The sequence below is a fragment of the Microcoleus sp. B13-B6 genome (assembly GCF_036705405.1).
Lineage (GTDB): Bacteria > Cyanobacteriota > Cyanobacteriia > Cyanobacteriales > Microcoleaceae > Microcoleus.
The window spans coordinates 56,798-114,468 of sequence record NZ_JAUBUJ010000007.1; the positions used below are offsets into that span (position 1 = coordinate 56,798).

The following is a 57,671-nucleotide window of genomic DNA, read 5'->3' on the forward strand; positions in this document are numbered from 1 at the left end:
AACCGCACCGTTTCCCCAGAACGAGTTTTGAGTTTTTTGCCGTCTTCTCCCAATACCAAACCGAAGGGAATGTGGACAATTTCGACATCTTCAGGAATCCAATTGGCTTTTCTGGCTACTGCAAATACTTGGGCAAAGTGGTTTGCTTGTCCCGAATCGGTGACGTAAATTAAGCGCTTTGCATTGTCTTTTTGGATGCGGTAGCGCACTGCTGCTAAATCTGTTGTGGCGTAGTTGTAGCCGCCGTCGGTTTTTTGGACGATTAGCGGCAGTGGTTCGCCTTCTTTATTGGTGAAACCGTCTACAAAAACGCATTTCGCGCCGTCACTTTCTACTAGCAAACCTAGATTGGTTAAATCTTCGACTACTGCGGGCAATAAAGGATTGTAAAACGATTCGCCGCGTTCGGTTAATTTGATATCGAGCAAGTCGTATATTACTTGGAATTCGCGGCGCGATTGATCGCACAGCAATTTCCAAGCGCGGCGGGTGTCTTCGGCGCCTGCTTGCAGTTTTACTACTTCTTGGCGGGCGGTTTCTTTGAAGGTTTCGTCTGCGTCGAAGCGCTGTTTTGCTTGGCGGTAAAATGCGACTAAATCGCCTAAGTCTAGGGCGTCAGCGGTTGTGAGGGCTTCGGGGTGAACTTCGCGCAAATATGCGATCAGCATTCCGAATTGCGTGCCCCAGTCGCCGATGTGGTTGATTCTGAGTACGTCGTGGCCTTGGAATTCGAGGGTGCGGGCGATCGCATCTCCGATGATTGTCGATCGCAAATGTCCGACGTGCATTTCTTTGGCTATATTCGGACTGGAAAAGTCGATCGCGATTGTCTGAGGCGTTTTCGCGGGTTCAATCCCCAAACGCGAGTCGGCGGCCATCGCACTAATTTGCGCTTCCAAATAAGCCGGTTTCAGCTTCAAATTGATAAAACCGGGCCCGGCGATTTCAGGGGTTTCGCAGATGTCAGCAATATCTAGGTTTTCGATGATTGTCGAGGCGATCGCCCGTGGGGGCTTTCCTAACTTTTTCCCCAAACTCATCGCCGCATTGCACTGAAAGTCCCCAAAGTTGGGATTGCTGGCGGCGGCTAGCATCGGATCTGCACCTGCATAACTTTCGCCGAATGCAGCGGTGAATGCTTTTTCAAATTTTGCTTTTAACTGTTGGGCGATCGAGTTCATCTTGAATATTTTGATTGGAGGTTTATTTTAAACTCTAGATTAAGCACTTTTTGCCAATAATACTCTTACCACTTAGGTAATTTCCCTCTCCCCCTATCCCTCTGGCCCTCTGGCCCTCTCCCCACCTACTAGGAAATTTTGTACTTAGCTTTGAGCTGCTGATCGGATCAAAATCACTGGCAGCGCTAACACATAGTACATTTTATCACAGTTGCGATCGCTACACAAATTAAAAAATGTCACATCTAGTGCATGATCTCGATCGCTAGATCGTTTAGTTAAATCCCTTACATTAAGGTATGTTAAAATTTTTTCAATGCACCCAAAAATCCTACGAAAGGAAGTAGTTATGTTATCTCAACCTATTTTTGGCGATCGCTCTCTGACCCAAGTCTTTTATCAAGCAGTAATCGCTCGCTTCTACGACGGTTTCAGTCTCTCCACCCAAGCACTATTACGAGAGTGTACCCTTGGCTTCGCTCCCTGTCCCGATGGAGTCAAAACCTTTTTCATCATCGCGCCAAGTCTCGATGCAGCAGAGCAACTAATTGACAAAATGGACAGTATTTTGGAGCGAGTTGCCGAACTCATGGCAGGAGTCGGACAGGTTGCCCTGTGCATACTTCCCGCCGGCAGCGAGGCAGAGCAATCAGTCGATCTGCAAAACTTAGAAAATGTTCCCCCGGATTGTCTGGCTTGCAAATTCTTTACAATTATATGGGCCGATGCTGCGGCCGATCGGTAAAATTGACAGTTAGCAACCAGCAACTCAACACGGTTCGGCCCAAGCTGTGCCGGTGTCGGCGCGGGGTAGATTGTCTGTTAGTTACACTCCCTGGAATTATCGGGCAAAGCGTGCAGGTAATTTAGAGCGTTTGCAAGGTTGCACTCGCAATCCTTGGCCACTGTTAAACCAGACAAAATATATATCAAAGGCCAGCTTGTCAGTCGCTCAGATTTTTACCTGCCGGCTCAAACAGCCGTGCATCTACTTTTTACATTTCCAATAAAGGCCACCAAAAAGCCGCATCAACTCTCCTGGGTGTCTCGCTTCAAAAGACAGCAGCAGGAATTAGGCGGTATCGCTGCAAAATAGATTTTTGCGAAATATCTGCTGATGTTCAGAATAAGCAGAAATATTCTCAAAAATAGATAAGAGTTCCGCAGCTTGACCGAAAGCATTCAGGATACAAGCCCCCGAATTTATCCGTGGGGTCAATGCTTCAATTCTAAAATCTAAAATCTAAAATCTAAAATCGATTGACCTCAGAAACCCGGTTTCTACCCCCGCGCTTCATATTCGTGGTTCGCTGAGAAATTGACAGAAAAGAGGCTGTTTGTGGGAGAGTCACCAGCTAGAAACAGAGCAAAGCTTTACTCAAAAAAAGAGCAATTTTTCAGCGACACCCCTGGCAGTGCAGAGCGATCGTACCACAGGCTCATAGAATTTGTTAAAAATTTCAGTTGAAAATTTAAATTATTAAATTTTATGCCTAACATTGGCGATAAAATCTAAGATTGAAATTCTCAAATCTGAAATCAAGACATCATGGTAAAACTGACACCAAATCCCAGCTTTAGTTTAACAATTCGGGTTGCTCTGCCGAACCAGCCGGGAATGCTGGCAAGAGTCACCAGCGCGATCGCATCTGTCGGCGGCAACTTCGGCCAAATCGACTTGATCGAGCAAACCCGCGCCACTACCGTTCGCGATATCACCGTCGATGCCTCCAGCCTCGAACACAATGAAGAAATAGTGCAAGCAGTGAAAGCGCTGGCGGATATCAGAGTGATCGACGTGTACGATCGCACTTTCAACTTGCACCGCGGCGGAAAAATCAGCGTAGTTAGCAAAATTTCCCTCAAACGCCAGTCAGATTTGGCAATGGCATACACCCCTGGAGTCGGCCGCATCTGCACGGCGATCGCCAATGACCCCCAACAAGTTTATAACCTCACAATCAAACAAAATACTGTTGCCATTGTTACCGACGGTAGCGCAGTTTTGGGACTGGGAAACCTCGGCCCTGCCGCCGCACTGCCAGTCATGGAAGGCAAAGCCATGCTATTTAAAGAATTTGCAGGTATTGACGCCTTTCCTATCTGTTTGAATACCCAAGATACCGAGGAAATTATTCGCACAGTGCAGAATATCGCCCCGGTTTTTGGCGGCGTTAACCTCGAAGATATTTCTTCTCCCCGCTGCTTTGAAATCGAAGCAAGATTGCGGGAAACCTTAGATATTCCGATTTTTCACGACGACCAGCACGGCACTGCGATTGTTAGTTTGGCAGCATTAATTAATGCCTTGAAAATCGTCAAAAAAACCATCGCAGAAGTGTGTATCGTGATTAACGGAGCCGGTGCGGCCGGAGTCGCGATCGCCCGGTTGTTGCGTAAAGCAGGTGCCCAAAACATCATCATGTGCGACTCCAAAGGCGTTCTCTCCGAAGACCGCACGGATATGAACCCAGAAAAACTAGAATTTGCCGTGGCTTCGAGCGGTACTTTGGAAGATGCGATCGCCGGTGCCGATGTATTTTTAGGCGTCAGCGCCCCCGGCGTAGTCACCCGTTCGATGGTGCGTTCGATGGCCGAGAATCCCATTGTTTTTGCAATGGCAAATCCCATTCCTGAAATTCAGCCCGAATTAATTATGGAAGATGCGGCGATCATAGCAACTGGACGCAGCGATTACCCGAATCAAATTAACAATGTTTTGGCATTTCCGGGGATATTTCGAGGTGCTTTGGACTGCAAAGCGACCACGATTACGCCCAGTATGTATTTGGAAGCAGCATACGCGATCGCCTCTTTAGTCAGTCCTTCTCAGCTTGACAAAGAACACATTATACCGTCTGTTTTTGACGAAAGAGTTGCCATTGCTGTCGCCGGTGCAGTGCAGTTGGCTGCCCGATCCGAAGGTATTGCCCGCGATTAATAGAAGGGAGAAGGAAGAAGGAAGAAGGAAGAAGGAAGAAGGAAGAAGGTTGGAGGGAAGAAGGAAGAGGGAAGAAGGAAGAAGGAAGAGGGAAGAAGGAAGAAGGAAGAAGGTTGGAGGGAAGATACCATGTATAAATAAATGGTATTTGTACCATTTTTGTACTTCTTATCTTGTGATTTTTCTGGTTTCTTCTCCTTCCCTCTTTCCTCCTCCCCGTTGATTATTACTCCTTTTTGTTTCCCCCTCCTGTCTTTTTCCTCAACATCCATCCGTTAAATCCCGATCGCGCGATCGTTGCCGAACGTCCCTCGAACCTCCAACATCCAACCTCTTCCTTCTTTCCTCGAACCTCAGCATCCATCCGTTACATCCGTTAAATCCCGTAGACGGCTCGTTGCCGAACTTCCTTCTTCTCTCTTCCTTAATCAAGGATAAAACTCACAACAATAAACAAGATAATAAAGATATAATTAAATCACCCAAGTCCCGCTAGGTCAGATGCAAAGCCAGTTAGGAAAAGCCAAGCGCGCTCGCTGCAACCGCCCATTGTTAGAACTGTGCCCGATCGGGCTGGCATTGTGCCGGACGGACGGGACTTTTATCGACGTAAATCCAGCTTTTGCAAATATTATCGGCCGCACAGTTGCAGAAACTCTCCACCTCAACTATTGGGAAATTCAGCAAACACAGTGCGCGGGCCCAGAAAAATATCTAGAATGTCAAGCAAAAAATAGCCACACGCACCTGTGCGAAGCAGCATACAAACATAAAAACCAGCATCTCGTACCCGTGCGAGTTTCCGAGCGGGCAATTGAAACAGAGGGACAGTGCGCGATTTGGCTAAGTGTTGAAGAAATCTTTAATAATCGGGATCAAAATAGCGCTCCCCTGGAATCAGCGCCGCCGCACAGCAATTCACATCTAGAAAAATTGCTGGCAAAGCAGACTGCCGAACTGGCAAAAACTCAGAAGCTACTCGAAGAAAAAATCGCCGAACTGGAACAAACTCAAGACAAATTGCGTCTCCAAAGTCAAATTATCGACCAATTTCACGAAGCGGTGATTTCTACAGATATGGACGGCTCGATCGCCATTTGGAATCAAGCCTGCAAAAAGTTATACGGCTATGAAGAAAGTGAGGCGCTCGGACAGCACATTTCTCTCATTTACCCGCCCGAAGAACACGAGTTTTTGTTAGAGCAAGTCATCAAACCGCTACAAGAAAAAGGCGAGCATGAAATAGAAGTTATAACACGCCGTAAATCTGGAGAACAATTTTTCTCGCACCTGATGCTTTCGCTATTGAAAGACAATACGGGAGAAGTTGTGGGGATGATGGGTTCTTTAACAGATATCAGTCCTTGCAAAGCTTTAGAACAAGAATTAGCACAAAGACAATCACTATTTGATGCCTTTTTGAAGGAGGCGCCGGCGGGACTTTGCATTTTGGACTCGCAACTGCGGTACGTGCAAATTAATCAATTTCTAGCAGAAATAAATTGCTTGAGTCCAGCAGAACACATTGGCAAGACTGTACGCGATATATTGCCGAATATCGCTCCAATAATAGAGCCTTTGTACGAAAAAATTTTGAGGACGAAACAACCCTTAATTAACATGGAGATGAGTGGTGACAATCCCAGAAAGCCTGGGTTTGTCCGACACCTGACAGGCTCTTATTTTCCCCTGCTCGAAAAAGATGGGGAGGCGATCGGCATCGGTGCAGTTGTAATTGACATTAGCGATCGCAAACAAGCAGAAGCTGCGCTGCAAAAAAGCGAACAGCTTTACCGCACTATGGCAAGCAACTTTCCTAACGGCGCGGTGATGTTGTTCGATCCAGAAATGCGCTACACGCTGGTAGAAGGTACAGAATTAGCCGCCGTGGGGCTTTCCAAAGAATTGATGGAAGGCAAGACAATCTGGGAAGTATTCGAGCCAGATTTTTGCGCTGCTGTCGAGCCAAATTATCGGGCGGCACTGGCAGGAGAAACAGTTGTTACAGAATTTATTTACAGCGATCGCATCTACCTCGGTTATACTTTGCCAGTCAGAAACGAACGGCAAGAAATTATCGGCGGTTTGCTAATGACTCAAAACATTACGGCTCGCCAATTAGCAGAAGAAGCGCTCAGGGAAAGCGAGGACAAATACAGGTGCATTGTCGAGACAGCAGACGAAGGAATTTGGATGATAGATACGGAGGGTAAAACTACTTTTGTCAACAAAAAAATGGCCGATATGCTCGGCTGCACTCCAGAGGAAATGATCGGAGAGTCGCTATTTGCTTTCATGGATGCAGAAGGCATCGCGATCGCACAAGCCAGTCTCAAACGCCGCCGTGAACAAATTCGCGAACAGCTCGATTTTAAGTTCCGTCGCCGAGACGGCAGCGACTTGTGGGCGATGCTTTCTACTAATTCCTTGGCAGACAAACAAGGACGCTATGTGGGCGCTTTGGCAATGGTTGCCGACATTACCGATCGCAAGCAAACAGAAGCCGCATTGCAGCAGTCGGAAGCTAAATTTCGATCGCTCTACGAATTAACCAGTTTGCCTGTTTTTATGTTATGTGACAATGCCATCACCGATGCCAACACAGCCACCCTACAACTATTCGGCTGTACTACCCCGCAAGAGTTGTACGGCCAAAACCCTGGCAAACTCTCACCTCCTTTGCAACCCAACGGCAGAGATTCTTTGAGCTTGGCCCACGACATGATAGCCATCGCCTTTGAGCGGGGAAAGCACCGTTTTGATTGGGTTCACCAGCGCTTAGACGGTACTGATTTTCCCGCAGAAGTGGTGCTGACAGTCATCGAGGTGGGAAATGAAAAAATTATCCAAGTAGTGATCCAAGATTTAACCGATCGCAAACTTGCAGAAGAAACTTTAGTGCGATCGGAAGAAGCGCTCAGACAGCAAGCTCAGCGAGAATTACTGCTCAATCAAATTGCCAACCAAATCCGCACTTCTTTAGATTTAGACACAATTTTAGCAACAGCAGTTCAAGAAATTCGCAATCTGATGCACCTAGATTGGTGCATCTTCACTTGGTATCGCCCCAACACCAATCCTCCGCTGTGGGACGTAACTTACGAAGCGAAGAATGCAGATTTGCCGAGTATGCTTGGCACTTATCCTGTAGACGACAAATCTAGTCTCGCAGTGCGACAGATTTTGCGGCGAGAAATTCTGCGAATTGATGATGTCAGCACTTTTGAAGATGTAGAATTGCGCGAACTTTTCCAGGCTTCAAATTTTAACTCAGTGCTGTCGCTGCCAATTCATACTGCAGCAGGCGATATTGGGGTGATTACCTGCTATCAGGCTATGTCCATGCGAAATTGGAGCGAATCGGAAGTCGAACTGATGCAAGCGGTGGTCGCTCAAATTGCGATCGCGATCGACCACGCTGAACTTTACACCCAAACCCGCAAAGCGGCCCGACTAGCTCAAGCTCAAACTCAACAGCTAGAAGAAACTTTGCGCGAACTCCAACGTACCCAAACTCAATTAATTCAAAGTGAAAAAATGTCTAGTTTGGGACAGTTAGTAGCAGGTGTAGCCCACGAAATTAACAACCCAGTTAATTTTATCTACGGCAATCTCAGCTACACCAGCGAATACACTCAAAACTTGCTAAAAATGCTGCAACTTTACCAGAAGGAATACCCCCAGCCTAGCGCAAGAATTGTAGATGCCAGGGATGACTTTGAAATTGATTATCTTATTGACGATTTACCGAAAATTTTAGCATCTATGAAAGTCGGAGCCGATCGCATCCGCGACATAGTTTTGAGCCTGCGAACTTTTTCAAGACTTGACGAAGCCGAAAAGAAAGAAGTTGACATTCACGAAGGCATTGAAAGCACGCTGCTGATTTTGCAAAACCGCCTGAAACATAAAGCCGATCACCCGACAATTAATGTGATTAAAGAATACGGTAATTTGCCTTTAGTTGAATGTTATCCCGGTCAGTTAAATCAAGTATTTATGAATTTGTTGAGCAATGCGCTAGACGCATTGGAAATGGAGATGAAGAAATCCGATCGCACCGCCAAAAATCTCGCAATTACGATTCGCACCCAAGTAACCGACAATAACAGCGTTGCCATATGGATAGCTGACAGCGGCCCTGGGATGAGCGAAGATGTGCAAAAGCGCTTGTTTGACCCGTTTTTCACTACTAAACCCATTGGCAAAGGAACTGGCTTAGGATTGGCGATTTCGCACTCTATTATAGTAGAAAAACACGGTGGCAAGCTTTCTTGCAATTCTGTAGTGGGAGAAGGTTCCGAATTTGCGATCGAGATTCCTCTGCAGCAAAAGATCAATTAAAACCCATTGTATCGGTATCATATCATCTCCGATCGATCGACCGGATTTGATAAGATTCAAATCCTCGCCTTTACCACGAGAGGCACACCACCAGCGGGTGCCATTGTCAAACCGCGGCGTACTGGCAAAACCGGACGATTTTCTGCAAGTTCTAAAGAGTACCGTGACAGCACTTTCGCCAATACTAACTTCATTTCAAACATGGCAAATGCCGCCCCAATACAGCGGCGGTTCCCTCCTCCAAACGGCAAATATTCGTAAGGCGAAAATTGCCTTTCTAGAAAACGTTCGGGTTTAAAACGTTTTGGTTCCGGGTAAATATCCGGTCGGTGGTGAACCAAATAAATGCAGGTAGAAAGTATCATTCCTTTGGGAATATTATAACCCATTAACTGCATCGGAGCTTGCAGAAGGCGCGGGAATGCAAAAAATAGGATCGGATAAATCCGCAGCGTTTCGCAACAGACAGCATTCAAATACGGGAGTTTACTTATTTCCGTCGGCTCGCAATTTTCGACATCAATAGAATTGAGCTCTTGCAGCAGTTTTTCACGGACTTCTGGGATGTAGTGAATCCAATACAAAGCCCAGGCTAAAGCTGTGGCTGTAGTTTCGTGTCCGGCGAATAAGATTGTCATTAATTCATCCCGCAATTCAACGTCGCTCATCGGCTTTCCTGCTTCATCACGAGCGGAAATTAACAAGCTCAGGATGTCTTCGCCCAATGGTTCAGACTGAGTTTTGCGAGCGCGGATTTCTTGATAAAGCAGTTCATCTAAACGCTGTCTTTGTCGCAGAAATCCTCCCCAAGGACTCCAAGCACCTAAATCTTTTTGCAACGACTTGATAAACAAAAAGGTAGCGCTTAATGGATTGCTAAACAGGCTGAACATATTAATCATTAGTTGCTGAATTTGCTGGTAGCGTTCTCCTTCGCTCAGCCCAAAAACAGCGTGTAAAATTACTTCCAAGGAAATCTCCTGCATAGTTGATTGCGCGATTACCGAGTTACCAGGAGTCCAATTATTAATTACTTTTTCGGTTGTATCGCGGATGATTTGTCCGTAAGCTTTCATCCGTTCACCGTGAAAAGGTGGCATTAAAAGTTTGCGCTGCTGCAAATGTCGATCGCCATCTAACAACAATAACGAATTCGAGCCTACTAAAGGTAGCGTTATCTGGTTTCCCGTACTGGATTCAAAGAGTTTGGAATCGGATGTAAAAATTTCTTGAATAGCTTGAGGATTGCTAATAATTACTTGCGGCGGAAAGTTGCTGAATTCGCTGGTAAAAAGGTCGCCGTAGCGTTGAGAATTACTATCTAAATAATACAGAGGATTTAAAATTCCCCGCACTGTCTGAACAAATCTAGCGTCTTTAGGGCCGTCTAGCAATTTGTTGGTAGCATGATTTTGAGAGTGAGAGTTTTCTGTGGTGATAGTCATGTGTTTTCCTCCTAGATTAATTTACTCAGTTTCAATCAACTGTTGATTGAAACTGAGTAAATTAATCATTGTTTTCACAAACCTTATTGTACTTTTTTTATACCTAGAGATTTTACGTAAACCCGATCGCACCTGTGCGTCTCCACACCAGTTGTCGGTAGATATCCGCTATTTTCGTACATTTTCACAGCTTCTTTGAGAATGCTAGCAGTTTCTATCCAAATTTCCTCAAAGCCGCGAGCGATAATTTTACTTTCCAATTCTTGCAGTAAAAATTTACCCAAACCCTGTCCTCTTGCTGCTGGCAAAATATACATTTTGCGAATTTCCACAGCATTATTTCCCCGATCAATCGGATAGTAAGCCGCCGTACCCACTATTTTATCCTGCCGTTCAACTACCCAAAATTCGCCGCCTTGATTATGATAATGTAGTTCTACATCATAGACATCTCGATCGGCCCCGTGAGGTTCGCATTTTAAACCGTACTCTGCTAAAACATCTCTAATTAAATAGAACGCCTCAGCGCGATCGCGCGTTTCCCAGGAACGAATTAAAAAATCCAGATGTTGGGTTTTCATTGGTTGTTGCAACGTATATTTATTTTTTGACTTTAGCAACTGTAAAATTACTCATTTTTTGGGTTTTACAGTCTTTAAATGCACCTAGATTTTAACTGTGAATTCTCGGTTCGGGATGAAGACTTGCCAGCAACTCGCTCTCTACTAATGATAATTCCTCCAGCCTGTCAATCACAAGAGTGCGATCGAAATAAGTTGTTGCTAAAATCCAATATACACCGTAATGGCGAGCTTCCGAAGCCATCAAACTGCGGTAAAATTTAGCTAATTGGGCGTCGGGACAGCGATCGCCCAGCAGCCCCAACCGTTCGTGACTGCGCGCTTCTATCAAACCAGAAACCAACAAAGAATCCAAAAGTCTCTCCGGTTCCTGCTTGCGAATTTGGGCGGACAAACCGGCACCGTAGGGGGGTGCGGCCAAAGGGCCTAAAGCAATGCCGCGCTGTTCTAACCGCTGGTTGACTTGCTCGAAATGCTCTAATTCTTCGCGGGCGATCGCCGTTAGCATCCTCACCAATTTTTCGCGGGCTGGGTAGCGAAACATTAAATTTAACGCTACTCCCGCCGCTTTCCGCTCGCAGTGAGAATGGTCTAATAAGATTGTATCCAAATGGGCGATCGCCTGTTGCACCCAAGCTTCCGAAGTCGGCTGTTTCAAAAACTTAATAGTTGGCAGTGTTGAAGTCATTAGTCAGTAGTCATTAGTCAGTAGTCAGCAGTCAATCGATTTTAGATTTTAGATTTTAGATTTTAGATTTTAGATTCAAGCATTGACCCCACGGATAAAGTCGGGGGGCAAGTTTCATCGGATACAGGTTTTTTATTTCTGGACGGATGAATCACGTGGCGGGTATCCTGGATGCTTTCGGTCATTATCAGCAGTCACTAGCCAGCATTTATCCTATTTTACACAATTTTTCAAACACCGCATACATATCACCAGCAAACTTTTTCGGATTCCACAGCGGCGACAAATTGGCGGAATCTTTAGATTTCACCAACTGTGCTTTAATTGCATTTCTCAATTCACGTTCTTTGCCCAATTTTACACCCACTTCCACATATTCCGACCAAGACAAAGCCACGCCTGTTTCAATTCCCAAAGTCTGCAAAAACGAATAACCCATTCTCGACAAACATTGCTCTCCTGTGCGAGTCACCACCGGCAAATTAGACCACAAAGCCTCTAAAGTTTGAGTTCCTCCGTTGTAAGGATAAGAATCTAACAAAACATCTGCCAGCAAATAGATAATTCTGTGTTCTTCCTCAGTAGCAAACCTCGGCAAAAACTTAATTCGGTGCTTGCTCACTTTCTCAGCTTCGCAAGCTTGGTGATACGCACCCTCAAACACTGCTGCATCCCCTAAAGCTTTGTGAATTAAGATACTGTTCGGCACTTCTTTGAGAATCGCAATTTGTGCTTTTACCAACTCGCTATTGAATTTTCTGCCGGGACTGACGCACAGGTAAACTATCTGATCCAAGCCGATCCGATGCGACCTTCTCAATGCAACTGGATCGACTCCATATCTCTGAAAACCGGACACCGCTACAAAGGAATCAGGCATCCTAATTAGCTGTTCGTCATAATATTTTTCTTGCCCTGCTGGGTGCGAGTGCCCGTCTGTAAGAAAGTAATTTTCCGGCGATATGTAAGGGGCGTCAAATCCCAGCCAAGAAACACAAACTGGTGCGGGTTTTTGGTAGAGAATGTCAGCGTGAACTGGTACGCTGAGAGAATCTAAATCAACTAAAACGTCCAATTCATCTTGCTGAATTTGGTCGATAATTTCGGCAGAATTGGCAAGTCCGTTCGGGTAGGTTGTGGGAAAAGTCAGTTTGCCAAAACTTTCAAATTGCTGAGTGCGATCGTCAGGAACAATTCTTTCGGAAGCGTACAAATACACATGGGGTGTGATATCGGACAATTCGCGAATGATGTCAGCGCTGCACCAACCTACAGAATGGCGGCTAAAGTGATTGGACAAAAAGCCGATTTTTAACTTGCTGGATGGAACCCTTGGTTTGAAACTGTAATTTGCGGGTTGAGAAAAATTAGGTTTAATACATTGGTCGATATACTTTTGGGCAATTAATCTGTAAAGTTTTGAGTTGGCTGCCAAGTCATCTCGCAAATAGGGCGTGCTGAATAACAAGTTTGCATAAAGCGATTTAATTTCCACCGGGCTAGCGGTTTCTAAGTTTTGCTGCAAGTATGACTCTAGTTCTAAAAATCGATCGCCCGCAATTTGATTTAATCCCGACACTTGATAGGTGCTGATGAAGTAAATCGCGGTCATAATTGGATCGGTTTCGGCACACATTTGGCTGTATTGGTGTACGGCTTGCCGCGCGGCAGCTAAATCGCTAGTATCTCTGAGGATGCCACACAAATGTTGGTGGGCAGAAATAAAATCTGGTTTAATTTCTAGGGCTTTTTGAAGGTTGGGTATTGCGTCTTTAAATTGACCTTGGTAGCGCAAAACTCGGCCAATTTGACAGTATGCTTCGGCTAAATCGGGTTTGAATGCGATCGCCTGCTTCCATGCAGCCACCGCCTCATCTAACTTCCCTTGCTGCGCTAATTTATCTCCTAAATTTAAGTGAAAATCTACTTGAGCAAGGTGGGGATTGAGTTCGAGAGCTTTTTGCTCGTATGCTACGGCTGCATCCGGCTGCCCCTGCTGCTTCAGTGCCCCTGCCAAATTCCAGTAAGCAGCAGCCAAATTTGGTTTAAGTTCGATCGCCTTTTCGTAATTGACAACCGCCTCCACCAAAAGCCCTTGTTTGTAGAGCATACTGCCCAAATTAGCATAAGCCTCAGCAAAATCGGGATTCAGAGCGATCGCCTCGGAATAAAACCGCATCGCTTCCTCAATTTGGCCGCTTGCTTGCTGCACATTGCCCATTGTCACGTAAGCCGCCGCCCAATCCGGTTGCAATTCCAGAGCTCGGCGACAAGCAGCGACGGCTGCTGCTAAATTGCCTTGAGAGTAATAGGTTTCTGCAGCGACTGTCAGCGATGCAGCATCTTCAAATTGGGGTGTTTCGGATTGGTTGCGAAAATCGGAATTCATTTTGCGGCCTATCTGTGCTATCAAGTTAAAGGTTGAATCTATATTATTTTGCAGAGTAGCAGTTTTAGCGGAACTACGGGCGATCGTCACAGAGAATTTATGAGCGACAAGCAAGCGACACAGCGCCAACATAACATCAAGTGGAAACCAAACCTCCTGCTGGGGATACTCTTGTTAACCTTAGCAATCCCCTTACCCTTTGCCCAAAAGACTTTCGCACAGCAGCAGCAGACAGCCAGCTTTCGGCAGAAATTATTTCAAACTGCTCTTTATTTCACCCTATATTTTGAGGGTGGATTCAGCAATCACCCTGCCGATAAGGGTGGCAGAACTTATCGGGGCGTCTTGCAAACGGAATACAACGCCTACCGCTACAGTCGTGGGCTTCCGCCCCTCGACGTGACGCAGATGTCGGAAGCAGAGCTCCTAGAAATTTATAAATATTACTGGGATTCGAGCCTTTCGGGCACGATGCAGCCGGCTTTGGCGATCGTCATGTTTGACACCGCCGTTAATTTCGGTATTAATAACTCAATTACCTTTCTTCAGCAAGCATTAGGATTGCCGCAAACGGGAGTTTTTGACCCGCGCACCAAGGAAGCGCTGAAAGGGGCAAATAACAAAAATACCGCACTGCAAATGATTAATGAACGAATTATTTACCGCTACAAAAGGGTGCAAGAAGATCCGACTCAGATGGCTTTTTTCCGGGGTTGGTTGAGTCGCGATTATAGTTTGTGGGGCTATGTAAATAAGATTAAGTAGTTGACAGTTGACAGTTGACAGTTGACAGTTGACAGTTGATTGTTATTTCTTATTCTATATTTGTGGAACAGACATCTTGCCTGTGTTCTATAAATGGCGTTGCTGATTTACGGTATGAATAAACTTTTCTCCAACGTTACAAAACTCACCATACTTGGCCCATAGCAATTGGGAAATTTTTAATTCATACCTGTATTCAGCAAAACCAGCTTTTTAAAAGAAGCAGAAGTATGAAAGCAAAAGAACGTAAAACGACCTCGCGCTTTAGATACCCGACTTCTTTAAGAAGTCGGGTATCTGAGTATTCTGTTTTTTTAGGTTTGTCTACTTATATCATTTCCGGTTACACCGGAATGATGTTGACGGTTGACGGTTGACGGTTGACGGTTGACGGTTGACAGTGAACAGTCAACAGTGAACAGTGAACTGGAATTTACTATTCCGATGCTAACGGATTTGATATTACTTGCCGCAATTAGCAAAAGTAGAGAACAAGTTATGACCTTGAACTTTCGACGCTTGCCATGTATTACGCCGATCGCCAAAAAAACTTGTATCTCTACCAACGTAGCTTTGCCAACCTAATGCAGCAACAGTTGGGTACTGAGCGGGAAAATCCCCTAGCAGAGGAATGTCTCGCGAGTCAAGTTTCCATCCTACCTTTCTGCTAAATTCTTTAATTTCTTCTTCGCAAGTTTGACAATTTAAACCCTTCCCCGTCTGTTGCCAAATCTCTAACTGCGGAGTGAAGCCGTATTTATTATTGCTGTGTTGCATCCACAATTGGTCGATCGCGCGGAGGTTAGGACAAGACGTGGGGTTGTTGCGGAGTATAGAGACGGTTTCGCGATCGGCGTCGTCCCATTTCTTAGCTTCTAATAAGGTTTGCAGTTGCCTGAATTCGCTGCTGGTTTCTTGGGCGCTAGCTGAAAAAGCTGGCTGCAAAACAGCAACAGATGCGGTGATGAATACTAGGGTCATTTTTCCAAATTTAAACATGATGCTCCTCCCAGTAAAAGTGATTTAACAAATGATTCGTTTTTAGTGCCTACCTCATTGAGAAGGGCAATCACAGGATTGCCCCTACGCTGGAGTTGGCTCTAAACCAACACAAAATCCGATTCAGTAATCGAACTATTCAACCCAGTGACTGTTGCCAAAAGTTGATTAGTTGAGGCCAATTTCAGCAGCGTTCCTCCCGCAGTTTGACTAATTTCTAACTGCTGGAAATTCAAACTGTTATCGATCGCAAATTTATCGATACCCACCTCAAAATCAAGCACCGTATCCGAGCCGCCACCTGGAGTTAACAAAAAGCGATCGATCCCGCTACCTCCTGTCAGAAAATCGTTGCCATTTTCGCCGCTGAAAAAATCATCTCCCAAACCGCCAAGCAAAGTATCATCTCCCTTGCCACCGTACAAACTGTCATTGTCGATACCGCCGTCCAAACTGTCAGCACCGCGGCCTCCAAATAGGATATCAGATCCACTGCCACCTGTCAGCATATCTAGTCCCCGGCCACCGTAAATGCTGTCATTACCGCTGCCACCATCGAGGGAATCACTAGCTTTTCTGGCACTGATAAAATCGTTACCGCTGCCGCCGATTAAAGTATCGCTATCATCAGTACCGACAAGATTTTTGCCCTCATCACCGAGAATTTCAGGAGAATTATTGACAAGTTCCACATCACCTTGTACAACCGGAACAGCAGGTTGAGAAGGTGCTGGATTACCTTGAATTTTGGCCGTTAAAAATTCGCCTGTATTTTCGGAAACTACCTGTGCGATTGGTTTTGTGCCAGCCGCCGCTTCTTCGAGGGCGATCGAACTTTCACCTAATGTCACCTTTTGGACTTTGGCAATTTCCGAGGGAATAAACTCAGGCAAAAAGTTAGATTTAACTTTATCCGTGCTTTGATTTGCCTCAGCCATTACCTTCGCAGCTTCCGGGGCAATTTGGGAAAGTTTTTCAGTGTTGAGATTGGTGTCAATTTCTTTGACCTTGGCAACAGATTGCTCGATAATGCTTTCTACCTGTGCCGCATCGCTCACATCCAGGGAACCACCGGATTTAATTTTACTGTTAATTGCCCCGACAACAGCTTTGACGATCGCAGCATTGTCCGCCGTAGATGCACCGTCTATGAGGCTGCTGGTTTGGGTGATGACGTTGTGGACTTTTGTCATGGCGACTAGAGTTTCAACGCCCCCAGGCTCATTTTTTGCTGTAGAGGCGATCGGATCTAAGTCGCTCAAGTCAACTCCCGCAGGAATAGACAGAGTAGATTTAACTTTTGACTCGGCTTCACTCTGCGTCATTCCCCCAGCCATCAAATCAGTTACCAAACTGGTTAACAAAGTGACAACATTAGCATCCGCAGGTGCAGAAAGAGGCATTTCCAGCGGCAAACCTGTCGCAGTATCCGTCCCGCCAAAAGCAACTAAATTGCCTTCATCTGCATCGATTTTCCCATTTTTATTTTTGTCGAAAGTCTCCAAGGGAATATCGAGCTGATATGCACCGTTAAAGTCAGTAGTAGTTGATGGTTCGTTACTATCTTTAATGCCATTTTTGTTAGCATCTAGGAAGATGGTTGCACCGGAGATGTAACCATCAATAACGTTGCCTATAATAACGCTCGTCTCAAGAAGAGGATCGTCATCGTCATTATTGTAAGCGGAAACAATTGATGTAGTTAACCCGGAGTAATTGGGATCGGCGCTAACAGCAGGGTCGGCAATAATAAGGTAATTTTGGTCTCCATCAAATACAAAATCATCAACGCCTCTTACACTCACCATCTGTATTGCATTCCAATTAGTAGAATTGAAGGTAACAGTTGGCCTGTCAATTACTCCTTCTCCCGCATTATTGGTACTAAAAGTAATACTCACATCAGCAGTAGGTGGGCTGTTGAGTTTGACAAAGAATCTGGCTGCGTCACCTGTTTCCCAAGTGACTAAGAATCCCAGTGGTACATTAATAATAATGTCTGGAGTTGCAAGTATCAGTGGGGGCGTCCCTAGTGTCGGCGTCACTGGCGTCACTGGTGTCGGCGTCACTTCTGCAGGCGTCGGCGTCACTTCTGCAGGCGTCGGGGTGACTGGCGTCGGCGTCACTGGCGTCGGGGTGACTGGCGTCACTGGTGTCGGCGTCACTGGCGTAACTGGCGTCGGCGTTGGTGTCGGCGTAACTGGCGTCGGCGTCGGTGTCGGCGTCGGTGTCGGTGTCGGCGTCGGTGTCGGCGTAGTGTCGTTATCGTCGATCGCCACTATCACCCCTGGCACCGAAATTTCGTTATACTTAGCATCAGTGCTGGTTGCAGTGTGAGTAATATTAGCGCTGTCTGTACCTTGGGCAACTGTATCGTCAACAGCTTTTACCGTAACGGTTTGAGCAACATTCCAATTATTTGGAGTGAAAGTCACAGGGGCGATCGGCTGAATCTGATTATTGGTTGTGAGATTGATGGTAACGGGGGCTGTTGGCTGCGACTTTAATTTGAGCTGGTAACTGCCATTCGCGCCGCCTTCTGTAACTTCCGTTTCGGTAAGACTAACAGAAACACCAGCAGTCTCATTGTCCTCATTAGTAATGCTAACATCCGCTACATTTCGGTTGTTATATTTCGGATCGGTACTAACAGTAGTACCCGTGACAATTGTGTAGTCAATATCACCATCACCAATGCGATCGTCAACCCCAGTTACTGTTACCTCTTGCGGTGTATTCCAGTTAATAGGAGTAAATGTTAAACTATTAGTCGAAACTGTTCCTTCGGCAACATTGTCACTTTTTAAACCGATAGTCACGTTAGCAGTTGGTTTGGTATTCAGGACTATATCAAAGTTGGCAGTGTTCCCATCTTCGTCAGTAGTTAATCCCTCAGTCGAATTAACCGTAATTCCCGAAGTTTCATTGTCACTGTTGGTGACGGTGACATCATTAGGATTAAGGTTATTGTAATTAGGATCGGTGCTGACAGCAGCCGCCGTGACAATTTTGTAATCAATATTGCCATCAACTACCAAATCGTCAACACCAGTCACCGTTACTGTTTGCGGTTTATTGTAGTTAGCGGGAGTGAAAGTTAAGCTATTCGTCGAAACAGTTCCCTCCCCTGTATTGGAACTACTCAAGCCGATGGTAACGTCAGCAGTTGGTGCAGCCTTTAATTTGACCGTAAATTCTGCTTTGCCACCAGATTCTGTTGTTGATACCGCTTTTCGATTAACCCTAAAGCCGGCCAAATCATTATTTTTGATAGTAGTAGTAGCCGTTTCAGTGGTAATAGTTGGTGTTACCCCTGGATCTGTGGGATTTGACAGGGTGACAGCAATAGTTTCATCTGCTTCAATTATGGTGTCGGCTAACACATTGAGAGTAATCGTTTTCGATTTCTGACCCGCAGCAAAATCAATCTGACCAGTAGTAGCAGTTGCTCCAGAAGTGCCACCGATATTGTTGTAATCGCTGCTATTTGTAGCAGTTCCTCCTATTGCGTAATTTACACTGCTGGCAGCATTGATACCTCCACTGCGAGTCACGGTAAAAGTAACGGGAGTAGTGATAATGTTGCGTTCGGTCATACTGGCAGTATCAGTAGCAATGGCGTAAGCTATGGCATTAGTATCATTAGCTGCGATCGTCAATTTTGCTGGATTTGTTTTACCTGCAATCCCATCAGTAATCGTGCCAAAGTTGAAGACCGCTGTTTCGGCGTTTTCTGCGATATTGTCAGCTTTGATAGTGACAGCAACATTCTGAGTGAGAGTGTTAGTACCTGCACGGAATGTGACAGTGGCAGGTGAAAAAGTGTAGTCTGAATTTTGGGTGGCTGTGCTGCTAGAGTCAATTACGATCGGGACTGTCAAATCTTTGACGGGACTGCTGCTGATTGTCACCGGAATATCAACAACCCTATTCGCGTTTCCTTCTCTGCCGCTGTAGGTAGCAGCACCAAAATTCACTACAGGCGTATTGTTGTTGTTGAGCAAAACCGAGACGTTGCTAGATTCTTCAGTATCGTTTGTCGTAGTTAAGTCTGTCAGGCCATCAGCATTAAAGTCCCCAACAGCAATGATAAAGGGATATTCCCCAGCCGAAAAGTTGGCGGGCGCACCAAAACTGCCCGTACCATTTCCCAACAAAATGGAGATACCATCATCGTTCGTCACAGCTAAGTCTGACTTGTTATCGCTGTTAAAGTCCCCAACAGCAACGCTATTGGGAAAGTCCCCCGCATTAAAGTTAGTGGGAGCCCCAAAGCTGCCTTTCCCTGTCCCCAACAGGATTGATACGTTGTCAGATTCGTCAGATTCGGTGTTTGTTACAGCTAAATCTGGCTTGTTATCCCCATTGAAGTCCCCTGTGGCGAGCCCGATCGGATCGTTCCCCGCCTTAAATTTAGTAGGAGTCCCAAAGCTGCCTGTCCCTGTCCCCAACAGGATCGATACATTATCAGAAGAGTCTATGAAAGCTAAGTCGAGCTTGCCGTCAGCATTAAAGTCTTCCACGGCGAAAAACCGCGAATTCGACCCATTAACATTAAGGTTAGTAGGAGCCCCAAAGCTGCCTGTACCAGTTCCTAACAGGATCGATAGATTGTTATTGCCTATCGTAACTAAATCTAGCTTGCCGTCGCTGTTAAAGTCACCCACACCAACACCACGGCCAAAATCTGACTTCCCATCAGCTTCCCCCGTATCAAAGTTCGTGGGAGTGCCAAAGCTACCTGTGCCATTTCCCAACAGGATGGCTACTTGACCTACATCTGCGCTGTCCCTCTTTACAGAAGCTATGTCGAGGTTGCCGTCGCTGTTAAAGTCCCCTAATGCCAGACTTATGGGCTTAAAGCCGATGTTAAAGTTGTTGGCAGTGCCAAAGCTGCCAGTGCCTGTGCCCAACAGAATCGAGATGTTGTTAGTTCCTTGATTCGCTGTGGCGATATCTGGCTTACCGTCTTTGTTAAAATCTGCTACAACAACGTCACTCGGCCCTTCGCCGACAGGGAAGCTGGTTGCGGTACTGAAGATAGACATGATTAATTTACCTATTAATTGACAACAGTCGTTTCTGATGTTTGGAGTTGTAAAGCCGAATCTGCGAGACCCTAATTTGGCAATGTACTCTCTAGTTAAAAGTTGTATTTGAGATAGTACCAGTAACTACTTAAAACGTCAATTCATAAAATTCATAACCTAAAGTCATAAAAGTCATATTGGTAAAAATATATTTCAATAAGTAGACAATCTAGCAAATTTAAGAGAAATCATATATAACAGAAATCTAGGGATATAAAAATGCGTGGCTCCTGTACAAATCACTTAAAATATGAAACTATGACGGTAGAAGAAGCAATAATCTTTTTGGACAATCTGGTATACGAACAAACGGAAAAACACCTGAGTCGGTTGCAACAGTCGATAATTCGAGGCGTTGTAGGGGGTTTGACCTATCAAGAAATTCAGCAAAACGATCCGATCGCCCGCGGGTACACAGTGGGCTACCTGGGGCGGTATGTCGGCTACAACTTGTGGAAAGAACTGACAAAGGTACTGAGACAAGCAGAAATTCTCGGTCAAGAAGAAAGAGTAGTCGGAGCAAATCTTTGGGACTGTATCATGAGAGCTGTACAAGGCACACAACCCGCTAAATCTGTCGATCCGATGTTGCAAAAGCTGCTGCGGATGCGTTACCGAATTAGAGAACATTTGGTGAACACCGAGTACAGCGATACCTATCTGGCTGAAGATGAAAATTTGCCCGATCGACCTTTGTGCCTCGTCAAGCGCCTCAAAAGCCAGTCTGAGAGAAGCAGCCATTTATTCGATCGAGAAACGCGCGTTTTATATCGATTGGGCCAACACGATCGGATACCAGAATTGTTAGCTCGCTTTGAAGAAGATGGATATTTTTATTTAGTCTATCAATTCATCGAAGGGCAACCCTTGTATCAAGAACTAATCGAAGGTCAACCCTGGCAAGAACATCAGGTTATCGCTTTGTTGAAAGATATCTTAGAAGTGCTTGTTTTTGTTCACAAACAAGATGTAATTCACCGCGACGTTCACCCTCAAAACTTAATCAGGCGGACATCAGATGGCAAGATTGTATTAATTGACTTTGGGGCAGTTAAAGAAATCAACACTTCACCAAACAGCATCGGTCAAACGAAATCGCGCGGCGGTACTCAGCAAGACTACATTCCTCCCGAACAAGCCATCGGTTCCCCGAAATTGTGCAGCGACATCTATGCTGTGGGGCTCATCGGGATTCAAGCCTTGACAGGAATGCGCCCGAAACAACTCAGAGTTGATAATTTAGGCAATCTCATCTGGCAGAAAAATGCAACTGTCACCCCGGAGTTGGCTCGCGTTTTAGACAAGATGGTGCTTTACCATTTCCCCCAGCGTTACCCGTCAGCAACCGAAGCTTTGGAAGCACTTCAAAAGTTGGGAGTTAGTTGACAGTTGTCAGTTGTCAGTTGACTGTTGACCGTTACCAAATCCCACTTTAATATCCCCCTCTTTAGTCCGCGCAGGCGGACTTTGTTTGTGTAGTAGCGGTTTCAACCGCCGAGTCTTATTGTTGTGCCGATCGCATTTCCCACACCCGCAGCACCCGGTTTACAATGCGAGTGATCTTATTGCCGATCGATTCATCCGCTACCATTACGCCTCGATGGACTGAGTAAAAACGCTCAGCCCGACCAATGAATCGGGCGCTAATTTCCAAGGAACAAGGAAAAAGGCTGAAGGAACAAGGAACAAGGCTGAAGAAACAAGGAACAAGGCTGAAGAAACAAGGAATTTTGTGTTTTAACTAACCAGCAAGAAAAATTATTGAATTCTGCCGAATGCCTTTTACATAAGAGCCTTCAACCTTCACTTGACTATCTCTCTAAAGTTAGATAAAATAATTCATATTTTATGCTTAGCAGTTTTAACCAAATCTTAGGCAGCTTTGTATAGCGGGCGACAATATACCTAAAGTCTTAATTGTTACCTTGGATACGTATAAACCCCAATAATTGGAGGGAGCGAGAAATTGGAAGTTTTTGAACGAGCACAACAACTGCAAACGCCCTCAACCCGAATGGCTGCTGTCCAGTCTTTTTCCAAAAAAGCGAGTATTGCAGTAATGGCGATCGGCTGTATAGTCATTTTGGGGTGGATATTCGATCTGCCACTCTTAAAAAGCATTCTGCCCGGACTCGTGACGATGAAAGCCAATACTGCGGTGTGCTTTATTTTGGGCGGGTTTTCTCTATTCATCCAACAGCGGCGGCGGCCAGAATTAACAGCAAGAAAGTATCAAAAAAAGCATAAATATTTAATTTTGGTATGTTCATTTTTAATTATATTAATTAGCCTATTAACCCTAGTTCAATATAGCTTTAATTTAGATTTAGGCATCGACCAACTGCTATTTAAAGAAAGTTACAGGTTGACAACCCCCGGAACACCAGGACGCATGGCACCGAATACTGCTGGTGCTTTTTTATTGCTGGGAATAGCGCTGCTGCTGCTGTCAGAACGTCGGCCTAAATACTTGCGGATTCAAATTTTAAGCTGTTGTGCATTTTTAATTGCCTTTATGGGTTTGATAGGCTATTTCTACGACAAAGCTTTATTTTACCAAATTGGCAAAAATACCGGCATGGCTTTGCACACTGCCGCAGCATTTATGTTGCTGAGCTTCGGTATTTTATTTGCCAGTCCAGAGCGAGGATTGATATCAGTAATGACGAGCGATCGCGCGGGCGGCATCATGGCGAGGCGCTTGTTGCCACGGGCAATCATTATCCCGCCTTTAGTCGGTTATTTCATCCTATTGGGAGATCGGTTACAAGCCTACACGCCGGAGGTAGGGATATCGCTGTTAAGTGTATTGAACGTGATTATTTTTACAGTTCTGATTTGGCAGAATGCCAAAACTCTCTGCAGCGCAGACCGGAAGCGCTATCGAGCGGAACTGGGACTGAGGAAAGCTAAATTAGACTTAGAAACTCAAGTTGAGAAACGGACTCTCCAACTGCAAATCACCAACGAGCAATTGCAGCAGCAAATTTTCGACTCTCAAACAACAAAGCAGGCGCTTCAAAAAAACTATAACCTGTTGATGGCAGTCATCAACAGTACGCCCGCCGCCCTATTTGTCAAAGATATTCATGGCCGTTACCTAATGCTTAATGCTGCAGGAGCCAGTATAATTGGCAAGTCTGTAGACGACATTATCGGCAGAGATGACAGCGAGTTATTTCCGCCGGAAATTGCGGGCAATATTATAAAAACCGATCGCCCAATTATGGCAGCGGGAACAACGGAAGCGATCGAAGAAGAACTGCCAGTTAAAGGCAATTTGCGGACATTTCTTTCTACAAAAAGCGCTTACCGGGACGGACAAGGAAATATCAGCGGTATAGTTAGCATCGCGCGGGATATTACTGAGAGTAAACAAGCCGAAATCGCCAACAGAAGTCTGGCAGCAATTCTGGAAGCGACCCCCGATTTTGTAGGTATCTCCAACCTCGAAGGACGCCCGATTTACATCAACAAAGCAGGCAGAAAAATGGTGGGTATAGGCGAAAACGAGGATATATCCAAGCGACAAGTTGCAGAATTCACGCCAGCGTCAGGCCGCAGCAATTTGAATCAAGCGATCGCCACCGCTGTTTCGGAGGGCTTTTGGAGTGGAGAAACAGCCTTCGTGTCAGCATCGGGACTCGAAATTCCCATCAGCCAAGTTATCATCTCCCACTCCGCACCGGACGGCAAACTCGCATACATTTCGACGATCGCCCGCGACATCAGCGATCGCAAACAAGCTGAACAGGCGCTGCAACTGTCACAAGCTCGTTTCGCCGGCATTTTAGAAATTGCCGAGGACGCGATTATTTCTGTGGATGCTGACCAAAAAATTATCCTGTTCAACCAAGGTGCAGAACGGATTTTTGGGTGGACGGCTGCGGAGGCGATCGGGCAATCCCTGAGCCTGCTGTTGCCCGAAGCTTTTGCCACGCATCATAGTCACCTCGTCAGCAATTTCGGCGGTGGCGTTAAACAAGCCCGAAAAATGGGCAACCGCAAAGAAATTTTCGCCCGCCGCCGAGATGGTACGGAATTTCCCGCCGAAGTTTCTATTTCCAAACTCGAAGTGGCAGGCGAAATCATATTCACAACTATTTTGCGCGACGTGACAGCCAGCCGCCAAGCCGAAGAATCTGTGCGTCTGAGCGAGGAAAGATACCGATCGCTGGCAATGGCCACCGCACAGATGGTTTGGACGACCAACGCTAGCGGAATCTTCGACAAGCCTCAGCCTGATTGGATAGCTTATACGGGCATGAGTTGGAAAGAGAAGGACAACTGGATAGAAGCAGTGCACCCAGAAGACCGCGATCGCACAATTCAAGCTTGGATGGGGGCCATAGAAACAAAAAGTCTCTACGAAGTCGAGCACCGCTTGCGGGCTGCCGACGGCAGCTACAGACACTTCTGGGTGCGGGGCGTCCCCCTTTTGGCAGCCGACGGCAGCATTCGCGAATGGGTGGGAACTCACACCGACATTAGCGATCGAGTCCAAGTTTTGGAAGCACTCAAGCAGTCCGAGGGACAGTATCGATCGCAAGCAGCCGAGCTCGAAAAAGCTGTCCAAGAGTTGCACCAAGCTCAAACTCAACTAATCCAAACCGAAAAAATCTCTTCTCTCGGCCAGCTAGTCGCCGGCGTCGCCCACGAAATTAACAATCCGATTAACTTCATCTACGGCAACATCACCCACGCCAACGAATACGCCACAGACTTGCTCGGTTTGCTCCACCTTTACCAGGAAAAATACCCAAATCCCGTCCCGGAAATTGTAGAAGCAGCCGAAGATATTGAAGTCGATTACTTAATGGAAGACTTTACGAAGATTTTGGAATCAATGAAAGTTGGAGCCGATCGCATCCGCGACTTAGTTGTATCCTTACGCAACTTTTCCAGACTCGACGAATCGCAGATGAAGCGAGTAGATATTCATGAAGGAATCGAAAGCACTTTGCTAATTTTGCAGCACCGGATTAAAGCTAATGTACTTCGTCCCGCTATTGAGATTATCAAAGAATACGGCAATTTTCCAAAAGTCGAGTGCTATGTAGGTCAGCTCAATCAAGTATTTATGAATCTTTTAGTAAATGCGATCGACGCCCTCGAAGAGTACAACAGCACTCATTCTTCAAAAGAAATATATGCTCGTCACAACCGAATTCGGATTAGCACAAGTGCGAATTCCGAGACAGTAACAATTCGGATTGCCGACAACGGCATGGGAATCAATCAAGAAGTTATTGGCAAGTTGTTCGACCCATTTTTTACTACTAAACCAGTCGGCAAAGGCACAGGCTTGGGGCTGTCAATCAGCTATCAGATTATAGTTGAAAAACACCGAGGCAAATTGCAGTGTATTTCCACGCCTGGGGAAGGTGCAGAGTTTGTCATCGAGATTCCCATTTGCCAAAAAGTATCGCCTCTAGTCACAGGAAATAATCAATTAGCAGCAGTTGGTAGTTAATTGTTAGTTGCGATCGGTGGCATCGGAATTAATATTACCCGAAATCAGGAAACGGCAGTGCCGTTTCCCTACAATTATATCATTCCGAAGCTAGCGGATTTGATATAACCGGGCGGTTGGAAACCGCGTCTACACAAACGATGTCCGCCTCCGCGGACGAAGAAATATCGAATTTGAGATAAATGTGCGATGGCTTACGCCCCGCTACGCTACGACTCTTCAACCCGCGGAGGCGGGTTTTGTCTGTGTAGACGCGGTTTCAACCGCCGGGGTTTTTGGGTTGATGGCCGATGGGATTTTTGGGTTGATGGGCGATCGAATTTGAGAGAAATGTGCGATGGGATTTGATATCATTCCGGCACAGCCAGAATTGATATGACATAAGCTCTGCCTCAAGATCGCCCACAACTGCAATAATTCTTTACAATAAAATAGTAAATATGATTATTCACTTAAATAAATCCCTTGAAAATGCCTGTAAACCAACTTTCTCCAACAACAGCCTCCACGCAAACACCGACACTCGACTTTGACATAGCCATCGTCGGAGGCGGCATAGTCGGGGCCACCTTAGCCAGCGCCTTAAAAGATTCTGGATTGAAAATCGCAATAATTGAAACCCAACTCCCCGCCGCCGCTGCAGCCAAAAAACAAGCCTATGCAATCACCCTGCTATCAGGAATGATCTTAGAAGGTATCGGCGTGTGGCAGCAAATCTTGCCGCAAATCACCACCTTCGAGCAAATTAGCCTCTGCGACGGCGACTATCCCGGTGTCGTCGAATTCCACCGCCCGGATTTGGGAAATACTGGCAAATTGCCCGTACCAAAAGCAGCTTTAGGTTACGTTGGCGAACACGGAGTCATGCTGTCAGCTTTGCAAGAATCTTTGGCAAAAAACCCGAATTTTAGTTGGGTTTGTCCGGCGGAAGTTGTCGAGGTAAAATATTTAACCGATTGCGCCGAAATAGAAGTCAAACAAAACGGCGAAACTCGGACAATTCGCACCAAATTATTAGTCGCCGCCGACGGTTCGCGATCGCGCATCCGCACCGAAGCCAACATCAGCACTCGCGGCTGGAAATACTGGCAATCCTGCGTTGCTATCACTATTAAAGCAGAAAAACCGCACAATGATATCGCTTTTGAGCGCTTTTGGCCGAGCGGCCCGATGGGAGTTTTACCATTACCTGGCAACCGCTGTCAAGTAGTTTGGACAGCACCCCACGCGGAAGCAAAAGCTTTGCAACAAATGGATGAAACTGAGTTTTTGACTTTGTTGGAACAGCGCACGGGCGGGCTTTTGGGGCGTTTGGAATTGGAGAGCGATCGCTTTTTGTTTCCGGTGCAGTTAATGCAGAGCGATCGCTACGTTTTGCCCAGATTAGCACTAATTGGCGACGCGGCCCACTGCTGCCATCCCGTCGGCGGCCAGGGATTAAATATGGGAATTCGAGACGCTGGGGCGATCGCCCAAATCTTGCAGCAAGCGCACCAAAAAGGCGAAGACATCGGCGATTTGCGAGTATTGAAACGGTATCACAACTGGCGGAAAAAAGAGAATTTAATCGTGTTAGGATTTACCGATTTTCTAGACAGATTATTTTCTAATACTTGGCTGCCAATTGTAGCATTTCGCCGCTTCGGATTGTGGTGTTTGCGGACAATTCCCCCAGTGAGATTTTTAGCCTTGCGCTTGATGACCGGTTTAATGGGGCGGCCGCCCAAATTAGCGCAAAATTAGAATAAACCGGGTTTTTTCCTATGTTGCTTGCATTCTAGCGGTGTTGCCACAACCGCCAGGGGTTGAAACCCCTGGCTAATAGCGAAAGTCGGTTGAAACCGACTGAAAATCCGATATAAAAATGAAAAACTCTTTAGTCCTCTTCAGAGGACTTTTGCTATGAGACAGGGGTTTCAACCCCTGGCGGACTATCGGGCTAACCGAGGTTTCTCGCCACTCGCACCATCAAAGAAACCGGGTTTTTTCCTCAATCTTTGCAATGTTACGAAGTTGGTCGCAAAAACGCGGTACAATGATCGACTCAGCTCGAACCCAGCCCTGACGGCAATAGAAAAACTATGCAGCCCGAACAAGAACAAGAAATTCTCAACCTGCGCGATCGCCAATTAACGCCCAAACAAATTGCCCGAAAGTTAGGATTGAAAGCATCCGAAGTCAGTACCTTTCTTCAATCTCATGCAGAACAAACAGCCCTCGCTAGCGCCGAAAAAGGAGAGTTATTGCCCGTTGCTCAATGTCTCGTGGATGTAAATTTTGCGAAGGTATTGTTGGGGAATGAAACCTCTGAAACGAGCGGTTTGGGTTTAGTGGTGGTGACTCGTTCCAAGGGATACAATCGTTTTGTTACAGCCTCTTATTTGATCGACTACTGGTGTTTGGGAGTCAAGGATACCATCCCGCCACGTAACTGCAACGATAGCCAATATAAAAATTTCGTTCAGCTTTGTTACTCGCAGTTTATGCAAGAGTACGAGGAGATTAGTTTAGAGCAAGCACAAGCCCTGGTTTGGGGTGCGATCGCTTATGCCAAAACATTAGGCTTTGAACCGCATCGCGATTTCGAGCAGTCGAAGGCTCATTTAGGAGAATCAACCAGCGAAATTGGCTTGAAATTCGGTCGCAATGGAAAACCTTATTATATTGAAGGGCCTCACGATAATACAAGGAAAATTATCAATACGCTTAAAAACTCTGTGGGAGACGGTAACTTCGATTACTTGTTCGGGATGGGGTAGAAATTGATACGGGGGAGCGTCAACCGCCAAACCACCAATCATGGTAAAATAAACATCGGTGTTACTGACAACTCCCCACAATGGAAGAAACCCGCGCCCAAGCTTATCGGCAATTGATAGAGACACTCCTGACTTGTCCCAAAGGTGAGACACAGCAGATATTACAGGCTAACTTAGAATTGGTAGATTCGGGGTTTCTCCAAGTTTGCGAGGTAGTAGCAGAAAACCTGGCAGAGGAAGGACAGGAAAATCACGCTAATTTTTTACGGAATTTTGCCAGTCAGATAGGGCAATTATTGGGTACGAACGATGACGGAGAGCGCGATTACTGTGAAATTGAAAATTCACAAGAGTATGAAAACTTTATCCTAGAATTATTGCAAGCCGAACCTAGCAGTAGCAATATTAAAGTAATTTACTCCATTCTCCGTAAACGGCAACATCTCCTCAATGCTAATTTTGCCGAAATTTTACAGGAAGTGGCTAAGAATTTAATTGCCAAACATCCAGAAGCAATTGAGTTAATTCTCCGTGACAGCGGAAATTTAAGTATTCATATTAGTAACTTTCCCGGTGGGAAGAAAACAAATAATATTGAAATAGCAATTACTGGTTATCAAATAGTTTTAAATAATCGGGAACCGGGGAGCGAAAAGTTTGCTCAAACTCAAAATAACCTAGCTGCTGCGTATACTCACAGAATCAAAGGTTCGCGGGCGGATAATCTGGAACGGGCGATCGGCTTCTTTCAGGCTGCTTTAACAGTTCTTACCCGTGAGGATTTCCCTGAACAATGGGCAGCGACTCAACATAACCTAGCTAATGCGTATACTCACAGAATCAAAGGTTCGCGGGCGGATAATCTGGAACGGGCGATCGAGTTTTATGAGGCTGCTTTAACAGTTTATACCTTTGCGGATTTTCGCGAAAAATGGGCAATGACTCAAAATAATCTAGGTAATGCCTACAGAAACAGAATCAACGGTTCGCGGGCGGATAATTTGGAGCGGGCGATCGGCGTCTTTCAGGCTACTTTAACAGTTTATAACCTTGAGGATTTCCCAGCAGATTGGGCAATAACTCAAAATAACCTAGGTAATGCCTACAGCGACAGAATCAAGGGTTCGCGGGCGGATAATCTGGAACGGGCGATCGGCTTTTTTGAGGGTGCTTTAACAGTTCGTACCTTTGAGGATTTCCCTGAACAATGGGCCGATACTCAAAATAATTTAGCTATGACCTACAGTGACAGAATCAAGGGTTCGCGGGCGGATAATCGGGAACGGGCGATCGGCTTTTTTGAGGGTGCTTTAACAGTTCGTACCTTTGAGGATTTCCCTGAAAAATGGGCAATGACTCAAAACAACCTAGGTAATGCCTACAGTGACACAATCAAAGGTTCGCGGGCGGATAATCTGGAGAGGGCGATTGAGTTTTATGAGGCTGCTTTAACAGTTCGTACCCGTGAGGATTTCCCCGAAGATTGGGCAATGACTCAAAATAACTTAGCTATGACCTACAGTGACAGAATCAGCGGTTCCGAGGCCGAAAATCTGGAACGGGCGATCCTTTGTTACCGAGATGCACTTTCAATTCGTACCCGCGAAGCTTTCCCACAAAATCATGCAAAAACTTTGTTTAATTTAGGTAATCTTTACCGAAGTAACCAGCAATGGCAACTAGCTTATGATACCTATGCCCCAGCGATTGAAACAGTAGAATTTTTACGGGGCGAGATTCAATCTGGGGATGAAACCAAACAGAAATTAGCCGAAGAATGGAATAGACTTTATCTGGGCCTGGTAGAAGTTTGCATCGAACTGCAACGCTACACCGAAGCTGTGGAATATGCCGAACGCAGCAAAGCCCGCAACCTTGTAGAACTCTTTGCCAACCGTGACATCAAACCTAAAGGCAATATCCCCGAAACTGTTCTCAACGAATTGTCGCGCCTCCGTCGAGAAATTGAGGCCGAACAGCGACAACTGGAAATCGAACAGATAAACCGTAACAGTAATGGTGGCAGAATATTGGGAGAACCCAGCCTCAAAATCGACAGCCTAACCACTAGTCGCGATTCTACTCATCTCACCAATTTGCGTAAACAACTAGATGAATTGATTGCTCATGAAATTACATCAATTGATCCTGATTTTAGCCTAACCCAAAAAGTTAAGCCCATCCTCTACAAAGACATTCAAACTCTGACAGGTGAAAACACCGCTATTCTTGAGTGGTACATCATAGGCGATAAATTTCTAACTTTCATCATCACCCCGCAATCCCCAACACCAATAATCTGGCAATCTTCAACAGAAGACTTTCAAGCCTTGGTAAATTGGGATAACGAGTATCGGAAAGAGTACAAAGAGATAAAACCCCAATGGAAGCAAAAACTAGCCTCCCGCCTCCAAAACCTAGCTGAGATTTTGCATCTTGATGAGATATTAAAGAATATTCCGAAACCGTGCGATCAACTGATTTTAATTCCCCATCGCTTCCTGCATCTTTTCCCCCTTCATGCGTTGCCAATCTCCCACGAAACGGATTTTGAAAGCGGATGCACCGATGAAATCGATTCTTCTATCACTGTATCCCTGTCCAAATCCGAATCGTGCCTTCTCGACTTATTCCCTGGTGGAGTCAGCTATGCCCCTAGTTGCCAACTACTGCAACAGGCGAAACAGCGACAACGCCCTAATTTCTCTCACCTATTTGCTATTGCCAATCCTACCAAAGACCGCTACTTACTTGAACTGCAAGCCGCTAACATCCGTCACAAATTCAAGTCTAATGATTTCTTGGCAAAAGATGATGCTAATAAGAACGCAATTCTAAACGCGAAACTCAGCTTTGCCAACTGCGCCCATTTCGGTTGTCACGGCAAGTTCGAGCCTGCCTCCCCTTTGGAATCATCCCTGGTATTCGCCAATAAAGAACGTTTGACACTATTGGAAATCTTTAATCTTGACCTAAATCAATGTCGTCTTGTCACTCTCTCCGCCTGCGAAACTGGATTGACAGAATCCAGAACCAGCGATGAATATATTGGCTTACCTTTCGGATTTCTCTTAGCAGGTAGCCCTAGTATGGTAAGTACCCTTTGGAAAGTGGATGAACTCGCCAGCACTTTGTTACTGATTCGGTTCTATGAAAACCTAGAAACTCTATCAACGGTTACTGCTCTCAATGAGGCACAACAATGGCTGCGGAATCTGACCTCAGAGGCGCTTGAAGCATTATTAAAATGCCTCAAACCGCAAATCGATCAAACATTTAAACTGTTGCCCAAAAAAGAACGCACACGCTTTGTTAATGCTCCTCTGGATGGCGCACTGAACCGGAAGCCGTTTCCTTTTGCTGAACCTCATTACTGGGCTGGCTTCACTGCAATCGGCGTTTAGCAATCCTGACAAAAATTGTCCAAATTTTTCGTGCTTATGTAAATAAGTACCAGTGTTAATGGTACTCCTGGGTAAACGCCAGCAGTTATTAGCGAACCCAATGCAACAGCAAAACCTTGACTCAATACGTCTTTAAAGGCTTGCGTACAAATATGAGGACGCAATTTCTCGGCTGATTTTTCTAACCAGCTAGGCTCATTTGGGTTTTTTGCATCTAGATCGTTGTCTAATTCTCCTGACTTAATTGCTAAGGTTTCGGCTGCATATTCTAAATCGCCTTCACACTCTTCAAGTACATCAAGAGCTATTAGAGCATCGGGATATTCTTGTAATTGGGAGCGATACTGTTCAATTTCTGATTGGGTAACGGTAGTCATTGGGATAATGGCGAGCAAATAAATGAGTAATTCTTATTTTGCCATAATTTTTGTACTTCTTTTGTGTAGAAACCTGGCGGTTGAAAATGCAGCTACACAAACAAAGAAACTTCATCCCTTCTTTATTGCCATTATAGTTAGTTGCTTAGGCGGTGGAGTCTTGGGAGGAGTTGCTTGGCTGATTGATCGTAAAGTGTTAAAACCATCATCCGCGCAGACAAGTTTACCTAGTTCCGAAAATCAACATCGCTCTATTGATGTGTAACCTCCCTCTGCTTTCGGGTTAATTGCATTCAACCCATCGCCCGAATCAATATCTAGTCGATCTAAAGTTCTCGCATCTAGTTTCAACAAAGGCATGATTTGGTCGTATTTCTGCCATTTACCTCTAGGAAAACCCCCAACAGCAAAATCAAAAAATCCATGTTCCATAGAGAATATGCCACCGCGTTCATACATTAGGATTAGCGGTTCGTAGGGTTCAGGTAGAGTAAATTCACTGACTTTTGGTGAATTTTTCGCGCTATCCCAATGAAGGAACCACTCGCAGGTTTTCTCAATAATACCCGCCACATAAAACGGTGTCTCTGTGAAATGAGTCTTAAGCACTTTAACCTTAGTTTCATCGGCATCTAGAGAATCAATATGAGCCGCCACATCAAAAAACGGCCATTCATCCGTACAATCTAAAGCCTTGGCCCACAGTGCAGCACGTCTCAAGTATTCTCGCAAAAGGGCAATGTGAGAGTTAACGCGACTATCGTCTGGCTCCCATTTAATTGCTAAAATTCGCTCTAGTGCAGTGTCGGTAATTGTTTTCGCAGTCATATTCTTTCTCTAATAGCTTCAAGCAACTCATCAAGATTCGAGAGGTTGTCCGCAAGCCTCAGTCCTTCCGCTGACTTACCTATTATGTTAACCCAGTGGGAAAATGGATTGGGCTTGCTGGTATGAGGAGCTATATCGTGTGCTCCGAAATTCTCCGGGGTTGGCCAGTTGCCAAAACCATACATGGGATGGTCTATCCAAGCTTTAGGCGATCGATAAGGAAGTCCATCAGCCATTAGTGCTTGCTCTATATACTCATGGGCTATCAACCGTTTAAACTTGTTAAGTTCTCTCGGTTGTAGCTCACCATTTTTTGCACTTATCCATAAATCAGCAATCTCACCATCGGGTGTAAAATTACCTCGGACATGACTAATAGTATTTGTCTCATCATTGGGAATGTCAAGCTCGTGTTCCTTGATAAATATGTGCTCTTTTACTTGGCGGATAATTTGTTCAGAAATCTCTAGATAATTAGCTATTGTATACACATCATCCGTCATGGCGATAATTTCTGCATATTGACGGATTTCTTTCTGATTAGCCTCCCCAAAATATTGTGGCACTATCCAACACCATTCTCATTATTACTCTTTGACAACATCCATCAACTCTTCAATCAAAACATCGAGGGTGCGAGCTATTTTTTGAATGGATGTGATATCAACCGTTGCTAGTCCTTCCGATCGAGCATAGTGCCTGACTGTGCTGTACGGAACCTCGGATCGATCGGCAACATCCTTTAGCGTCCATCCTTTTTCGTCAGCCAACTCTCGGATTCGGAACCTAACTAACCCCATTCTACTTGACAAACGATAAGTATCTATGTTTTTAATTCAAACACAATTGTCGATCGACAGTTAAACAGTATTTTGTAGGGTGCGGATCTGTCAGAAGTTCGTGAAGCGAAGCTATCCCGTAGGGAATCGCACTTGAGGATATCGGATGAATCTGCACCCTACCGTACTCGCGCACAATCAAAGAAACCGGGTTTTTTCCCAAATCTTCCCACCGTAACCAAATATTCTCGCAAAAACCCGGTTTCTGCCCACCCACCCATCAAAAACAAAACAACTGCCGACAGCCAAAACCGTCAACAGTTGTTTTTTATATTCAATGCGGATGGCGAGACTCGAACTCGCAAGGACATATTGCCACACGCACCTCAAGCGTGCGCGTATACCAATTCCGCCACATCCGCTCTTTCTGGCAATCTCCGGGATTTTTGCGTTACCAGTTAAAGATTCACAGGTTGAGGTTCCTGACATTTAACTTGTAACTTGCCCTTTGACACCGCCGATTTACAATCATAGCACCACTACCAGCAAAATGTAAAATAAATTTTTGTGAACAATTTCTGGAAAACGATTATCCAGAACATACCGAAAGGCATTATTGTACAGAATATTGAGTGAATTAAGCAGCGAAGATGGGGTTCTCGAAAATTTTAATCGCTAATCGGGGAGAAATAGCTCTCCGCATATTGCGGACCTGCGAGGAAATGGGGATTGCCACGGTCGCCGTACACTCCACCGTAGATAAACACGCCCTGCACGTCCAGTTGGCAGACGAAGCCGTTTGCATCGGCCCCCCCACCAGCAGCAAAAGCTATTTAAACATTCCCAACATCATCGCGGCTGCCCTGACACGCAACGCCGCAGCCATTCACCCCGGTTACGGCTTCCTCGCCGAAAACGCCCGATTTGCCGAAATCTGCGCCGACCATCAAATTACCTTCATCGGGCCCTCTCCGGCAGCAATGCGGGCGATGGGCGACAAATCCACCGCCAAAGAAACTATGCAGCGAGTGAAAGTCCCCACAGTTCCCGGTAGCGGTGGATTGCTGGCGGACGATCGCGAAGCTTTGGCGATCGCCCGCGACATCGGCTATCCTGTGATGATCAAAGCCACCGCCGGCGGTGGAGGCCGCGGGATGAGGCTAGTCAAAGAAGCATCCGAACTCCCCAAACTATTCTCAGCAGCCCAAGGCGAAGCCGACGCAGCCTTCGGCAACCCCGGACTTTACCTCGAAAAATTCATCGAAAAACCCCGGCACATCGAAATCCAAATCCTCGCCGACAACTACGGTAACGTCATCCACCTCGGCGAGAGAGATTGTTCGATTCAGCGCCGACACCAAAAACTCCTCGAAGAAGCCCCCAGCCCCGCCCTCAGCCAGAAACTGCGAGATCAAATGGGTCACGCCGCCATTGCCGCTGCCAAATCCATCAACTACACGGGTGCGGGCACTGTCGAATTTCTGCTTGACAAATCGGGCAAGTTCTACTTCATGGAAATGAACACCCGCATCCAAGTAGAACATCCCGTCACCGAGATGATTACAGGCCTCGACTTGATAGCCGAACAAATCCGCATCGCCCAAGGAGAAAAACTGCAAATCAAGCAAAACCAAGTAATTCTCAACGGCCACGCGATCGAGTGCCGCATCAATGCTGAAGACCCCGATCGCAATTTCCGACCCCACCCCGGCATAATCAGCGGTTATTTGCCTCCCGGTGGCCCCGGCGTGCGGATGGACTCTCACGTCTACACCGATTACGAAATACCCGCTTACTACGATTCTTTAATCGGTAAAGTAATTGTATGGGGGCGCGATCGACCGACCGCCATCCGCAGGATGAAACGGGCATTGCGGGAATGCGCCATCACTGGCGTTCCTACCACCCTGGGCTTTCACCAAAAAATCCTCGATTCCCCCGAGTTTCTCAGCGGCGAAGTTTACACGAATTTCGTCGAACAGTTCTTGAACCAAAACAGTCATTAGTCAGTTGGCAGTTGGCAGTTGTCAGTTGGCAGTTGTCAGTTGTCAGTTGTCAGTTGGCAGTTGGCAGTTGGCAGTTGGCAACTAACCCATGCCCCATGCCCCATGCCCCATGCCCCATGCCCGCTGACTCTTACATCATCATCGTCAGCAGCCCTTGCTGGCCGAGAATCATTTCTCGCAGCAAGCTACAGATACCCACCCAAATAATCGGCGTAATGTCCACCCCGCCGATCGGCGGTACAATCTTTCTAGTTACGGCTAAAAAAGGTTCCGTCGGCCAAGCAATCAGACTCAACGGCAACTTGCTCAGGTTCACCTCGGGATACCAAGTCAGGACGATCCGAAAAATAAACAGCAAGGTCATCACGACTAGGACAGAGCCCAGAATCCAACTTGCAACGGTAATACCAGTCATGGGTCTTATCTCGAAATTTTAAGTTTTGTTAAGTCTGCTATTCATAATTTTAACCGTTTCACAGGTGCGATCGAAAGTATAAAATTAATAAAAATCAAATTGTTGTAACAAAGGCTTTGAATCTATGACTCCTTCTCTCGCGAACTTTTTGTACAGCCTGCTGGTGGGCGTGGTGGTAGTAGTGATTCCAGCAACCATCGCCCTGATCTTCATCAGCCAAAAAGACAAAATCAAGCGCACCTAAAAAGTCAGCGGGTTTCTAAGTCCGGCGCTGCAAGTCAATTGTGGGCTACACGTCGGGCATTTCTCCGATCCGAGAAACCTCGGCTGCCAGCAACTGTCCAGGCAAAACCTTCAGTTGACTGCCAAGCTGAGGTTTTTTCCCGTTAAACTCATTATTATACTCACTTCCCAAGCTGAAACCCTGACCGGACGCTGCCCCAGAAAGCACAGTCGGGCTGACAGACTTAATGATAGATGTAAAATCTAACTCGCTAACATAGGAAAGACATAGGAGATAGGCTAATGGTCAATTTAGGATTGAACTGGAGCAGCCTGTTAGGGATTATCCTAGCAGTAGCAGGGGCAGGACTGTATTTTCTGCGATCGTGGCGTCCCAAACTAGCCCGAGACCACGATATTTTTTTTGCAGCAGTCGGCTTGCTGTGCGGCGGTATTCTGTTATTTCAGGGGTGGCGCCTTGACCCAATTTTGGCATTCGGTCAATTTCTGCTCACCGGTTCCGCCATATTTTTTGCAGCAGAAAGCATTAAGCTGCGAGGAGCGACCACAGCCCAAGCCAAAAGTCGCGCCCAATACGTAGATGAAGAGCGACCGGTCAGCAACGCCTACGGTTACGACGGCTACGATGCCGAAATGGAACAGCTAGAACCAGAGGAAGACTATCCGCAGCGTCCCCGCATCAGAGGCAGCCAAGACTACCGTTCCTCTCGGGAAGCCTACGACGACGAACCCCGCCGCCGCCCCTCGAATCGCAACGGCAGCATTAACACCGGACGGCCCGACTCGCCCGATCGATCCTCGCGCAAACGTCCCTCTCGCCCAGAAGCCCCGCCCGCCCAAGAGTCTGACAACTGGGACGTTTCAGACAACCCCGAAGAAAGACCGACCCGCAGCCGCAGCAGTCGCCCCCCTGCTTCGGAAAACCGCAGTTCCGATACGCCGCCGAGAACCAAAAAACCCCGTCCTACGGAATCATCGAGGTCTCGCCCCAGCAACCGCGACGTGGAAGCACCGCCGTCAGATTACGTGGAATATCGACCTGTAGAATACCCGGAAGACCAACCGGATAATTCCCCCAGTTTCGACAAATAGGCAAACACTAAGTAGATGGGTGAAACTAAACATTTATCCCGTAGCTCTGGCTTGGGAAACCGCAGAAATCTAAGTTGCGTTTATTGATACCCATCTACTTATTATCCGATATTAAACAACTTATTAAAAAGACTCTAAATTGCGAGTTTAAAACCGCAGAAAAACGCAGATATACACAGATATAAGCTAATTTTTGTATAAAGAAACAATATTAACATACCGAATATGTGGAACTAATCGACAGCATAATAATCTAAATATAAAATCCCAATTATTAAATCAGCAAGATGCCATTACTCGAAATAGGAGATCCGGCTCCCTGGTTTTCCATTCCTTCTACAAATAACCCCTTATTTCATTTCCAGACTGTTGGCGGCCGGCGAGTCGTGCTGTTTTTCTTTGCCAGCGCAGCTTTTGAACAAATCCAAGTTATCCTCAAAAGCTTTCAAGAGCTTTCAGAAGAATTCCAAAGCTTGCAAGTACCGCAGTTTGGAGTGAGCGTTGACCCAGCAGACAAAGAACAAAACAGACCAACAACAATTGCTCCGTCATTCATCTTTTTCTGGGACTTGGATAAAACAGTCAGCCAGCAGTACGGTGTTTTCCGAGATGTCGAAGAAAATGGAGTTGCCGGAGTTCACTATGCACCACAAACTTTTGTTCTCAACGAAAACCTTCAGGTAATTAATATTTTGCCGATGGGCGAACCGCACCAACACGCCCAACAAGTATTAGATTTTCTCAAAACTTTACCCCCAATTGAGGAAGCCCGATCGGCCACTCGCCACGCCCCGGTGTTGGTAATTCCTAACGTTTTGGACAAAGCATCTTGCCGCAGTTTAATCGATATGTACAAAAATCACGGTGGCAGTCCTTCCGGCTTTATGAGGCAAATAGGCGGGAAAACAGTTGGCCTGCACGACGACACTTTCAAGAAGCGCCGCGATTTCTTTATTGAAGACCCGAAGTTACAGCAGCGATTGAGTGCGATTATTTGGCGCCGGGTGCGGCCGGAAGTAGAAAAAGCTTTTCAGTTTACAATTACCAGGTTTGAGCGGTATTTGATAGGTTGTTACGATGCTGACAGCGGCGGTTATTTTCTGCCGCACCGCGACAACACTAGCAAAGCTACGGTGCACCGTAGGTTTGCGATGACGCTAAACTTGAATGTGGGAGAGTACACGGGGGGATTTTTACGGTTTCCCGAGTACGCGCCGCACGGTTATAAAGGCGATTCTGGCACGGCGATTATTTTTTCGTGTTCTTTGCTGCATGAAGCGACGCCGGTGATTAGCGGCCAGCGTTTTGCTTTGCTGTCTTTTTTCTACGGCAATGAGGATGCTGCGCTACGACAAGCTAATTTTAAGTATTTAGCTGCTGATTCAGATTCCCGAATTGGAGAACCGGCGTGAGGAATGTCACTACCGTGGTGCAAGTCTTAAAATAATTACAGAAGGTAGTTAGCGGTTAAGCACAAAACCTAATTCCTAGCTACCCATCGCTAAATACTAAATCGATCGCCATGAATTTAAAACTTCTAACTTTAGCAGTATCGGGAATTTTAACGGTTGGGGTAACAGCCAGCGCCAGTGCGGTTGTTACGACATCCCCTGGGCGGCAATCAACAGATTTAACAGAATTTAACTCGGTGCATTCCCAGGGTGCGATCGCCCAAAATGTCGCAGAACAAACCAATATTCGGGTCTACGAAAAGGCCAGTCCGGCGGTTGTTACCGTCGATACCGGTAAATCTAAGGGCAGCGGCACAATTATCAGCCCTGACGGCATGGTGTTAACGACCGCCCACGTCGTTTCGGCCGGCGGTACCGTGAATATAATTCTGGCAGACGGCAGAAAACTTGTCGGCGATGTTGTCGGATTCGGCGAAGAAGGTCTAGACTTAGCCGTGGTTAAGATTCGCGGTCAAAACAATTTGCCGACCATTCCTTTAGCCCGTCCCGGTTCGGTGAAAGTCGGGCAACAAGCATTTGCGATCGGCAATCCCTTCGGTCAACTTCAAGGTACTTTTACAGTCGGAATCGTCAGCCGCATCGACCTTTCTCGGGGCTTAATTCAAACCGACGCCGCCATCAATCCCGGCAATTCTGGAGGGCCGCTGCTCAACAGTTCTGGAGAATTAATCGGCGTCAATTCTTCTATTTTGACTCGCGATCGGGGTGGAGGTAATATCGGTATCGGTTTTGCAATTTCAGCAGACAAAGTACCCGCTTTCCTGACAGCGGTACGAGAAGGGCGAGCTCCCCGCGTGGCTCAAGCCCGATCGCCCTTTGGTGGCAACAAATCACCTGAAAAACTCGCGCTCAACGGGCCCGCCATCAGCGGTAAACTCACCGACAAGTCTAGCGTTCTGGCCGAAGACAACAGCTTTTTTGACCTCTACTCCTTTGAGGGAAAAGCGGGCCAGCAAATCACAATAGAAATGAAAAGTCAAGAAATTGACCCTTATTTAATATTGCTCGGGCCCAACCAGCGCCGAATCGCGCAAGACCATGACGGAGCCGGCAGTAAAAACGCCAGAATTACAGTCAGGCTGCCAGCAGACGGCACTTACACGTTAGTGGCAAATTCCTACGAAGCTAGGCAGTCGGGGGCTTATACGTTAGAACTGAAAGCGAGTGCTACCGCGCCTTCTCGGGCGATTTTGCAAGAAGAAGGCGCTTTAGTCGCAGGCGGCCCAGTATTGCCGTCTGACAACAGTCTGTATCGAGAGTATACTTTTGAAGGTCGAGCTGGTCAGTCTGTAGCCATTTCCCTCGAAAGTACAGATTTCGAGCCGTATGTGGCTATCATTGGCCCTAACGACCGATTACTGGCACAAAATGACGAAGGGAGCGATTCGACTAAAAATGCGTTTCTAAGCGTTACTTTGCCCGCTACGGGTCGCTATCGCGTATTTGTCAATGCTTACGATGCTTCGGGCCGGGGTCGTTACACTCTAACTGTCCGGTGAAAATTGGGCATGGGGCATGGGGCATGGGGCATGGGGCATGGGGCATTGGTAGCACCTAACAAATAATCCATGACTACTGACTACTGACTACTGACTTCTTCCTTCCTTCTTCGTTGCAAATCGAGGTAATTCATGCGTCAAGTTAGATTTTGGGCGATCGCGCCAATTGCTCTGGTAGCTACTTTTTCTGGCAAGCCGACTGTCTCCCTGCCAGTTTCCAATTTAGGTGGAGTTGCTAACAGTAGTTCCACCCTCATTTCAGCAGAATTTCCTCAAAATTTAACTGATGCGAAGCCTGCTGGCAAGGCGGTTTTAGCTCAAGCAAGCCCCAACCCGTCGCCATCACCACAAAGTTCGCCAACTCAGAGCCCAAGTGTAGAACCTCGATCGAGTCCTGATGCGGGTTCATCTAAGGTAATTTTAGAGCAAAACGGAGAACTCAGCCCTGCTAAGTCTTCTGTACTGCCCTCGGACAGCAGTTTGTACGACGAGTATACCTTTGAAGGCACTCAGGGTCAAAAAGTGATTATTACCGTAGAAAGTACCGAGTTTGATACTTATCTCGCTATTTTCAACTCCCAGGGGGAGCTACTTGGAGAAAATGATGATGCGACGCAGCAAAATTCCAATTCAGAGCTTACTGTTACCTTGTCTGCGAACGGTCGCTATCGCGTCATTGTCAACGCTTACGATCCGCCTCCAAAAGGTAGAGGCAAGTACAGTTTGACCGTCCGTGAAACAACTGGAAATTAGTTTGATATCATGTCTGCTCGAACGATTAAAAGGGCGGGTTTTTGAGATTGTCAATTATTGGCAGATATTTTTCGTGAACCCGCCCCTACCGTATTAGGGGCCATCGACCGAACAGAATATGAACGAAACTTCGGATTCAGGGCACGGCAATGCCGTGTCCCTATAATTCAAGGACGATCGCGCTACAAGTAACTACTATTAACTTTTGTAAATTTATATGTTGGCGTGCAACTATAAAACTCATAATCTTGTACATCTAATTTTTACACCAGTAAAGTTAAAAATTTGGCATTTAACTTACGGGTTCCCAGCGACAGATAGACTCTGGTTTGAGCGGGCAAATTTTGGAAACGATCGGGTTGAGACCGAGGGAGAGAAAAGTTAGTTTAGTCAAAGATGCTAGCGGTTTGATGTCACCGATCTGATTGCTTTCGAGTGTGAGTCCCGTCAGATTAGTCAAAGATTGTAAGGGTTTGATGTCGGTGATTTTATTGTTGATCAGACCGAGTTCAGTCAGCCTAGTCAAGGATTCTAGCGGTTTAAGGTCGCTGATTTGATTGGCACCGAGGTGGAGTTCAGTCAGCTTAGTCAAGGATTCTAGCGGTTTGAGGTCGCTGATTTGATTGGCGCCGAGGTCGAGTTCTGTGAGTCGGAAAAGTTCTCGATCGGCCTCATCGCACTCAGTAGTCCTTGCTTTCTGCAACAGCACCTCAACAGTATGTTTAGCTTCAAGACTCAAATCAGCCTTTTTGCGACACCAATCCGCAAATGTTTGTCCACTCTTTCCGGGTTGCCTCTTTGCGACTAACGGGGAAGGTTTATTGAATTCGATGATTTCATTGCCACTGAGGACGAGGTGTGTCAGTTTAGTCAAAGATTTTAAGGGTTTGATGTCGCTGATTTTATTGTCACCCAGATCGAGATCGATTAGTTTAGTCAAAGATGCTAGCGGTTTGATGTCGCTGATTTGGGTAAAGCTGAGGTCGAGTTCAGTCAGCTTAGTCAAAGATTGTAAGGGTTTGAGGTCGCTGATTTTATTGCCTCTGAGGTTGAGTACAGTCACATTAGTCAAGGATTCTAGCGGTTTGATATCGCTGATTTTATTGCCTCTGAGGTTGAGCACAGTCAGGTTAGTCAAGGATTCTAGCGGTTTAATATCGCTGATTTCATGGCTGCGGAGGCTGAGTTCCGTGAGCAGAGAAAGTTTCTGATTAGCCTCATCGCATTCAGTAGTCCCTGCTTTCTGCAACAGCACATCAACAGTACGTTTAGCTTCAGGAATCAAAGAAGCCCGCTGGCGACACCAATCAGCAAATGTTCGTCCACTGTTTCCCGGTTTCGGTTCGGAGATTAAGGTGGAAGATCCATTTCCGCATGATGCTAGGACGATCGCGCTACAAGTAACTACTATCCACTTGGGTAAATTCATATGTTTGTATGCCACTATAAATGTTATAATTTGGTACCTCTAATTTGATAAAGTGTATTTCCAATAACTCTTAAAAATCAAAAGAAAGCTGAAATATAGATAATTTTTCAGCTTCCTTTTTTAATTGATTTTGATTAATTTAACGCAGGCCCAGCCAGGTAAAAAAATCCTGACGGGTGAAGAATTCTAGCAGCAAAAGTCCCACGAATCCCACCATCGCAAATCGTCCGTTGATTTGTTCGGCGTAGGCATTCCACCCAAAGGCTGGTTCTGGTTTTGGGGTATTTGGGGTTGTCGGTTTTGAGGATGGAGGAGTTTGAGCAGTCATTGAAAAGTTTTAAGTTTCGTGTTTTGAGTGATGAATTGTGGGAAGCTTTACGATCGCACAACTTGTAATTTACCAGGAAAATGCCCGCCGATCGCTAATCTGCTGACTTTTCTAAACTTTGAACCGATTCGATCAGATTTCGCACGGTTTCGGTACCTTCTGAAGGCTCAAAAAACAGCGGGAACTTGCCGCGAGCGATCATTCTCAAACCCAACGGGCCCAGACTCAGCAAACCTTTAACGTCGCGGAAGTAGTTTCCTACTACTTCGATGCCAAATTTGCGCTCATCTATCCAGCCACCTTCTTTGACGAGATCGATTAAAACTTTGCGATGGCGGATCGATCGACTGGCTTGGTCATCTTTGCGATCGAGAATCTCCTGTTTAATCTTACCAATTTGATCCATCGGCGCAACTTCCATCGGACAAACCGAGTTGCAGTAGTAACAGCGCGTGCATCCCCAGACGCCTGCGGTGCCTTCGTTGTATTTTTCGAGCCGATTTTCGGTTTCGCTGTCGCGGGAGTCGGCGATCGTGCGGTAAGCTTTGGCGAGGGCGTGGGGGCCGACAAATTCCGGGTTGACTTCGCGGGCGTTGCACTCAGAATAGCACGCGCCGCAGAGGATGCAGTTGCCGGTTTGGTCGAGTTTCGATCGCTCTTCTGGAGTTTGCAGAAATTCGCGTTCTGGAATTGCTCGCGATGCTGTGCTGACATAGGGTTCCACTGCTTCCAGGTTGTCCCAAAAACTGGTCATGTCAACAACCAAATCTTTAATTACTGGCATATTTCCCATTGGGGCTACCGTGATTTCTGGAATGAAATCGGCCGGCCTTTCTGCTGAGCTGGAATCAGCTATTTTTTGCAATCTTGCGAGTTCGCTGGCTACATTTTCTTTGCAAGCTAATGCCGATCGACCGTTAATTCGCATAGAACAACTGCCGCAAATTGTATTGCGGCAATTTTTGCGAAAAGCTAAAGTGCCGTCGTGTTCCCACTTAATACTGTTGAGGCAGTCTAGGATGGTATTGCTCTCTTCCACATCTAGGGTGTAAGTGTGAACCCGGGGAGCCTCGTTTTGATTTTGGCGGACTACGTTAAAGCGGACTTTCATATTTTGAGTAAGGAATTTAGTTTCTATTTTAAGCTAAATTTTTGGTCTCTCTAGAAACCTATTATTTTTTTAACAACTACCGAAAGTAAGAGATTTTAAAAGTTTTATTATTGTTTGATAAACATCAATAATTCTAAAGTTATAAATCATAAATTGCAACTTTTTTAAGCGGATTTGTGAGCTATTAATTGGAGATAAAAGTAATTAATCGCTGCAATTCGCTAGTCGGAGGTGCGTGATGTCCAGCTTGTTTGTATTAACTTTCATGTTTTCCACACCGGCTTTTTGTCTGGGTCTGCTAAATCCTCAATGGGTGGGACTGGGAACTCGCCAGCGATCGGCTGCCTTGTACGGCGGCTTGATGGCAGTTTCGTTCGTTTTGCTTGGGGTTACAGCACCTAAGCCGCCGCAAGCAGTTTCATCGGGGCTGCTGGCCTCAACTGAATGGCCCGAATTTAGAGTAAGCGCACCTTTGCGCTGAACGTAGCTGGGTATGCATTTCACTTTTTTGGCACCATTACAAGAAATTTTACCAGGACTTACGCCCGGTTGGGGCGAGAAACGTAGTTTTTTAAGAAAAATACTTGGTTCTACTCATTTACTGCAATTAAAAACCCAGGTTTATAGGCGTCGGAGTGCGCTCGCGAACTGTAGGAAAAAATCGTGGGTTTAGTAAGGAGAAATATACTCAGAGACCCTGGTGCAACTGGGTCGGGTGTCCAACGTCCTAGTTTACTTCGTAAATCATAGGGATTTGTGAGTTTGCCTGCGGATAAATAAGGAAGTTAACTTCTCAGGACTTACGCACAGAAATTAAAGAAATCGGGTTTTTAAACAAATATCCTTCGTGCTTTACCTCGGATTTTGCTAAAAGAAACCCGGTTTGTGCGTCCTGGATTACTTCTCTCTTCTACTGGTAAAAATCGCTATGTTTAATTTTTTCATCTTAAGCTTTCTATTGTCGATACCTGCCTTTTTTCTGGGTATTGTTAATCCGAAATGGGTGGGTGCACCAACCCGCAAGCGATCGGCTGCGATGTACGGCGGGTTGATGGCGGCTTCGTTTGTACTTGTTGCCGTCGCCGCACCCAATCCGTCTCAGGAAGTTTCGGTGGCGCATCCGGCCCCAACCGATCGGCTAGAATCATCTCAAACCGCTAAGCCATCACCGCTTTCGGCAGTGCCGACACCCAAGTCTCAGACTGTGAAAACGCCGACACCAACACCGAAACCTGCCATTTCTACTCCCGCACCTGCACTTGCCAAACCAGAGCCCGATCGCAAATTGCCATCTTCAGTCAAATCTGTTGAACGAACCGCAGAGATTGCTCTTGATGCACAGCAGCCAAAAAAAGATACCAAGAAAGTTATTGACCGAGAAAATGGGATGCAAGCCCCGTCCTTTTAGGACGGCTTTATGCTATAGTTTAATTGGTTGAAATCCCCACCTAAGATTGCAGCGATATATACTCATCTTGAGTTGAAACCGGGACTGATCCAGTAATAGGGAAAGACCCAAGGGCAATGGTTAAAATCCAACCGGGAAGCAAAACAAAGTATTGTTAATGTTTTTCAAACAAAACGATACATATAGTCGGGATAGGGCATTGCCACGACTTAAAATGAACATGGAGGCGCTCGTAAGACTACTTCGGTAGCATTGGTCGATGAAGTGTTAAGAATCCTCTCGCCTTTAGGCAGGGGAGTATGTCAAGAGTCTTCTAAACCAAAGGTTAAAAGTGCCGATTTTCCGAGTTGCGTTAACTCGGATTGCAACTGTTCGGACTTTGCGACTCAAGCTGAAGCGCAGCGAGTTTTAGAGGCATATCCGGGCGATCCTTTTAAGCTCGATCGAGATCAAGACTCGATCGCTTGCGAAACGCTGGGTTAGATTTAATCTGCCAAAATCCTCGGTTAATGATGAAGGCTTTTTTCGGTGATTGTACGAATTGAAGAAGGCAAATCGATCGGCTAAAATTGTCTAATTGTTGAGCTTGCGGTGCGGGTGCAGCTATGACTTACAGCTTGAGAATTGTCGATTTGCCAACGAGTGAACGGCCACGGGAACGGTTGATGGCGGGTGGCCCGAAAAGTTTGGCGACTGCAGAATTGATTGCGATTCTCCTGGGTACTGGTCAGGGCCCCGGCAAACTTTCGGCCGTCGGGCTCGGACAGTATATTTTAAATCAGTTGAGTTTGCACCACCGCGATCCTCTGGCTGTGCTACGCACTATTAGCGTTCAGGAGTTGACGCAGATTCACGGGATTGGCCCTGCTAAGGCGACTTCGATTTTGGCTGCGGTGGAGTTGGGGAAGCGGGTGTTTCAGTCGCGGCCGCCGGAAATGGCTGTGGTTGACTCTCCCCAAGCGGCGGCGGATGCCCTGAGTCAGGATTTGATGTGGCAGTCTCAGGAACGTTTTGCTGTGGTGTTGCTGGATGTGAAAAATCGGCTGCTGGGTACTCAGGTAATTACGATCGGCACAGCAACGGAAACTTTGGCTCACCCACGGGATATTTTTCGCGAGGTGATCCGCCAGGGGGCGACGCGGGCGATTATCTCGCACAATCACCCATCGGGGATTGTGGAACCAAGCCCAGAGGATATTGCTTTGACGCGACAGTTGCTGGCGGGAGCGCAGTTTTTGTCGATTCCGCTACTGGATCACTTGATTTTGGGGAATGGCGATTTTCTGAGCTTGCGGCAGACGACGACGCTTTGGGAGGAGTATCCCCAGGGTGATTGAACTCTTCTACTTAACTAATTTCATTACTATCATTAGTTATTTGTATCTTTGGGCTCTGCGACGGCTGAATCAGCCCTGACAGCAGGCAAATTTTCCGGCTGGAGTTCCCCGCTAGAGCCTGTTTTGGCTGAATGTCGCTGCTGATACTGCGTTTCGAGCACAACTGGGTTAATGTAGTATAGGTAGGCTGAAGAGGTCGCTAATCCGATTTTTTTTGAGCATACTAAACGTATACTGAACCAGCACCTAAATACCCACTTATTAAGAAATTATTAAATGGGATGTAAAATACACGGTGTGGTGATAGGAGGAGAACTGTGTTTCTGAGACTTGCAGAACAACACCGTAAATTCGTTCAAGATTTGGTAATGAACCTCCAAGCTTTAGCGATCGTGCTAGAGCATCGGGGTTATCTGGCATCCTGCTACACTTGCGGGGGTCAGATGAACAGTGCCTCATTTATGGTCAGTTTGACGGACAACCATCTGATTCGATTTTTAGTGTCAGATTACGGTATCACTTGGACTGAGATGCGGGACGACCGCGAACTGATGAAACTAGAAGGTGCAGAAGCGATTAATCAGTTACAAGAACTGGCAAATCTCGTAAAGTATCAAATCCAACCTTCGGAAGCTACTTTAGCGACGGCGCAGTGAGTGTAGCGATTGCACGGTTCCGAGGAAGGCGACGCAAGAAAGTCACTGCTTGTCTGCTAAAACCGAATCCCCAGCTAGTTAGTTGAGAGGGTTCATTTAGGTGCACAGCGATGGCTGCTCAACAGCCAAGGGTGCTATCAGGGTGCCTTGAGACAGTTTAGCGATCAGTCGATCGAAGTGAGCCTGGGCAGACGGCATACTTTATGCCAGAAGTCTCAAACTTGGAACCTCTAGTTTTTTTCAGCAGTTGATTCTCCCTTGAGAACGATTAGCAAAATGTAGAAGTGTGACGGTTCGTCGGCTGCGATGTTAATTTCTCACTTGGCCATTCAAAAGTCAAGGAATTGAAATTAACTTTGAGCAGGCAGGTAAAATTTAACATCCAGAGTGAGGATGAGGCTGTGAAGATTGGGCAAAAGGCAGCCCACGGGGTGTGATGTGCGGGCGAATGGCGTTTATTTTTGCTCTTAGATTTAGCCTATCAGGCTAAGAATTAACTTGAAGCAGCATCACTGCTGTAAAACATCTCACAGCCGGCCCAAGCCGGCTAAGTTTTGCCTATATCCAGGCTTCGGCGCAATGTTTGACCATCATGTTAGATAGATTCTGGTTGCACTCCTCCGGAATTGTTGACTGTTGACTGTTGACTGTTGACTGTGAACCCAAAAACTGAAAATTGTGCTTCTATTTGGTTGCAGATTGAAGGAGACTTTACGCTCGACGATGAAGCAAGGATTTGATATTAAACAGCTCTTAGAAATCGCGATCGCACTTGCTACACTAATATTTTATAATATTTTAATGATTAGTCCGAAAATATTTATCGCCAAGTTTGGAGTCAGTATCAAATGGTAAATTTAAGCGAACTACTAGAACCCATCGCCAGTCAATTTCGCAGTCTAGGAATTCCCGAACCAATTACCCATTGGGGACACCCTGTAATGATGGGGATCGTGGTAGTGGCGATGGGCAGTTTTGTCGGGTATACGGGATGGCAGGGACGTTTGGCCACAGATAAAGATGTCGCACTCACAAGTCGCTCGGATCACCGCAAGCTTGCACCGTGGATGTTTCTGTTTCTAGCTTTGGGCTATACAGGCGGCTTGCTGTCGCTGGTGATGCAGCACCAGCCAGTCATGGAAAGCCCGCATTTTTGGACGGGTTCGGCAGTGCTGGTTTTGCTGGCTATTGGCAGCTTGATTTCGCTAACGGGTTTTGGGGGCAATAAGCTAGCACTGCGCGCGGTTCACGCTTATTTAGGCACGACGGCCCTTGCACTTATGGTGCTGCACGCGGCTTTCGGTTTAAAATTGGGGCTGTCTATTTAGAAGAAGACTTATTAGGCAGTGGTAGTATTGTAAAACTTCATTGAGTTTATAAGCAATTATAAACAATAATGGTATTCTATTGTTGTGAGTGTTGAACAAGGAATACGCATAGCCCAAAAAACGCAAGTCTCAAATGCAACTAACACAGAGGCACATCATTAAATCGACGGAACACCGTTTCGCCCAAATAGACGAACTAGCTTTCAAGTCCAAAAACCTCTACAATGCCGCCAATTACGTCATTCGTCAGAGCTTTATTTATGGATGGGGTTATGTCAGTTATAACGAAATGAACCGATTGATGAAGTCTCACGAAGCATATAAGGCTTTGCCTGCTAAAGTAAGTCAGCAAATCTTGATGGTGCTAGACAAGAATTGGAAATCGTTTTTTGAAGCCGTTAAAGCTTACAAAGCTGACTCTTCAAGATTCACGGGTAGCCCAAAATTGCCAAAGTACAAAGATAAGACTAAAGGGCGAAACCTTCTCGTCTACACGATTCAAGCAATTAGCAGCAAACAGTTGAAGAAAGGAATCATTAAACTTTCCGGCACTGAACTTTCAATTAAAACCAAACTCAATCCCAACCTGATTTGTCAAGTTAGACTGGTTCCGAAATGTGATGCCTATGTAATTGAGGTGATTTATGATGAAACGGAGTCCACCCTTGGCAATGCCAACTCTGTAGCTAGTATTGATTTGGGACTGGATAATTTAGTGGCGTTAACTTCAAATCAACCGGGATTTATCCCTTTGTTGATTAACGGGCGACCATTGAAATCGATCAACCAGTTCTACAACAAGCGGAAAGCACGATTGCAATCCCACTTAAAAGGGAACCGCAAAACGTCACCCCGGATTCAGCGCTTAACTCGTTGTCGCCATCAAAAAGTTGATAATTACTTGCATCATGCTAGTCGCGTGATTGTTGACCATTTGGTAGTGAACCAAATTGGAACGCTGGTCATCGGCAAAAATGCACAGTGGAAAACCGAAATTAACTTAGGTAAGCAAACCAACCAAAACTTTGTCAACATTCCTCACTCTCGATTAATTGAGATGTTGGAATACAAAGCTCGGCTGGCGGGAATCAAGGTAATTGTGCAGGAAGAATCCTATAGTTCACGGGCCAACTTTCTGGGTCTAGACCCAATTCCTGTTTACGGAACAACTGATAAAGAGCCTGTGTTTACTGGTAAGCGTATCAAGCGAGGTTTGTACAAAACATCGGTTGGTCGGTTAATTAATTCCGATGTGAATGCAGCGTACAATATCCTCAGAAAAGCAATCCCAAATGCCTTCAGCGATGGGATAGGGAGCTGCGTAGTTCAGCCGAGGCGGGTTAATCCGCTCAAAGTAAAAGTGAAGGGGGAGGGACTTGAAGCCTCCCATGCCTATAAATGACTATACTTTTACCAGCTATATGTAGGGTCGCAATGTGTACCCTACATACAGAGGTTATATGAAATCCTCTCTTCATCGGCATTATTCGTCTCTCTCTCTTCTCTTCCTCTGCGTTCTCTGCGTTCTCTGTGGTTAAATCATTCCGATATAACCGGAATTGATATTATGTGTTCTGGACTGAAACCAACTCTACTTTTGACAGTAAAAATTGCTAATTACTTGCTAATTAATGAATCAAGCAACGGGTGTCATCTTCTGTCTTGCCTACATTTTGGGATTGATTTCTACAGCGGTTTCTTGGGGTAGATACGCGATACTTGCTTTGGGAATAGCGGTAGCGATCGCCCTGCCGAAATTGTTGCGAAAATATACTAAAAATTCTGTCCAAGTTACTAAGAAAAGACGCAGCAGACAAAAAGAAAATGCTCTTGAAGCACCCTTAGATGCGAGGGAAGAGTTGAGTTTGTTGGAGATGCTGCCGCGAGGGAAATGGGTGTGGGCAGTTGCGGGTTTGGTGGCATTTCTAGCTAGCGTTTATTTTGCAGTTCGATCGCCCCAACCAGCAATAGATGACATCAGCAAACTGATTCCGGCGGTTGGAAACACTCAAGAAGTGGCGGTGACAGTTCGCGGTAGAGTTGCCAGTACGCCTCGATTGACTCGATCGGGTCGATCGCAATTTTGGCTAGAAACAGATTTAGTTAGCGAAATCAACGGCGGCGAGGGAGGAGTAGTTGTCAACCGCCCAGTATCCGGCAAACTCTACGTTACAGTGCCCCTGCTGCAAGCAACTGGCTTGTACGCCGACAATACGATCGCAGTTGTGGGTTCCTTGTACAAACCGCAGCCGCCGTCGAATCCGGGGGCTTTTGATTTTCAAAAATATTTAGCCAGAGAAGGGGCTTTTGTCGGACTCAAAGGCCGTCAAATTGACTGGAGGAGAGAAAATGCGATCGCGGATGTAAATCGAGTTAACAGCCAAGCGGCTGCTTTCTGGGAGTCAAGCGGGATGCAGCCATCGAAAATTCAAGCGATGCGGCAGCGGATCGTGCGATCGCAACTATCGCAGTTAAATGTTCCAGAAGGGCCCTTGATCAGTGCGATCGCCCTCGGCAAACAAGCAGTAGATTTACCTTACAACATCCGCGACTCTTTTGTGCAGGCTGGAGTGGCCCACGCGATCGCAGCTTCCGGCACTCAAGTTTCGATGGTTTTGGCTTTAGTTCTAGCTTTAACCAGGCGTTTTTCCAAACAATTACAATTTAGCTTTGGCGTCGGTGCTTTATTTTTCCTCGTGGGATTAACCGGCTTTGAAGCTTCAGTATGCCGCGCCGCTTTAATGGGATTGGGAACACTATTTGCTTTGGTGCTGAACCGCCAAGTTAAGCCGCTGGGATTGCTGTTAATTGCTGCTACTATTTTACTGCTGGTTAACCCTTTGTGGATTTGGGATTTAGGTTTCCAACTGAGTTTTTTGGCAACTTTGGGGTTAATCGTGACAACGCCGCCGCTGATGGCAAAGTTGGAATGGATGCCGCCCGCGATCGCTTCGATTGTTGTGGTTCCGATTGCAGCTTCAATTTGGGTCCTGCCGCTGCTACTTTACGTTTTTAGTGTGGTATCACCTTACAGCATTTTAGTCAATATTATTGCGGCTCCTTTGCTGTGGATTTTGAGTATTGGGGGGATGGTTAGCGCTTTAGCTGGATTGATTTTTCCGCCCGCTGGCAGTATTTTAGCGCAACTGCTGGACTATCCGGCAAAGGGGTTAATTGCGATCGCCCAATATTTCTCGCAATTACCCGGTAATTCGGTAGCTGTCGGTCAAGTATCGGTGTTTCAGCTAATCGCGCTTTACAGTTTAATTTGCTGGGTTTGGATCGGGGGAAGTTCGGCAACGGATTCTGTAACGGATGTAACGGATAGAAGGAGGAAGGAAGAAAAAAGACGGAAGCCGGAAGCAGTCAGAGGAAAAAACCAGGAAAAGGGGAAAGGGAAGAAGGCGAAAAGCAGAGTTATTGCACTGCCGATTTTTTCTGCGGCTTGGATTTTACCGCTGGCGCTGGTGGCGGGAATAAGTATCATAGTTTTGCCAGCTTGGCACGTTCAATCATCTTTATTTCAAGTTACTTTGCTGGCGACATCTGGTGAGCCTGTTTTAGTAATTCAAGATAGGGGAAAAGTGGCGCTAATTAATAGCGGTGATGAAAATACCGTAAGGTTTACAGTGTTGCCTTTTTTGCAGAAGCAAGGAGTTAATTCTGTGAATTTTGCGATCGCCACTCACGGTCATTTAGGTTTGAGCAGTGGTTGGGGAAAATTACTAGAACGCTTGCCAATTAAAACATTTTATGATAATAATGCTCCCAAACAAATTCACCGTGGCAACAATCAGGAATTTATAACGGCTGTGCAATCTCGCCAAGGCGTTTACATTCCTTTAGAAACTAGCAGTACAGTTGATCTGGGTTCGACGCGGTTGCAGTTCGTGAATGCGGAGATTCCGGTGGTAGAATTCCTGGTGGGAAATCGAACTTGGTTGCTCGTCGGTGAAATGACACCGGAAGCGCAAAAAAAATTGGCAGCAACGGGAACCTTGAAGCCGGCTCAAGTGCTGTGGTGGTCAGGAAAAGCCCTGACGGCCGAGTTATTGGGCGCGGTTGGGCCACAAGTGGCGATCGCCTCTGCTGACGAAATCGACCCAGAAACCGCAGCCCAACTGCGCCAAACCAAAACCCAGATATTCTGGACAGGGCGCGACGGAGCCCTCCAGTGGACTCCTGCAGGGGGATTTAAGACCACTTTGGAATCTGAAGAAAATCAAACTTCTTTTTTATAAAGATTTACAATCTGGCGCACTGTGCGGTAAAATACTTTTAGCTCACATCTCAAATCAATTGGAGAGGTGGCAGAGCGGTTGAATGCGGTAGACTCGAAATCTACTTTAGGGGTGACTCTAACGTGGGTTCAAATCCCACCCTCTCCGTACATCTCAGCGTCAAGCGTCAAGCGCGCACCTTATTAACCTAGGGTGCGCGCACCTTATCATATTATGAAATTCAACTCCCCAATCTCAGTAGCATGATAGCTGCTTTCATTTCGGTAAGGTAGAGGCTGAAAAACTCAAGGGAACTCTTAACTCAAAACCGGGCACAAAAAAAGCGAAGAGAGTTGGTAAAGCGGGCGGTTGCAAACCGCTGTCTCAATCACCAATAAGGTGCGGGCGGAGGATGGGGGAATTAGTCGAGATTCTTTGTTTCCCTAGTCCATAGTCGCTAGTTCCGAGCACGAAAACCCCTAGGCTGTTGCTCGTTCCCCGTGTCCCGTTTCCTGTTTCTGCTAATAACGGAACTGGTAATTGCGACGCGGCACTAATTGCGTTACAGCCCTATTACGAAATGCTCACGCCGGAATAGAAATCACAAACTCCGAACCCTGGCCCAAAGAAGAATTCACGAGTAACGTACCTCCATGTTTTTCCACAACAATTTGGTGGGCTATAGACAATCCTAATCCAGTTCCTTGACCCACCGACTTGGTAGTGAATAAGTGGTTAAAGATGTTTTCCTTGACTTCGCCTGACATCCCCACTCCATTATCCTTAATGCGAATCAAAACCTGATTTTGGTCTTCGCTCAGAGCAGTTTGAACCGTGATTTGATTAGGTAGGGCTTTAATTTCCTTAAAACTGCGCTCCTTATTTGACTCCTCCAGAGCGTCAATGGCATTAGCCAGTACGTTCATAAATACCTGGTTTAACTGGCCGGGAAAGCATTTCACTAGGGGCAAGTTACCATACTCTTTCACAACTTCAATGGCAGGGCGGAACTCGCTGGCTTTTAAACGGTGCTTGAGAATTAGCAGAGTGCTTTCGAGTCCATCGTGAATATTGAAAGAAACTGGTCGATCGCTATCAGCCCTCGAAAACGTTCTCAAACTTATACTGATATTGCGGATGCGATCGACTCCTTCCTTCATCGAGCCAATCAATTTAGGCAAATCTTCTCGCAAATACTCCAAGTCCATATCTTCAATTTCTGTTTCAATTTCCCCTCCCGGATTGGGAAATTTTTCTTGATACAAATCAATCAAATTGAATAAATCCCCCACGTATTCTTGAGCCGGTTGCAAGTTTCCCGCGATAAAGCCTACGGGATTGTTAATTTCGTGGGCTACACCGGCGACTAAATTTCCCAAAGCAGACATCTTCTCACCCTGCACCAATTGCAGTTGCATCTGTTTGAGATCGTGGATAGACTGCTCTAGTTTTTGGGCATATTCCTGGGATTGTTGATACAGTCGGGCGTTTTGTAAGGAAATTGCTGCTTGGGAGCACAGGATGTTGAGGATGGCGACGCGATCGCCCGTGAATACCCCTGTGGCTAAATTATTTTCCAAATACAAAATCCCCATCATTTTCCCTCGCTCGCTGATCGGAGTGCAAAGCACGCTCTGAGGTTGCTGTTGGACTATGTAGGGGTCAGATGCAAATCTTGGTTGATTGCTAGCATCATCAAAAATAAGGGTTTCTTTTGTACGTTTGACGTAGTTGATTAGGGTGAGAGGAATTACTTCGCTCTCCTCAACCGGAATAGATTGCAGAAGGCAGTCTTGACGGTTTGTGCAGTGGACGTTTATCCTCCAGTTTCCCTCTTCATTCAAAATTAATGCTCCGGTTTGTGCTCCGGCATTCTTCACCACCACTTGCATGAGCGTAGTGAGCAATTGATCGAGTTTAATTTCGCTAGATAGAGCTTGAGAAGCTTTGATAACGGTCGGCAAATCTACTAAGCCCCAACTGCTGGTGCTACCGATAATTGTTCTATTCGTGTTAGATAGGGATGATTCACTATGGGTCGATGTGTGAATTGTTTCGCTCGGATTCTGGCGAGTTCGCTCCTGTTGCAGGATCACAGCAAGCAATTGGGGGTAGCGCTGTTCTAGATGGTCAATCTTTGCTTTTGCTCCCCAACGAGCGTAAGCATAGTAAGCATCAATTAAATATGGTTTTGCCAGTTTTTCTTTGCCCCATTCTAAGTAGAATTTGGCAGCGAGTTCGTGAGCAAGTGCTTCCTCGTTGAGGTATTCGTTTTCTTGGGCGAGGGCAATAGCCTTGTCGTACATCTCGACCGCTTCTATTTTTTGGTTTAAAACGCGATGCCGTTCTGCCTCTACTAGATAGAATTTATGCAGATGATTCATGGGGGCATGATTCGCCCACTTTTGCATTTTTTCTTGGTTAGCTTGTACTCTGTCAAGAATGCCCTGTTGTTCAGACTGGGGAGTGTCAGAATACACTGCCAACCGCACCAAAGAATCGTAGAAATGGAAGATGGCAACAGTTATCAGCCCTGAAGCTGCGCTCAAATAACTTTCTATTTGAGCGCTACTTTTAAAAGCTTCCGGGTAATTTTCAAACAGATAACAAAGCACAAGTTGATGCAAGTATAAGTAATGAATCCCTAGGTAGTTATTGGTTCCCTGATACAGTTGCAACATTGTCTCTTCGTCGTAGGCTTCTCCCTTTAAATGGCATGGGTCTGGCGATCTTCCTATCAAGTTCAAAACGGCTTGCCAACAAATTTTCTGATAAGAAAGTGGGGCTTCTTGGTGAATTTTACTAACGGCATCTGCGTAGGTTGCTATTTCTGGTTCGAGTTGCGTTAGTTGCTTGCCAACAAAATACGAGTAATAACTGTAGTGAAAGATAGCATAACCAGCAAATTCTAACTCTCCGGTTTCCAGCCCACAAGTATAATCTGACAGCAAAGGTTTTAAACTATTTCTGAAGTGTTCTTTCCAAGGTTGAATACAAGAATGCACCATTGCGGATGTCTTGGCTTGGATTTCTTTGGCATTCAACTTTGACAATAGACGTAAAGCCAGTTGACCGAACTGATAGCCCCGCTCAATATCTCCCATGCCACAGAGAAGAAAACTATATATGACAAAAGCATAGGGAGACAAAGAAGCATTGCCATATTGGACAGATAAATTGACCTGTTTGCAAACTACCAAAGGCGCGAGTGGCGGCAGCGCTAGGTAGGCAGGAGTAAATAGGCTTGACAGAATCGTTATAGTTGCTATTTGTTGAGGATCTGTCATCAGAGGGAGATCAATTAAGTCCTCAGTTCCCTTTCCGCTCAAAATTGACGCGGTTTCTCCTAGTGCCTGTCCAATATCAGATAAATTTGGCTCGGAGGGAAACTCTACCCCCAACTGCTTTAAGACTGGCAACCCTGTATTCAGCGCTTCCTGTAGCTTATTTTGCGCCATATAAGCTTGAATTTGGACTTCATATAGCTTCACTTTGTCCCCTAGCGTTTTGGCGCCGTTTTCCACGACAGATGCTAATTTTTCCATCTGGTCAAAATCACCATTTAGATATGCCGCTGCTGCTGCTTCTGTATACAGCGCTAATGTTAGTTCGTATTGACTATGCCAACTATTTTCTGTCAGTAATTCCTGGCCAACCTTGAAATCTTCAACCGCAGCAGCATAAGCGGTAGCAGCTTTGGCTTTCTTTCCAGCAACCAGATTCAATCGTGCTAATTGTTCCCGTTCTGCCTCCTGGGTAATTAGCTCAACTCCCACATTTAAGTGATTGACAATATCAAAAATTCTTTCTTCTCGATCGGCTTCTGGCGTATTCTTTAATAAGAGTTGACCAATTTTTAAGTGAGTAGAACGCTTTTGGTCCTCAGGAATGAGGGAATAAGCTGCTTGTTGAACGCGATCGTGTAAAAAATTATATTTGGGTAATTGATCCTGGGTAATTAGTAATTGGTCAGATTTCTTGATATTACCGATTACCGATTCGCTATTTCCCTCTGGCTGATAAAACTTATAAACTTCGCTAATGGGTAAAATTAGCCCGTCTTGTAGTGCCTTCCATAAAGCCGATGCGGTTTCTGTTGGCGAATTTTCATCAACAATTGCTAACGTCGCCAAATCGAACTGATTGCCAATACAAGCAGCTAACTTTAAAATTTCCTGGGTCTGGGCTGGCAACTTTCGCAACTGAAGTGCCATAAATTCTACAACATCATCTGTTAGTGCCAAGGTTCGCACTCTAGCAATATCGCACTGCCAATACCGAGCGTCAAAATTAAATTCAATTAGCCCATCTTCATGCAAAGATTTGAGGAA

At 46.0% G+C, this 57,671-nt stretch carries 45 protein-coding genes and 2 tRNA genes (2 of these 47 running past the window's edge); 25 read left to right on the forward strand and 22 right to left on the reverse strand.

Annotated elements, in window-relative coordinates:
• Positions 1–1,181: the 5' portion of an arginine--tRNA ligase gene (argS, locus tag QUB35_RS05145; RefSeq protein ID WP_333139985.1), read on the reverse strand. It extends 577 nt beyond the left edge of the window; 1,181 of the gene's 1,758 nt are visible here — the first part of the coding sequence; the start codon lies at positions 1,179–1,181; the stop codon falls past the left edge of the window.
• A gap of 349 nt (positions 1,182–1,530) precedes the next feature.
• Between argS and QUB35_RS05150 the strand changes: the two genes are divergently transcribed.
• Together QUB35_RS05150 and QUB35_RS05155 are read left to right on the forward strand one after the other, a co-directional pair.
• Positions 1,531–1,926, forward strand: coding sequence for a hypothetical protein (locus QUB35_RS05150; RefSeq protein WP_333139987.1), 396 nt, complete (start codon positions 1,531–1,533; stop codon positions 1,924–1,926).
• Positions 1,927–2,730: 804 nt separating this feature from the next.
• Entirely contained in the window at positions 2,731–4,122 is a 1,392-nt protein-coding gene (locus QUB35_RS05155) for a malic enzyme-like NAD(P)-binding protein (RefSeq protein ID WP_333139989.1), read from the forward strand.
• Here the strand turns inward: QUB35_RS05155 and QUB35_RS05160 are convergent.
• Complete coding sequence (locus QUB35_RS05160; RefSeq protein ID WP_333139991.1) at positions 4,119–4,394, reverse strand: hypothetical protein; 276 nt, start codon at positions 4,392–4,394, stop codon at positions 4,119–4,121. The genes QUB35_RS05155 and QUB35_RS05160 overlap by 4 nt on opposite strands.
• Entirely contained in the window at positions 4,384–4,554 is a 171-nt protein-coding gene (locus QUB35_RS05165) for a hypothetical protein (RefSeq protein ID WP_333139993.1), read from the reverse strand. The genes QUB35_RS05160 and QUB35_RS05165 overlap by 11 nt, the downstream gene beginning before the upstream one ends.
• Positions 4,555–4,623: 69 nt before the next feature.
• Here QUB35_RS05165 and QUB35_RS05170 point away from each other — a divergent pair, with 69 nt between their 5' ends.
• Positions 4,624–8,466, forward strand: a complete 3,843-nt coding sequence (locus QUB35_RS05170; protein WP_333139995.1) for a PAS domain S-box protein — start codon at positions 4,624–4,626, stop codon at positions 8,464–8,466.
• A 56-nt stretch (positions 8,467–8,522) separates the two neighbouring features.
• Here the strand turns inward: QUB35_RS05170 and QUB35_RS05175 are convergent, their stop codons facing one another.
• The 4 genes from QUB35_RS05175 to QUB35_RS05190 form a co-directional block, all read right to left on the reverse strand.
• On the reverse strand, positions 8,523–9,911 hold the full coding sequence (locus tag QUB35_RS05175) for a cytochrome P450 (RefSeq protein ID WP_333139997.1): 1,389 nt from the start codon (positions 9,909–9,911) through the stop codon (positions 8,523–8,525).
• A gap of 83 nt (positions 9,912–9,994) precedes the next feature.
• Positions 9,995–10,492, reverse strand: a complete 498-nt coding sequence (locus QUB35_RS05180) for a GNAT family N-acetyltransferase (RefSeq protein WP_333139999.1) — start codon at positions 10,490–10,492, stop codon at positions 9,995–9,997.
• Between the two features lie 91 nt (positions 10,493–10,583).
• A complete protein-coding gene (locus QUB35_RS05185) occupies positions 10,584–11,180 on the reverse strand; it encodes a tRNA isopentenyl-2-thiomethyl-A-37 hydroxylase MiaE (protein WP_333140001.1) in 597 nt (198 codons plus the stop codon).
• A 208-nt stretch (positions 11,181–11,388) separates the two neighbouring features.
• Entirely contained in the window at positions 11,389–13,569 is a 2,181-nt protein-coding gene (locus QUB35_RS05190; RefSeq protein WP_333140004.1) for a tetratricopeptide repeat protein, read from the reverse strand.
• Between the two features lie 99 nt (positions 13,570–13,668).
• Here QUB35_RS05190 and QUB35_RS05195 point away from each other — a divergent pair, with 99 nt between their 5' ends.
• The gene (locus tag QUB35_RS05195) at positions 13,669–14,334 is read left to right on the forward strand and encodes a glycosyl hydrolase 108 family protein (protein WP_333140089.1); all 666 of its coding nucleotides are present in this window, start codon (positions 13,669–13,671) and stop codon (positions 14,332–14,334) included.
• A 462-nt stretch (positions 14,335–14,796) separates the two neighbouring features.
• On the opposite strand, the gene QUB35_RS05200 is transcribed toward QUB35_RS05195, so the two are convergent.
• Together QUB35_RS05200 and QUB35_RS05205 are read right to left on the reverse strand one after the other, a co-directional pair.
• On the reverse strand, positions 14,797–15,333 hold the full coding sequence (locus QUB35_RS05200) for a GUN4 domain-containing protein (protein WP_333140006.1): 537 nt from the start codon (positions 15,331–15,333) through the stop codon (positions 14,797–14,799).
• A 101-nt stretch (positions 15,334–15,434) separates the two neighbouring features.
• The gene (locus QUB35_RS05205) at positions 15,435–20,381 is read right to left on the reverse strand and encodes an FG-GAP-like repeat-containing protein (protein WP_333140008.1); all 4,947 of its coding nucleotides are present in this window, start codon (positions 20,379–20,381) and stop codon (positions 15,435–15,437) included.
• A 300-nt stretch (positions 20,382–20,681) separates the two neighbouring features.
• Here QUB35_RS05205 and QUB35_RS05210 point away from each other — a divergent pair, with 300 nt between their 5' ends.
• Both QUB35_RS05210 and QUB35_RS05215 read left to right on the forward strand, forming a co-directional pair.
• The gene (locus QUB35_RS05210; RefSeq protein WP_333140010.1) at positions 20,682–21,809 is read left to right on the forward strand and encodes a serine/threonine-protein kinase; all 1,128 of its coding nucleotides are present in this window, start codon (positions 20,682–20,684) and stop codon (positions 21,807–21,809) included.
• 580 nt (positions 21,810–22,389) lie between these two features.
• Positions 22,390–25,896, forward strand: a complete 3,507-nt coding sequence (locus QUB35_RS05215) for a PAS domain S-box protein (RefSeq protein WP_333140012.1) — start codon at positions 22,390–22,392, stop codon at positions 25,894–25,896.
• A gap of 259 nt (positions 25,897–26,155) precedes the next feature.
• Here the strand turns inward: QUB35_RS05215 and QUB35_RS05220 are convergent, their stop codons facing one another.
• Positions 26,156–26,278, reverse strand: coding sequence for a hypothetical protein (locus QUB35_RS05220; protein ID WP_333109292.1), 123 nt, complete (start codon positions 26,276–26,278; stop codon positions 26,156–26,158).
• An 89-nt stretch (positions 26,279–26,367) separates the two neighbouring features.
• On the opposite strand from QUB35_RS05220, the gene QUB35_RS05225 reads away from it, so the two are divergent.
• The 3 genes from QUB35_RS05225 (at position 26,368) to QUB35_RS05235 (ending at position 32,059) form a co-directional block, all read left to right on the forward strand.
• On the forward strand, positions 26,368–27,639 hold the full coding sequence (locus QUB35_RS05225; RefSeq protein WP_333140015.1) for an FAD-dependent hydroxylase: 1,272 nt from the start codon (positions 26,368–26,370) through the stop codon (positions 27,637–27,639).
• A 338-nt stretch (positions 27,640–27,977) separates the two neighbouring features.
• Positions 27,978–28,655, forward strand: a complete 678-nt coding sequence (locus QUB35_RS05230; RefSeq protein WP_333140017.1) for a DNA-binding response regulator — start codon at positions 27,978–27,980, stop codon at positions 28,653–28,655.
• 80 nt (positions 28,656–28,735) lie between these two features.
• The gene (locus QUB35_RS05235; RefSeq protein ID WP_333140019.1) at positions 28,736–32,059 is read left to right on the forward strand and encodes a CHAT domain-containing tetratricopeptide repeat protein; all 3,324 of its coding nucleotides are present in this window, start codon (positions 28,736–28,738) and stop codon (positions 32,057–32,059) included.
• Here the strand turns inward: QUB35_RS05235 and QUB35_RS05240 are convergent.
• Entirely contained in the window at positions 32,056–32,454 is a 399-nt protein-coding gene (locus QUB35_RS05240; protein ID WP_333140021.1) for a hypothetical protein, read from the reverse strand. The two genes, QUB35_RS05235 and QUB35_RS05240, sit on opposite strands and share 4 nt — an antisense overlap.
• A gap of 4 nt (positions 32,455–32,458) precedes the next feature.
• On the opposite strand from QUB35_RS05240, the gene QUB35_RS05245 reads away from it, so the two are divergent.
• Positions 32,459–32,701, forward strand: coding sequence for a hypothetical protein (locus QUB35_RS05245; RefSeq protein WP_333109561.1), 243 nt, complete (start codon positions 32,459–32,461; stop codon positions 32,699–32,701).
• On the opposite strand, the gene QUB35_RS05250 is transcribed toward QUB35_RS05245, so the two are convergent.
• The 4 genes from QUB35_RS05250 to QUB35_RS05265 all read right to left on the reverse strand — a co-directional run bounded on the left by QUB35_RS05250 (position 32,677) and on the right by QUB35_RS05265 (position 34,465).
• Entirely contained in the window at positions 32,677–33,264 is a 588-nt protein-coding gene (locus QUB35_RS05250) for a hypothetical protein (protein WP_333109560.1), read from the reverse strand. The genes QUB35_RS05245 and QUB35_RS05250 overlap by 25 nt on opposite strands.
• Positions 33,261–33,830, reverse strand: a complete 570-nt coding sequence (locus QUB35_RS05255; RefSeq protein ID WP_333140024.1) for a hypothetical protein — start codon at positions 33,828–33,830, stop codon at positions 33,261–33,263. The genes QUB35_RS05250 and QUB35_RS05255 overlap by 4 nt, the downstream gene beginning before the upstream one ends.
• Before the next feature lie 21 nt (positions 33,831–33,851).
• Positions 33,852–34,064: a helix-turn-helix domain-containing protein gene (locus QUB35_RS05260; RefSeq protein WP_332973393.1), complete on the reverse strand. Its 213-nt coding sequence runs from the start codon at positions 34,062–34,064 to the stop codon at positions 33,852–33,854.
• 317 nt (positions 34,065–34,381) lie between these two features.
• A tRNA-Leu gene (locus tag QUB35_RS05265) sits at positions 34,382–34,465 on the reverse strand.
• Between the two features lie 228 nt (positions 34,466–34,693).
• Between QUB35_RS05265 and accC the strand changes: the two genes are divergently transcribed.
• On the forward strand, positions 34,694–36,049 hold the full coding sequence (gene accC / locus QUB35_RS05270) for an acetyl-CoA carboxylase biotin carboxylase subunit (protein WP_333140026.1): 1,356 nt from the start codon (positions 34,694–34,696) through the stop codon (positions 36,047–36,049).
• Positions 36,050–36,179: 130 nt separating this feature from the next.
• Here accC and QUB35_RS05275 read toward each other — a convergent pair whose 3' ends face one another.
• On the reverse strand, positions 36,180–36,464 hold the full coding sequence (locus QUB35_RS05275) for a YggT family protein (protein ID WP_006634856.1): 285 nt from the start codon (positions 36,462–36,464) through the stop codon (positions 36,180–36,182).
• Between the two features lie 124 nt (positions 36,465–36,588).
• On the opposite strand from QUB35_RS05275, the gene psbX reads away from it, so the two are divergent.
• Positions 36,589–36,708, forward strand: a complete 120-nt coding sequence (gene psbX / locus QUB35_RS05280) for a photosystem II reaction center X protein (RefSeq protein WP_190741405.1) — start codon at positions 36,589–36,591, stop codon at positions 36,706–36,708.
• Positions 36,709–36,753: 45 nt separating this feature from the next.
• Here psbX and QUB35_RS05285 read toward each other — a convergent pair whose 3' ends face one another.
• Positions 36,754–36,915 carry a hypothetical protein gene (locus QUB35_RS05285; protein ID WP_333140029.1) on the reverse strand — a complete coding sequence of 54 codons (162 nt, stop codon included), beginning with the start codon at positions 36,913–36,915 and terminating at the stop codon, positions 36,754–36,756.
• A gap of 74 nt (positions 36,916–36,989) precedes the next feature.
• Between QUB35_RS05285 and QUB35_RS05290 the strand changes: the two genes are divergently transcribed.
• The 4 genes from QUB35_RS05290 (at position 36,990) to QUB35_RS05305 (ending at position 41,523) form a co-directional block, all read left to right on the forward strand.
• On the forward strand, positions 36,990–37,799 hold the full coding sequence (locus QUB35_RS05290) for a Ycf66 family protein (protein ID WP_333140031.1): 810 nt from the start codon (positions 36,990–36,992) through the stop codon (positions 37,797–37,799).
• Positions 37,800–38,086: 287 nt separating this feature from the next.
• The gene (locus QUB35_RS05295) at positions 38,087–39,211 is read left to right on the forward strand and encodes a redoxin domain-containing protein (RefSeq protein WP_333140032.1); all 1,125 of its coding nucleotides are present in this window, start codon (positions 38,087–38,089) and stop codon (positions 39,209–39,211) included.
• Between the two features lie 110 nt (positions 39,212–39,321).
• Positions 39,322–40,770, forward strand: coding sequence for a trypsin-like peptidase domain-containing protein (locus QUB35_RS05300; RefSeq protein WP_333140034.1), 1,449 nt, complete (start codon positions 39,322–39,324; stop codon positions 40,768–40,770).
• Positions 40,771–40,902: 132 nt separating this feature from the next.
• Positions 40,903–41,523 carry a pre-peptidase C-terminal domain-containing protein gene (locus tag QUB35_RS05305; protein ID WP_333140036.1) on the forward strand — a complete coding sequence of 207 codons (621 nt, stop codon included), beginning with the start codon at positions 40,903–40,905 and terminating at the stop codon, positions 41,521–41,523.
• A gap of 292 nt (positions 41,524–41,815) precedes the next feature.
• Here the strand turns inward: QUB35_RS05305 and QUB35_RS05310 are convergent, their stop codons facing one another.
• The 3 genes from QUB35_RS05310 to QUB35_RS05320 form a co-directional block, all read right to left on the reverse strand.
• Positions 41,816–42,967, reverse strand: coding sequence for a leucine-rich repeat protein (locus QUB35_RS05310; RefSeq protein ID WP_333140038.1), 1,152 nt, complete (start codon positions 42,965–42,967; stop codon positions 41,816–41,818).
• A 124-nt stretch (positions 42,968–43,091) separates the two neighbouring features.
• Entirely contained in the window at positions 43,092–43,280 is a 189-nt protein-coding gene (locus tag QUB35_RS05315; protein WP_333140040.1) for a chlorophyll a/b-binding protein, read from the reverse strand.
• Between the two features lie 94 nt (positions 43,281–43,374).
• Positions 43,375–44,391, reverse strand: coding sequence for a succinate dehydrogenase/fumarate reductase iron-sulfur subunit (locus QUB35_RS05320; protein WP_333140042.1), 1,017 nt, complete (start codon positions 44,389–44,391; stop codon positions 43,375–43,377).
• 238 nt (positions 44,392–44,629) lie between these two features.
• Here QUB35_RS05320 and QUB35_RS05325 point away from each other — a divergent pair, with 238 nt between their 5' ends.
• From QUB35_RS05325 to radC, 4 genes are all read left to right on the forward strand, one after another.
• Entirely contained in the window at positions 44,630–44,872 is a 243-nt protein-coding gene (locus tag QUB35_RS05325; protein ID WP_333140045.1) for a hypothetical protein, read from the forward strand.
• A 447-nt stretch (positions 44,873–45,319) separates the two neighbouring features.
• Positions 45,320–45,799: a hypothetical protein gene (locus tag QUB35_RS05330; protein ID WP_333140046.1), complete on the forward strand. Its 480-nt coding sequence runs from the start codon at positions 45,320–45,322 to the stop codon at positions 45,797–45,799.
• Between the two features lie 264 nt (positions 45,800–46,063).
• Positions 46,064–46,282 (forward strand): excalibur calcium-binding domain-containing protein, encoded by a 219-nt coding sequence (locus tag QUB35_RS05335; RefSeq protein ID WP_333140048.1) that lies wholly within the window; start codon positions 46,064–46,066, stop codon positions 46,280–46,282.
• A gap of 122 nt (positions 46,283–46,404) precedes the next feature.
• The gene (gene radC / locus QUB35_RS05340; protein WP_333140050.1) at positions 46,405–47,136 is read left to right on the forward strand and encodes a RadC family protein; all 732 of its coding nucleotides are present in this window, start codon (positions 46,405–46,407) and stop codon (positions 47,134–47,136) included.
• Positions 47,137–47,168: 32 nt separating this feature from the next.
• Here the strand turns inward: radC and QUB35_RS05345 are convergent, their stop codons facing one another.
• A complete protein-coding gene (locus QUB35_RS05345; protein WP_333140052.1) occupies positions 47,169–47,297 on the reverse strand; it encodes a hypothetical protein in 129 nt (42 codons plus the stop codon).
• A gap of 156 nt (positions 47,298–47,453) precedes the next feature.
• Between QUB35_RS05345 and QUB35_RS05350 the strand changes: the two genes are divergently transcribed.
• From QUB35_RS05350 to QUB35_RS05370, 5 genes are all read left to right on the forward strand, one after another.
• Positions 47,454–47,792, forward strand: coding sequence for a DUF1815 family protein (locus QUB35_RS05350; protein WP_015176985.1), 339 nt, complete (start codon positions 47,454–47,456; stop codon positions 47,790–47,792).
• Positions 47,793–48,640: 848 nt separating this feature from the next.
• Positions 48,641–49,120: a DUF4079 domain-containing protein gene (locus QUB35_RS05355; RefSeq protein WP_333140054.1), complete on the forward strand. Its 480-nt coding sequence runs from the start codon at positions 48,641–48,643 to the stop codon at positions 49,118–49,120.
• Positions 49,121–49,253: 133 nt separating this feature from the next.
• A complete protein-coding gene (locus tag QUB35_RS05360) occupies positions 49,254–50,522 on the forward strand; it encodes a transposase (RefSeq protein ID WP_333140056.1) in 1,269 nt (422 codons plus the stop codon).
• A gap of 229 nt (positions 50,523–50,751) precedes the next feature.
• A complete protein-coding gene (locus QUB35_RS05365; protein WP_333140058.1) occupies positions 50,752–53,361 on the forward strand; it encodes a ComEC/Rec2 family competence protein in 2,610 nt (869 codons plus the stop codon).
• A gap of 60 nt (positions 53,362–53,421) precedes the next feature.
• Positions 53,422–53,508, forward strand: a tRNA-Ser gene (locus QUB35_RS05370).
• 416 nt (positions 53,509–53,924) lie between these two features.
• On the opposite strand, the gene QUB35_RS05375 is transcribed toward QUB35_RS05370, so the two are convergent.
• On the reverse strand, positions 53,925–57,671 hold the 3' portion of the coding sequence (locus tag QUB35_RS05375) for an AAA family ATPase (RefSeq protein WP_333140060.1). It continues 1,725 nt past the right edge of the window; the window shows 3,747 of its 5,472 coding nt (coding positions 1,726–5,472); its start codon lies off the right edge, out of view; it ends in the stop codon at positions 53,925–53,927.

Coding starts and splice junctions, on each gene's coding strand:
- QUB35_RS05210 (WP_333140010.1), top strand. CDS start 20,682: ATGACGGTAGAAGAAGCAATAATCTTTTTGGACAATCTGGTATACGAA.
- accC (WP_333140026.1), top strand. CDS start 34,694: ATGGGGTTCTCGAAAATTTTAATCGCTAATCGGGGAGAAATAGCTCTC.
- QUB35_RS05330 (WP_333140046.1), top strand. CDS start 45,320: ATGTTTAATTTTTTCATCTTAAGCTTTCTATTGTCGATACCTGCCTTT.
- QUB35_RS05250 (WP_333109560.1), bottom strand. CDS start 33,264: ATGACTGCGAAAACAATTACCGACACTGCACTAGAGCGAATTTTAGCA.
- QUB35_RS05290 (WP_333140031.1), top strand. CDS start 36,990: ATGGTCAATTTAGGATTGAACTGGAGCAGCCTGTTAGGGATTATCCTA.
- QUB35_RS05200 (WP_333140006.1), bottom strand. CDS start 15,333: ATGTTTAAATTTGGAAAAATGACCCTAGTATTCATCACCGCATCTGTT.
- QUB35_RS05365 (WP_333140058.1), top strand. CDS start 50,752: ATGAATCAAGCAACGGGTGTCATCTTCTGTCTTGCCTACATTTTGGGA.
- QUB35_RS05300 (WP_333140034.1), top strand. CDS start 39,322: ATGAATTTAAAACTTCTAACTTTAGCAGTATCGGGAATTTTAACGGTT.
- QUB35_RS05260 (WP_332973393.1), bottom strand. CDS start 34,064: ATGGGGTTAGTTAGGTTCCGAATCCGAGAGTTGGCTGACGAAAAAGGA.
- QUB35_RS05355 (WP_333140054.1), top strand. CDS start 48,641: ATGGTAAATTTAAGCGAACTACTAGAACCCATCGCCAGTCAATTTCGC.
- QUB35_RS05235 (WP_333140019.1), top strand. CDS start 28,736: ATGGAAGAAACCCGCGCCCAAGCTTATCGGCAATTGATAGAGACACTC.
- QUB35_RS05180 (WP_333139999.1), bottom strand. CDS start 10,492: ATGAAAACCCAACATCTGGATTTTTTAATTCGTTCCTGGGAAACGCGC.
- QUB35_RS05220 (WP_333109292.1), bottom strand. CDS start 26,278: ATGTCATATCAATTCTGGCTGTGCCGGAATGATATCAAATCCCATCGC.
- QUB35_RS05295 (WP_333140032.1), top strand. CDS start 38,087: ATGCCATTACTCGAAATAGGAGATCCGGCTCCCTGGTTTTCCATTCCT.
- QUB35_RS05320 (WP_333140042.1), bottom strand. CDS start 44,391: ATGAAAGTCCGCTTTAACGTAGTCCGCCAAAATCAAAACGAGGCTCCC.
- QUB35_RS05185 (WP_333140001.1), bottom strand. CDS start 11,180: ATGACTTCAACACTGCCAACTATTAAGTTTTTGAAACAGCCGACTTCG.
- QUB35_RS05155 (WP_333139989.1), top strand. CDS start 2,731: ATGGTAAAACTGACACCAAATCCCAGCTTTAGTTTAACAATTCGGGTT.
- QUB35_RS05205 (WP_333140008.1), bottom strand. CDS start 20,381: ATGTCTATCTTCAGTACCGCAACCAGCTTCCCTGTCGGCGAAGGGCCG.
- QUB35_RS05190 (WP_333140004.1), bottom strand. CDS start 13,569: ATGAATTCCGATTTTCGCAACCAATCCGAAACACCCCAATTTGAAGAT.
- QUB35_RS05230 (WP_333140017.1), top strand. CDS start 27,978: ATGCAGCCCGAACAAGAACAAGAAATTCTCAACCTGCGCGATCGCCAA.
- QUB35_RS05170 (WP_333139995.1), top strand. CDS start 4,624: ATGCAAAGCCAGTTAGGAAAAGCCAAGCGCGCTCGCTGCAACCGCCCA.
- QUB35_RS05175 (WP_333139997.1), bottom strand. CDS start 9,911: ATGACTATCACCACAGAAAACTCTCACTCTCAAAATCATGCTACCAAC.
- QUB35_RS05150 (WP_333139987.1), top strand. CDS start 1,531: ATGTTATCTCAACCTATTTTTGGCGATCGCTCTCTGACCCAAGTCTTT.
- QUB35_RS05305 (WP_333140036.1), top strand. CDS start 40,903: ATGCGTCAAGTTAGATTTTGGGCGATCGCGCCAATTGCTCTGGTAGCT.
- QUB35_RS05360 (WP_333140056.1), top strand. CDS start 49,254: ATGCAACTAACACAGAGGCACATCATTAAATCGACGGAACACCGTTTC.
- QUB35_RS05245 (WP_333109561.1), top strand. CDS start 32,459: ATGAGTAATTCTTATTTTGCCATAATTTTTGTACTTCTTTTGTGTAGA.
- radC (WP_333140050.1), top strand. CDS start 46,405: ATGACTTACAGCTTGAGAATTGTCGATTTGCCAACGAGTGAACGGCCA.
- QUB35_RS05325 (WP_333140045.1), top strand. CDS start 44,630: ATGTCCAGCTTGTTTGTATTAACTTTCATGTTTTCCACACCGGCTTTT.
- QUB35_RS05275 (WP_006634856.1), bottom strand. CDS start 36,464: ATGACTGGTATTACCGTTGCAAGTTGGATTCTGGGCTCTGTCCTAGTC.
- QUB35_RS05225 (WP_333140015.1), top strand. CDS start 26,368: ATGCCTGTAAACCAACTTTCTCCAACAACAGCCTCCACGCAAACACCG.
- psbX (WP_190741405.1), top strand. CDS start 36,589: ATGACTCCTTCTCTCGCGAACTTTTTGTACAGCCTGCTGGTGGGCGTG.
- QUB35_RS05160 (WP_333139991.1), bottom strand. CDS start 4,394: ATGGATGTTGAGGAAAAAGACAGGAGGGGGAAACAAAAAGGAGTAATA.
- QUB35_RS05315 (WP_333140040.1), bottom strand. CDS start 43,280: ATGACTGCTCAAACTCCTCCATCCTCAAAACCGACAACCCCAAATACC.
- QUB35_RS05195 (WP_333140089.1), top strand. CDS start 13,669: ATGAGCGACAAGCAAGCGACACAGCGCCAACATAACATCAAGTGGAAA.